This window comes from Duganella alba, assembly GCF_009674495.1.
Classification (GTDB): domain Bacteria; phylum Pseudomonadota; class Gammaproteobacteria; order Burkholderiales; family Burkholderiaceae_D; genus Rugamonas; species Rugamonas alba.
Genome location: NZ_WKJN01000022.1, coordinates 56,272 through 108,729 on the forward strand (window position 1 = coordinate 56,272; position 52,458 = coordinate 108,729).

The 52,458-nt window shown below is 65.2% G+C and carries 54 protein-coding genes and 1 tRNA gene (1 of these 55 only partly in view); 27 read left to right on the top strand and 28 right to left on the bottom strand.

The features are described 5' to 3' along the window. The 3 genes from GJ695_RS20155 to GJ695_RS20165 form a co-directional block, all read right to left on the bottom strand. Nucleotides 1-302 carry the beginning of an MBL fold metallo-hydrolase gene (locus GJ695_RS20155; RefSeq protein WP_154367861.1) on the bottom strand. It extends 658 nt beyond the left edge of the window, so 302 of the gene's 960 nt are visible here — the first part of the coding sequence; it begins with the start codon at nucleotides 300-302; its stop codon lies off the left edge, out of view. Between the two features lie 137 nt (nucleotides 303-439). Next, nucleotides 440-1,075, bottom strand: a complete 636-nt coding sequence (locus tag GJ695_RS20160) for a GNAT family N-acetyltransferase (protein ID WP_208023432.1) — start codon at nucleotides 1,073-1,075, stop codon at nucleotides 440-442. Between the two features lies 1 nt (nucleotide 1,076). Further along, complete coding sequence (locus GJ695_RS20165) at nucleotides 1,077-1,751, bottom strand: sigma-70 family RNA polymerase sigma factor (protein ID WP_154367865.1); 675 nt, start codon at nucleotides 1,749-1,751, stop codon at nucleotides 1,077-1,079. Between the two features lie 149 nt (nucleotides 1,752-1,900). Between GJ695_RS20165 and clpP the strand changes: the two genes are divergently transcribed. Next, complete coding sequence (clpP, locus tag GJ695_RS20170) at nucleotides 1,901-2,515, top strand: ATP-dependent Clp endopeptidase proteolytic subunit ClpP (RefSeq protein WP_154367867.1); 615 nt, start codon at nucleotides 1,901-1,903, stop codon at nucleotides 2,513-2,515. On the opposite strand, the gene GJ695_RS20175 is transcribed toward clpP, so the two are convergent. After that, nucleotides 2,512-3,390, bottom strand: coding sequence for a LysR substrate-binding domain-containing protein (locus GJ695_RS20175; protein WP_154367870.1), 879 nt, complete (start codon nucleotides 3,388-3,390; stop codon nucleotides 2,512-2,514). The genes clpP and GJ695_RS20175 overlap by 4 nt on opposite strands. Nucleotides 3,391-3,490: 100 nt before the next feature. On the opposite strand from GJ695_RS20175, the gene GJ695_RS20180 reads away from it, so the two are divergent. From GJ695_RS20180 to GJ695_RS20190, 3 genes are all read left to right on the top strand, one after another. Then, nucleotides 3,491-3,775 carry a DUF1330 domain-containing protein gene (locus tag GJ695_RS20180; protein ID WP_154367872.1) on the top strand — a complete coding sequence of 95 codons (285 nt, stop codon included), beginning with the start codon at nucleotides 3,491-3,493 and terminating at the stop codon, nucleotides 3,773-3,775. Nucleotides 3,776-3,853: 78 nt separating this feature from the next. Beyond that, nucleotides 3,854-4,252 carry an OsmC family protein gene (locus GJ695_RS20185; protein WP_154367874.1) on the top strand — a complete coding sequence of 133 codons (399 nt, stop codon included), beginning with the start codon at nucleotides 3,854-3,856 and terminating at the stop codon, nucleotides 4,250-4,252. 4 nt (nucleotides 4,253-4,256) lie between these two features. Further along, complete coding sequence (locus GJ695_RS20190; RefSeq protein ID WP_154367876.1) at nucleotides 4,257-5,138, top strand: pirin family protein; 882 nt, start codon at nucleotides 4,257-4,259, stop codon at nucleotides 5,136-5,138. 7 nt (nucleotides 5,139-5,145) lie between these two features. Here the strand turns inward: GJ695_RS20190 and GJ695_RS20195 are convergent, their stop codons facing one another. From GJ695_RS20195 to GJ695_RS20230, 8 genes are all read right to left on the bottom strand, one after another. After that, nucleotides 5,146-6,636 (bottom strand): FHA domain-containing protein, encoded by a 1,491-nt coding sequence (locus GJ695_RS20195; protein WP_154367878.1) that lies wholly within the window; start codon nucleotides 6,634-6,636, stop codon nucleotides 5,146-5,148. Between the two features lie 142 nt (nucleotides 6,637-6,778). After that, the gene (locus tag GJ695_RS20200) at nucleotides 6,779-7,858 is read right to left on the bottom strand and encodes a PP2C family protein-serine/threonine phosphatase (RefSeq protein WP_229260564.1); all 1,080 of its coding nucleotides are present in this window, start codon (nucleotides 7,856-7,858) and stop codon (nucleotides 6,779-6,781) included. Continuing rightward, nucleotides 7,855-8,334: an SH3 domain-containing protein gene (locus tag GJ695_RS20205; protein ID WP_154367880.1), complete on the bottom strand. Its 480-nt coding sequence runs from the start codon at nucleotides 8,332-8,334 to the stop codon at nucleotides 7,855-7,857. The genes GJ695_RS20200 and GJ695_RS20205 overlap by 4 nt, the downstream gene beginning before the upstream one ends. A 6-nt stretch (nucleotides 8,335-8,340) precedes the next feature. Then, nucleotides 8,341-10,080, bottom strand: a complete 1,740-nt coding sequence (locus GJ695_RS20210; RefSeq protein ID WP_229260565.1) for a hypothetical protein — start codon at nucleotides 10,078-10,080, stop codon at nucleotides 8,341-8,343. Nucleotides 10,081-10,083: 3 nt separating this feature from the next. Beyond that, nucleotides 10,084-12,549, bottom strand: a complete 2,466-nt coding sequence (locus GJ695_RS20215; protein WP_154367882.1) for an FtsW/RodA/SpoVE family cell cycle protein — start codon at nucleotides 12,547-12,549, stop codon at nucleotides 10,084-10,086. Beyond that, nucleotides 12,549-13,589, bottom strand: a complete 1,041-nt coding sequence (locus GJ695_RS20220) for a serine/threonine-protein kinase (protein WP_154367884.1) — start codon at nucleotides 13,587-13,589, stop codon at nucleotides 12,549-12,551. The genes GJ695_RS20215 and GJ695_RS20220 overlap by 1 nt, the downstream gene beginning before the upstream one ends. A 74-nt stretch (nucleotides 13,590-13,663) precedes the next feature. Further along, nucleotides 13,664-14,089 (bottom strand): YMGG-like glycine zipper-containing protein, encoded by a 426-nt coding sequence (locus GJ695_RS20225; RefSeq protein ID WP_154367886.1) that lies wholly within the window; start codon nucleotides 14,087-14,089, stop codon nucleotides 13,664-13,666. Between the two features lie 146 nt (nucleotides 14,090-14,235). Continuing rightward, nucleotides 14,236-14,766 (bottom strand): GNAT family N-acetyltransferase, encoded by a 531-nt coding sequence (locus GJ695_RS20230; protein WP_154367888.1) that lies wholly within the window; start codon nucleotides 14,764-14,766, stop codon nucleotides 14,236-14,238. A gap of 136 nt (nucleotides 14,767-14,902) precedes the next feature. Between GJ695_RS20230 and GJ695_RS20235 the strand changes: the two genes are divergently transcribed. The 5 genes from GJ695_RS20235 (at nucleotide 14,903) to GJ695_RS20255 (ending at nucleotide 19,875) form a co-directional block, all read left to right on the top strand. Then, nucleotides 14,903-16,333 (top strand): M20/M25/M40 family metallo-hydrolase, encoded by a 1,431-nt coding sequence (locus GJ695_RS20235; protein WP_154367890.1) that lies wholly within the window; start codon nucleotides 14,903-14,905, stop codon nucleotides 16,331-16,333. Nucleotides 16,334-16,409: 76 nt separating this feature from the next. Next, nucleotides 16,410-16,649 carry a hypothetical protein gene (locus GJ695_RS20240; protein WP_154367892.1) on the top strand — a complete coding sequence of 80 codons (240 nt, stop codon included), beginning with the start codon at nucleotides 16,410-16,412 and terminating at the stop codon, nucleotides 16,647-16,649. Between the two features lie 41 nt (nucleotides 16,650-16,690). After that, on the top strand, nucleotides 16,691-17,065 hold the full coding sequence (locus GJ695_RS20245) for a hypothetical protein (protein ID WP_154367894.1): 375 nt from the start codon (nucleotides 16,691-16,693) through the stop codon (nucleotides 17,063-17,065). A gap of 60 nt (nucleotides 17,066-17,125) precedes the next feature. Next, nucleotides 17,126-18,508 carry a TolC family protein gene (locus tag GJ695_RS20250; RefSeq protein WP_154367896.1) on the top strand — a complete coding sequence of 461 codons (1,383 nt, stop codon included), beginning with the start codon at nucleotides 17,126-17,128 and terminating at the stop codon, nucleotides 18,506-18,508. Next, nucleotides 18,505-19,875 (top strand): multicopper oxidase family protein, encoded by a 1,371-nt coding sequence (locus GJ695_RS20255; RefSeq protein WP_154367898.1) that lies wholly within the window; start codon nucleotides 18,505-18,507, stop codon nucleotides 19,873-19,875. Before GJ695_RS20250 ends, GJ695_RS20255 begins: the two co-directional genes overlap by 4 nt. On the opposite strand, the gene GJ695_RS20260 is transcribed toward GJ695_RS20255, so the two are convergent. Then, complete coding sequence (locus GJ695_RS20260; RefSeq protein ID WP_154367900.1) at nucleotides 19,872-20,624, bottom strand: hypothetical protein; 753 nt, start codon at nucleotides 20,622-20,624, stop codon at nucleotides 19,872-19,874. The genes GJ695_RS20255 and GJ695_RS20260 overlap by 4 nt on opposite strands. Nucleotides 20,625-20,735: 111 nt before the next feature. Here GJ695_RS20260 and GJ695_RS20265 point away from each other — a divergent pair, with 111 nt between their 5' ends. After that, nucleotides 20,736-21,998: a voltage-gated chloride channel family protein gene (locus GJ695_RS20265; protein ID WP_154367969.1), complete on the top strand. Its 1,263-nt coding sequence runs from the start codon at nucleotides 20,736-20,738 to the stop codon at nucleotides 21,996-21,998. Nucleotides 21,999-22,082: 84 nt separating this feature from the next. After that, nucleotides 22,083-22,167 (top strand) — tRNA-Leu (locus GJ695_RS20270). Nucleotides 22,168-22,197: 30 nt separating this feature from the next. On the opposite strand, the gene GJ695_RS20275 is transcribed toward GJ695_RS20270, so the two are convergent. Together GJ695_RS20275 and GJ695_RS20280 are read right to left on the bottom strand one after the other, a co-directional pair. Next, nucleotides 22,198-22,791 (bottom strand): DUF4755 domain-containing protein, encoded by a 594-nt coding sequence (locus tag GJ695_RS20275; RefSeq protein WP_166455259.1) that lies wholly within the window; start codon nucleotides 22,789-22,791, stop codon nucleotides 22,198-22,200. A gap of 22 nt (nucleotides 22,792-22,813) precedes the next feature. After that, nucleotides 22,814-23,917: a helix-turn-helix transcriptional regulator gene (locus tag GJ695_RS20280; protein ID WP_154367904.1), complete on the bottom strand. Its 1,104-nt coding sequence runs from the start codon at nucleotides 23,915-23,917 to the stop codon at nucleotides 22,814-22,816. A 106-nt stretch (nucleotides 23,918-24,023) separates the two neighbouring features. Between GJ695_RS20280 and GJ695_RS20285 the strand changes: the two genes are divergently transcribed. Next, nucleotides 24,024-24,221, top strand: coding sequence for a hypothetical protein (locus GJ695_RS20285; protein ID WP_154367906.1), 198 nt, complete (start codon nucleotides 24,024-24,026; stop codon nucleotides 24,219-24,221). On the opposite strand, the gene GJ695_RS20290 is transcribed toward GJ695_RS20285, so the two are convergent. Beyond that, complete coding sequence (locus GJ695_RS20290) at nucleotides 24,222-24,509, bottom strand: hypothetical protein (RefSeq protein ID WP_154367909.1); 288 nt, start codon at nucleotides 24,507-24,509, stop codon at nucleotides 24,222-24,224. A 77-nt stretch (nucleotides 24,510-24,586) separates the two neighbouring features. Then, the gene (locus GJ695_RS30205; protein WP_229260566.1) at nucleotides 24,587-25,261 is read right to left on the bottom strand and encodes a PEP-CTERM sorting domain-containing protein; all 675 of its coding nucleotides are present in this window, start codon (nucleotides 25,259-25,261) and stop codon (nucleotides 24,587-24,589) included. A 288-nt stretch (nucleotides 25,262-25,549) separates the two neighbouring features. Here GJ695_RS30205 and GJ695_RS20300 point away from each other — a divergent pair, with 288 nt between their 5' ends. Further along, nucleotides 25,550-26,386: a hypothetical protein gene (locus GJ695_RS20300; protein ID WP_154367911.1), complete on the top strand. Its 837-nt coding sequence runs from the start codon at nucleotides 25,550-25,552 to the stop codon at nucleotides 26,384-26,386. Nucleotides 26,387-26,448: 62 nt separating this feature from the next. Continuing rightward, entirely contained in the window at nucleotides 26,449-28,614 is a 2,166-nt protein-coding gene (locus GJ695_RS20305; protein WP_229260567.1) for an acylase, read from the top strand. 122 nt (nucleotides 28,615-28,736) lie between these two features. Here GJ695_RS20305 and GJ695_RS20310 read toward each other — a convergent pair whose 3' ends face one another. The 3 genes from GJ695_RS20310 to GJ695_RS20320 are packed head-to-tail and all read right to left on the bottom strand — an operon-like array spanning nucleotide 28,737 to nucleotide 31,677. Then, a complete protein-coding gene (locus GJ695_RS20310; protein WP_154367915.1) occupies nucleotides 28,737-29,123 on the bottom strand; it encodes an HNH endonuclease in 387 nt (128 codons plus the stop codon). Between the two features lie 17 nt (nucleotides 29,124-29,140). Then, nucleotides 29,141-30,313 (bottom strand): trans-sulfuration enzyme family protein, encoded by a 1,173-nt coding sequence (locus tag GJ695_RS20315; protein ID WP_154367917.1) that lies wholly within the window; start codon nucleotides 30,311-30,313, stop codon nucleotides 29,141-29,143. Next, entirely contained in the window at nucleotides 30,310-31,677 is a 1,368-nt protein-coding gene (locus GJ695_RS20320; RefSeq protein ID WP_154367919.1) for a pyridoxal-phosphate dependent enzyme, read from the bottom strand. Before GJ695_RS20320 ends, GJ695_RS20315 begins: the two co-directional genes overlap by 4 nt. A gap of 67 nt (nucleotides 31,678-31,744) precedes the next feature. Here GJ695_RS20320 and GJ695_RS20325 point away from each other — a divergent pair, with 67 nt between their 5' ends. Then, nucleotides 31,745-32,305, top strand: a complete 561-nt coding sequence (locus GJ695_RS20325; protein WP_154367922.1) for a thymidine kinase — start codon at nucleotides 31,745-31,747, stop codon at nucleotides 32,303-32,305. Between the two features lie 34 nt (nucleotides 32,306-32,339). Here the strand turns inward: GJ695_RS20325 and GJ695_RS20330 are convergent, their stop codons facing one another. The 6 genes from GJ695_RS20330 to GJ695_RS20355 form a co-directional block, all read right to left on the bottom strand. After that, nucleotides 32,340-33,245 carry a hypothetical protein gene (locus tag GJ695_RS20330; RefSeq protein ID WP_154367924.1) on the bottom strand — a complete coding sequence of 302 codons (906 nt, stop codon included), beginning with the start codon at nucleotides 33,243-33,245 and terminating at the stop codon, nucleotides 32,340-32,342. Nucleotides 33,246-33,444: 199 nt separating this feature from the next. Continuing rightward, a complete protein-coding gene (locus GJ695_RS20335; protein ID WP_154367926.1) occupies nucleotides 33,445-34,149 on the bottom strand; it encodes an ABC transporter ATP-binding protein in 705 nt (234 codons plus the stop codon). Between the two features lie 9 nt (nucleotides 34,150-34,158). Beyond that, nucleotides 34,159-34,902, bottom strand: a complete 744-nt coding sequence (locus GJ695_RS20340) for an ABC transporter ATP-binding protein (protein ID WP_154367928.1) — start codon at nucleotides 34,900-34,902, stop codon at nucleotides 34,159-34,161. Further along, the gene (locus GJ695_RS20345; RefSeq protein ID WP_154367930.1) at nucleotides 34,892-35,875 is read right to left on the bottom strand and encodes a branched-chain amino acid ABC transporter permease; all 984 of its coding nucleotides are present in this window, start codon (nucleotides 35,873-35,875) and stop codon (nucleotides 34,892-34,894) included. The genes GJ695_RS20340 and GJ695_RS20345 overlap by 11 nt, the downstream gene beginning before the upstream one ends. A gap of 13 nt (nucleotides 35,876-35,888) precedes the next feature. Further along, on the bottom strand, nucleotides 35,889-36,773 hold the full coding sequence (locus GJ695_RS20350; protein WP_154367932.1) for a branched-chain amino acid ABC transporter permease: 885 nt from the start codon (nucleotides 36,771-36,773) through the stop codon (nucleotides 35,889-35,891). 27 nt (nucleotides 36,774-36,800) lie between these two features. After that, a complete protein-coding gene (locus tag GJ695_RS20355; RefSeq protein ID WP_154367934.1) occupies nucleotides 36,801-38,015 on the bottom strand; it encodes an ABC transporter substrate-binding protein in 1,215 nt (404 codons plus the stop codon). Nucleotides 38,016-38,160: 145 nt separating this feature from the next. On the opposite strand from GJ695_RS20355, the gene GJ695_RS20360 reads away from it, so the two are divergent. Genes GJ695_RS20360 through GJ695_RS20370 form a run of 3 tightly spaced genes read left to right on the top strand, consistent with a single transcriptional unit; the run spans nucleotide 38,161 to nucleotide 40,477 of the window. After that, nucleotides 38,161-38,610 (top strand): VOC family protein, encoded by a 450-nt coding sequence (locus GJ695_RS20360; protein ID WP_154367936.1) that lies wholly within the window; start codon nucleotides 38,161-38,163, stop codon nucleotides 38,608-38,610. Between the two features lie 18 nt (nucleotides 38,611-38,628). After that, nucleotides 38,629-39,840 carry an FAD binding domain-containing protein gene (locus tag GJ695_RS20365; protein ID WP_154367938.1) on the top strand — a complete coding sequence of 404 codons (1,212 nt, stop codon included), beginning with the start codon at nucleotides 38,629-38,631 and terminating at the stop codon, nucleotides 39,838-39,840. Further along, nucleotides 39,827-40,477, top strand: a complete 651-nt coding sequence (locus GJ695_RS20370; RefSeq protein ID WP_154367940.1) for a TetR/AcrR family transcriptional regulator — start codon at nucleotides 39,827-39,829, stop codon at nucleotides 40,475-40,477. Before GJ695_RS20365 ends, GJ695_RS20370 begins: the two co-directional genes overlap by 14 nt. A 4-nt stretch (nucleotides 40,478-40,481) precedes the next feature. Here GJ695_RS20370 and GJ695_RS20375 read toward each other — a convergent pair whose 3' ends face one another. Beyond that, a complete protein-coding gene (locus GJ695_RS20375; RefSeq protein ID WP_154367942.1) occupies nucleotides 40,482-41,576 on the bottom strand; it encodes an amidohydrolase family protein in 1,095 nt (364 codons plus the stop codon). A gap of 175 nt (nucleotides 41,577-41,751) precedes the next feature. Here GJ695_RS20375 and GJ695_RS20380 point away from each other — a divergent pair, with 175 nt between their 5' ends. Beyond that, nucleotides 41,752-42,774 carry a porin gene (locus GJ695_RS20380; RefSeq protein WP_154367944.1) on the top strand — a complete coding sequence of 341 codons (1,023 nt, stop codon included), beginning with the start codon at nucleotides 41,752-41,754 and terminating at the stop codon, nucleotides 42,772-42,774. Nucleotides 42,775-42,783: 9 nt separating this feature from the next. Here GJ695_RS20380 and GJ695_RS20385 read toward each other — a convergent pair whose 3' ends face one another. Beyond that, nucleotides 42,784-43,584, bottom strand: coding sequence for a substrate-binding periplasmic protein (locus GJ695_RS20385; protein ID WP_154367946.1), 801 nt, complete (start codon nucleotides 43,582-43,584; stop codon nucleotides 42,784-42,786). 148 nt (nucleotides 43,585-43,732) lie between these two features. Here GJ695_RS20385 and GJ695_RS20390 point away from each other — a divergent pair, with 148 nt between their 5' ends. From GJ695_RS20390 to GJ695_RS20425, 8 genes are all read left to right on the top strand, one after another. Then, nucleotides 43,733-44,683 (top strand): LysR family transcriptional regulator, encoded by a 951-nt coding sequence (locus tag GJ695_RS20390; protein WP_166455260.1) that lies wholly within the window; start codon nucleotides 43,733-43,735, stop codon nucleotides 44,681-44,683. A gap of 119 nt (nucleotides 44,684-44,802) precedes the next feature. Further along, a complete protein-coding gene (locus tag GJ695_RS30515; RefSeq protein WP_154367950.1) occupies nucleotides 44,803-46,407 on the top strand; it encodes a methyl-accepting chemotaxis protein in 1,605 nt (534 codons plus the stop codon). 134 nt (nucleotides 46,408-46,541) lie between these two features. Then, nucleotides 46,542-48,191 (top strand): methyl-accepting chemotaxis protein, encoded by a 1,650-nt coding sequence (locus GJ695_RS20400; RefSeq protein WP_154367951.1) that lies wholly within the window; start codon nucleotides 46,542-46,544, stop codon nucleotides 48,189-48,191. An 82-nt stretch (nucleotides 48,192-48,273) separates the two neighbouring features. After that, complete coding sequence (locus tag GJ695_RS20405; RefSeq protein ID WP_154367953.1) at nucleotides 48,274-48,957, top strand: TetR/AcrR family transcriptional regulator; 684 nt, start codon at nucleotides 48,274-48,276, stop codon at nucleotides 48,955-48,957. A 124-nt stretch (nucleotides 48,958-49,081) separates the two neighbouring features. Beyond that, nucleotides 49,082-49,792, top strand: a complete 711-nt coding sequence (locus GJ695_RS20410; protein WP_166455261.1) for an LLM class flavin-dependent oxidoreductase — start codon at nucleotides 49,082-49,084, stop codon at nucleotides 49,790-49,792. Beyond that, a complete protein-coding gene (locus GJ695_RS20415) occupies nucleotides 49,789-50,361 on the top strand; it encodes a hypothetical protein (RefSeq protein WP_154367957.1) in 573 nt (190 codons plus the stop codon). Before GJ695_RS20410 ends, GJ695_RS20415 begins: the two co-directional genes overlap by 4 nt. A gap of 55 nt (nucleotides 50,362-50,416) precedes the next feature. After that, complete coding sequence (locus GJ695_RS20420) at nucleotides 50,417-51,445, top strand: porin (protein ID WP_154367959.1); 1,029 nt, start codon at nucleotides 50,417-50,419, stop codon at nucleotides 51,443-51,445. A 10-nt stretch (nucleotides 51,446-51,455) separates the two neighbouring features. Continuing rightward, nucleotides 51,456-52,458, top strand: a 1,003-nt coding sequence (locus tag GJ695_RS20425) for an FAD binding domain-containing protein (RefSeq protein ID WP_154367961.1), incomplete at its 3' end; no start/stop codon positions are given.

Here is a 52,458-nt window from a genome sequence, read left to right on the forward strand (position 1 = left end):
AGTATCAGCTTGCTGCCGGTGTTGACCAGGAAGGCGTTGGTCGAGGTGGTGGTGGGCGTGGTCAGGTGCGCCTTGTCCAGCGCGGCCTTGGTTTTGGCTTTGTCGTTCTTCAGCAGGTCGACCATCGGCAGGTCGGCGGTGCCGTCGCTCAGCGGCGTGACCTCGACGTCGCCCACCATGATGCGCGCGTAGCCTGGTGTCGCGATCTTTGAAAGCGGCGCGGCGGCTTGCGCGCCGAAAGTGAATGAGCCCAGTGCCAGGGTGGCGCTTGCCAGTGCTGAGCGCAGTGCTGAATTGCCCATGATATGCCTTTCTTGTTTGGATAGTGAATCTGGCAATTACATCATGCGTGGTGCTGGCCGGCCACTGGTATTAGGTTAAGCCATGCGGTAGCTAATATTCGGAATGGCGGCCTGCTACTTTCGGCGGAGGCCGCGTATCAGTCGTTCGGCAGCGCCACCGTGCAGTACGGCGATAGCACGCGCCAGCCCAAGGTGGCATACAGCGCGCGGCCCGCTTCGGTGGCCACCAGCACACGCTGCGCGGCCTGCGACCGCTGCGCCGTTCCCAGCGCGGCCATCAGCGCGGCGCCCAGTCCCTGGCGCTGGTGCGCCGCGTCGGTGGCGATGCGGTCGAACACAAACACGCCTTCATATTCCACCGCGTAGCCGCTGGCGGCCAGCGTGTCGTCTTCCGCGAAGATGCGGGCGGTGGTGACGGCGGCTTCGGTGGCCACCTGCATCCAGTAGCCCGGCGGCAGCGACGGCACCGGATTGCGGCCCGGCTCCTTGGTCATCAGGTAGCCGGGCGGCTGCAGGTGCCAGCGTGGCGTCACGCGCACCAGCAACTGCTCGCGTGTTCCGCACATTTTGATGACGATGCGCGGGTCGGTGATTTTGTGCGCCAGTTCGGTGATGCCGACGTCCGGCCCGGCAAACACGTGGCGGCACAATTCCTCGGGCAGTCCGGTGTCCACGCGCAGCCCGCCGTGGTCGGGCACCGGCAGGGGCAGACCGCGCGCAATCGACCTGGCGGTCAGCCAGCTTGCAAGCAAATCGGGATCGACGTTGTTCATGCTAGGCGGCCAGGGCGTACACCGCATCGTTGGCGCAGGCTTCGGTGCGGAACGAGGTGTGTACCGACATCGGCTGTTCTTCGCCCAGCAGCGTTATCATCGCCGGCACGTCGATGCCGTTGAGGGCGGCCTGGAAGCGGCGTATCAATTCACGGTTGAGTTTTTCGCTGGCCGGTGCTTCGGCCTGCTGTTCGCGCAGCCGACGGCGTGCGCGCGCCAGGTGCTGGCGGGCGTTGGCGGGCCTGGTGCCCAGCGTCGCAGCGATGTCGGCATGTTCGCATTCAAACACCTCATGCAGTACCAGCGCCAGACGTTCGGCCGGTGACAGACAACTGAGCATGCGGGCCAGCGCGTCGGCCAGTTCTGCGCGGCGCAGCAGGCTGTCTTCCGGCGGCGCGGGCGGTGATTCCGGCGTCAGCTCCATGGCGGTGTGCGCCGCCACCGCATCCCGTGCCCGCTTGCGCAGGCGGTCGATCGATTGGTGCTGCACGACGGTGGTCAGCCAGGCGGCCGGCGTCGTCAGCGCCGCCTGCTCGGCGACGCGCCATTTCAGAAAACAATCCTGCACGATGTCTTCGGCTTCGGCCTCGTTGCCGACGATGCGGCAGCTGATCGCTTTCAGGCGCGGGCGCAGGCGTTCGAACAGGGCGCCATCGGTGTCGGTAGGGCAGGGCATCGGAAATCTCCTGTTGTAGGGCTGTTGTCTCTTGACGCTGGGCGCGGCCCGGATGTGACACGCCAACGATATATTTTTTCGCCGTCACACGGCGCCGGTCTCCACGCGTCAAGCGGACAGTAATTCCACTCTACCGCAAAAGGACGATCATGACTTCGAATTCTCCCATGGCGCTTGGCCTGGTGCCCACTGTTATCGAACAAACCGGACGCGGCGAGCGCGCCTTCGACATTTATTCGCGGCTGCTGAAGGAGCGCGTGATTTTCCTGGTGGGCGAGGTGACCGAGCAGTCGGCCAACCTGATCGTGGCGCAGCTGCTGTTCCTGGAGTCGGACAATCCGGACAAGGAAATCTCGCTGTACATTAACTCGCCGGGCGGCTCGGTGTACGCCGGCATGGCGGTCTACGACACGATGCAGTTCATCCAGCCGGACGTGTCCACGCTGTGCACGGGATTTGCCGCCAGCATGGGTTCCTTCCTGCTGGCGGCGGGAGCCAAGGGCAAGCGCTATGCCTTGCCCAACGCCCGCATCATGATCCACCAGCCGCACGGCGGTTCGCAGGGCGTGGCGTCGGACATCGAGATCCAGGCGCGCGAGGTGCTGTACCAGCGCCACCGCCTCAACACCATCATGGCCGAACGCACAGGGCAAACGCTGGAACGCATCGAAAAGGATTCGGACCGCGATAACTTCATGTCGTCGCGCGAGGCGGCCGAATACGGCATCATCGACCGCGTGCTGGTGACGCGCGACGGCGCTTAACCCAACCGCTCCAGCGCGAAGTCGACAAAGCTGCGGACCTTGGCGCTGGGCCGCGCTTCCGGACGGCGCAGGATGTGCATGGGCCGCGTGGGCAGTTCCCAATCCGCCAGCAGGCGTACCAGCCTGCCGCTTTCGAGGGCCGGCTCCATCAGCAAGTCGGCCTGCATGGCGATGCCCATGCCCGCGACGGCCGCCACCACCAGCGATGCGCCGGTATTGCTGACCAGCGCACCGCGCACCGGCATGTCGATCTGCTCGTCGCCGCGCTGAAAACGCCACGCGGGCCTGCCGCCGGCGAACACCAGGCAGTTGTGTTCAGCGAGTTCCTGCGGGTGCCGCGGCGTGCCGTGCCGCGCCAGATAGGCCGGACTGGCGGCGACCAGCATGCGGCCCGGCCGCAACGGCCGCGCGATCAGTTCCGTGTCGGTCAGCGGGCCGGAACGGATGGCGACGTCGATGCTTTCCTCCGCCATGTCCACTACGCGATTGCTCAACACCAGATCGATGCGCACGCGCGGGTAGCGCGCCGCGTATTCGGCGATGATGGGCGTCAGCCGATGTTCGCCATACGTGGCGGGCGCCGAGATGCGCAAGCTCCCTTGCGGTTCGGCGCGCAGGTTTTCCGCCACATGGTCCGCCGCTGCCACGCTGGTCAGCACGTCACGGCAGCGCTCCAGGTAGGCCGTGCCGATTTCGGTCAGCGTCTGGCGGCGCGTGCTGCGTTCGATCAGCCGCGCGCCCAGTTGCCGCTCCAGCGCCTGCACGTGCTTGCCCACCATGACTGCGGACATGCCCAAGGCCTGCGCTGCGCCGGCAAAGCTGCCCGCCGTGGCGGCGGCCGCAAATACTTCCATGCTGCGCAGCTTGTCGCTCATATTCAGAACTTTTAGTTAGGAGTAGGTGAAATTCTAGCGTATTTATCGCCGACCGGCTTGTGATCATAATGGCCTTTCACTTACATACCAGGAGAACACCATGGCAGCTTATGCAATCGGATCCATTACCTTGCGCAGCACTGAATGGCAGCAGGAATATGGCGCCCACATGCCGGCGCTCGTGGCCAAACATGGCGGCAAGCTGGTGGCGAAATCGGCACCGCAGGCGATGGAAAGCGCGCCGGCGCTGCCGCAGACGATGATCGTCATCGAGTTCCCGTCGGCCGAACAGGCGCGCGCGTGGTACGACGATCCGGAGCACGCGCGCCTCAAGAATTTGCGCCAGTCCGGCGCCGATTTCTCGATGGTGCTGGTCGGGGCGTGATGGCCTTTTTGTAGAAGCATAACTCCGTCATTCGGTGTACATTGTCGGTTCTGATTTAACGCCTTCAAGGAACGCCGAATGACTATCAAAGCCCTGCGCGATCAATCCCTGCCGATGCGCCATATCGTCCATGTGCGCAACCACATCATCTCCGCCGATATCTCGGCGGAAGAGGGTGGCAGCGACGCCGGACCATCGCCGCATGACCTGTACGACGCGGCCCTGAGCGCCTGCAAGGGCCTGACCGTGGTGTGGTACGCCAAACGCAAGAACATCCCGCTGGAAAACGTGGAGGTGACCATGGAGCGCGACGACAGCGAGGAACGCCACGGCGTCTACCGGCTGACCGCCACGCTGCACCTGACCGGCGAGCTGACCGACGCGCAGCGCACCGAGCTGCTGTCGGTCGCGGAGAAGTGCCCTGTCCACAAGCTGATGACTTCCGTGACCACGGAAATCACCACCGTTCTGGGATGACATCATGAGCGTTACGAATCTGCTGAAAGGTCACGAAAAAGACCTGGGCGGCGGCCTGATGGTGCGCCGCTTCCTGCCATCGGCCGTCAAGCAGGCAGTCGGCCCCTTCATTTTCTTCGACCATTTCGGTCCGCTCGACGTGCCGCTGGACGCCGACCACGACGTGCGCCCGCATCCGCACATCGGCCTGGCCACCGTGACCTATCTGTTCGAAGGCGCGATGGACCACCGCGACAGCCTGGGCACCGTGCAGCGCATTGAGCCGGGGGCCATCAACTGGATGACGGCCGGCAGCGGCATCGTCCACTCCGAGCGCACGCCGAAGGACCTGGTCGGCAAGCCGCACCGCACGCACGGCCTGCAACTGTGGGCCGCGCTGCCGGTGGCGCATGAAGAGGAGGAACCAGGCTTCTGCCATACGCCTTCCGAAGCGATTCCGGAACTGACGGTGGACGGCGCCAAGGTGCGCGTGCTGGTTGGCTCGGCCTTCGGCCAGACGTCGCCGGTGGTGACCTACAGCCAGACGCTGTATCTGGATGTGGAGCTGCAAGCGGATCAGGAGCTGGTGCTGGACAGCCTGCCGGCGGAAGCGGCGATCTATCCGATCAGCGGCGAACTGCACATCGACGGCGCGCCGCTGGAGCTGCATACCATGGCGCTGCTGAACACCGACGGCCCGCAACGCGTGAAGGCCAATTCGGTCGCGCGTTTCGTGGTGATCGGCGGCGAGCCGCTGGACGGCCATCGCTTCATGTACTGGAATTTTGTTTCGTCGCGCAAGGAGCGCATCTCGCAGGCAGCGGAGGACTGGGAAGCCCAGCGCTTCGCGCCGGTGCCGGGTGAGACGGACTGGATTCCCCTGCCGGCGAAGAAGCCGGCGGCCTGACGAAGGCTCAGGCGGTGGACAGCGCGTTCGCCGCCACAGTGCTGTACATATCCTCGGCGCCGGTGCGGATGATCCAGTGTTCCGGATACGGATCGCTGGCGAAGCGGGTATGGCGCGGCACGCGGCTCAGCTTATCCAGCGAGACGGTCGGCGCCAGCGCGGTTTCCTTGCCGGTCAGCTGGTCCAGGTGCCAGAAGCCGCCGTCGCGGTGCACCAGCAGCGGCAACGCGGCCGCATGCGGCGCGGCGGGATAGGACTTGACCGGATAGCCGGGATGCGTGTCCGGCGCGAGCAGGTAGAAGCATTCGGCGTTGGCCCCCTGGTCGACGCGGTGCAGGATCACGCCATGCGGCATGATGGCCGATACCGACAGCGTGACGATGCCTTTGATGCTGGCGCTGAATTCAATGCGCATGCCCAGCCGCAGCGCGGTCGGCTTGTGCTTGCCCGGCCAGACGCCATCGAGCAGGATGCCGTAGCGCGAGACATCTTCAATTTCAAATCCCAGGCCGGACCGGCGGATGATGGCGTGTCGGCCCGACAGGCGGCGCGTCAGGCCGTTGGTGTCCTGGCCGTCCGCCGAGTAGTGGGTCAGCATGACGTCCGCTTCCGGATCGACCAGTTCGAAGCGGCCGATCACGCATTCTTCCATCGCGAACAGGCGGATCTGGCGCTGCGAGCCGGCTTCCGGCGCGGCGTTGACCAGCGATGCCGAACGCGTGGTGTGCGGATGCACGGCGGCTGCTTGCGGCATGTCGATTTCGATCAGGTCTTCGTCCCACGCGATGGTGGTGAAGCCCAGGTCCACTTTGCCGGCCGGCGCGTTCAGGTCCAGATGCGCGATGCCGGCGTTGCGGGCGGTGACGTCGATATCCAGGCTGTCGCCGCCTTGCGCGCTGACGCGGGCGATGGAGGCGTCGTCCGCCATCACGCGGACGTTCTTGTGGGTGCTGAGGAAGATGCGGTGGATTTCGGTCAGCGTCGCGTCCAGGCGCGGCACCAGGATGACGAAGGTGCACACCCATTTGCGCGCCGCCATGCCGGTGTGCTGGCTAAGCAGTTCGATGCTGATCTGGTACTGGCCATGTTCCTTGCCGCGCGAGGAGAACTCGGCGAACACCGGCCGCCATTCGCCGCTGACCGAGCGCACGAACTGCTGGCGCGAGGCGCCGTTGGGAATCAGGTCCGATTGCAGTTGCAGCGTGAGTTGCGGTGCGCAGGTGTCCGGCATGCCGCGCAGTTCCATTTTCAGCGTCTGGCGGCCGCCGGCAGCGCGCGGGTCGAAACCGCTGATATGCAGTTGCGGACGCAACGCCTGGGCGCGTTGATGGGGACGGGCGTAATTGGCTGGCGGTTCGTGCGTTTCGGCGGATGCAGGGACGACATCCAGCACCGTGGCCGGCGAGGCGGCACGGTTGGTACGCAAGGCATTCAGCAGGTCGTAGCTGGACGCTTCAACTTGGGCGTGGCCGCCTTCACAAGTTTGCGATCCAGGCATGACCCAGAAGGTGCAATGCGGGTGCTGGGCATTACTACATTTTTTCATGACAAACCGACCGATGGGATACCCGCAAGTTTATGCGGTTTTCGCTCTGTTTGGCAAACTTTGCAACCGATTTTTGATACAGGCTGTGCGGGTATCAAAAATGCGACGGAATTGGTGCTGTCGGCAGTGCCGTTTCGTCAACATTGCCGACCGTTTTGGGCGTGGCGAAGCGGACGACGATGGCGCTGAGGTTGTCGATGTGGAGTTGCGGCGGCGGGTTGTGGGCGTAGTCGCTGAACAGGGCGTCGAGCGCGTGGCCGGCGTCCGGCTGCGCCAGCAGTTCCGGCCAGCGTTCGATCCATGGCTGTGGACGGGCGCAGGACCAGAAACCGTCGGTGGCCAGCAGGTAGGTGGCGTCGGCGCGCACGGCCACGGCGCGGCGGTCGGCCAGGTGACGCAGGAAGGGCGGCAGGTTGGTCGCGTCCAGCGGCAGCAGGCCGTCGTCCAGCACTTGCGGATTGGTGAAGGCGTTGCCCAGGATGTAGGCCTGCGAGATCTGCGCACGGTGTTCGCCGTGCACCTGCTGCCACCATTCCTGTTCGTCCAGCAGGCCGTGCATGGCGAAGGCGGTGGCGGGGACGTGGTCCGCCGTCAGCGGCTTGACGGTTTGTTGCGTGATTTCGTACAGGCGCGAGTCGCCGGCGTGGTACAGCATCGGCTCCCGGCCGGGCGGGATTTCCAGCAGCGTGAGCGTGGTGCCGGGACGGCGGAAGGTGTCATGGTCGTCCGGGCGGGCGAAGCGGGCTTGCAGGTCGCGGTGCAACTGGTCGAGGCGCGCGCTCAGTTCTTCCTGCGTGGCGCAGGCGGGGATGCGCAGCAGGCCGGTGGCGACGGCTTCGGCGGCCTGGCGCCCGTGGCCATGGCCGCCCATGCCGTCCAGGACCGCGAGGCGCACATGGCCTTGCGGCCAGTCGGGCAGTTGCGTGGTTTGCGGCGTCTGGTCGCGCAGCAGCACGGCGCGGCCGTTGGCGTCGATGAGCAGCAGGTTGTCCTGGTTTTCCGGCGCTTGCAGTTTGCTGATGCTGGCGCTGCTGCGGGCGGCGACATCCAGGCCGGGGCCGAAGTTGAGTTGGTCGGTGATGCGTGTCATCGGTGCGGGCGCCGCAGCGCGGGATGCGAAAGGCCACAGCTTAGCCGAAAACGTGCCGGCGGCGGTGGGCGGCGTGTGCGTCATTCGCCGCTCCGGCGCAGCCACAGGCTGCTGACCCAGCCGGTGTTGTCGCGGCCATTGACGCTGGCCTTGATCTGCCACCAGTCGCCGTCGCGCGCGCCGGTCGGCGTGACATCGGCGCCAGCCGGCACGATGGCGACGCGGGCGGCGTGCACGCCAGGCGCGGCGCGCAGGTTCAGGTCGCGGTGCACGTGGAAGGGCTGGCCGGCAGCCGGGCCGGATGCGGTGGGATGCGCTATTTCTGCGGCTGCTGCCGGCGCGATGCTGCTGGCGAGCGCGCTGGCGCTGGCGGTCGCCGGGCCGTGCGTGGCGTACAGAATCAGGCTGCCGAAGCCCCAGGCGCCGGCCACCGTGATGAATAGCGCACGCGCGTTCGGCCGGCGCCACCAGGTGCGCGGCGTCAGGTACGCGGCCAGGAACAGTGTGATGATCAGGCCAGCGACGAATGCGGCAACGGCATAGAGTTTGGCGGCGTCCATGATGAATCAGGCGTCGAAGCGCAGCACGTAGTGGCCGGCGACCAGGTGATGGCCATGCGGCAGCAGGTAAGGTGCATCGCCGATGCTGGCGACGAATTGCAGCTTGTCGTCCAGGTGGTACAGCGCCTGCGTGGCGCTCTGGCGGCCGATGGTGTAGCCCTTGGCGGCGGCTTCAAAGCTGAACGCGGTGCGCGACAGGCCGATGCGGTCGGCGCTGGCCGTGCCTGCGCCGTCGGCGCGTTTGAGGAAGCGCGGCGAGTCGAGCAGGCGCAGTGACGCCAGCATCGGCGAGTTGCGGCCGAATGTGAAGCGCACGCCGCTGGCGACGCCGGCGCTCACCGGCTGCGCGAGGCAGACCAGGGCGCGGTAGCGGTCCGCCATTTCCGGCGCGGCGGGCAGCAGGCGCAGGGAGCGCGCGTCGACCGGTGCGAAGGTGGCGGGCGCTTCGATGCGCTGGCGGCCTTCGGGGGTGCAGGCGTACAGATCGTCGGCCGCATCGACCATCAGGCTGATGGCCGGTTGCGCGTCGGCGGACAAGGCCAGCGCGCGGTTGAACGGCAGTTCCAGCGCCTGCGCGCCGGTGTCGCGGTAGCGGCTCAGGCGCGGCAGGGCCAGCGCCACCAGGCTGACGCGCTGTTGCGACACCGGCGCGTAGGTGGCGTCGCTTTCGCCTGCGCGGTTGGCCGGCTTGTGGCTGGCTGCGGCCGGCACGGCGGTCAGGTCGATCGGGCCGGCGCCGGCTTGCGCGCCGGTCTGCCGGCTGGTCGCTGCGGCGAGACCAGTGGACGCGTAGGGCGCCCCCGCCGCCGTGGTCAGGCCAGTCGGTACTCGATCCCGGCCCGCCGCTTCGGTCATCCCGGCGGGCCTGACGGACACGCGGGGCGCGTCAGCGGCGTCCTGCGCGCCGCGCGAGTCCACGTTGGCCTGACCTGAACGGCTCTGCCAGACCGCCGGATTGCTGGCGGCGATTGGCGCAGCGCTCGCTGCCGGATCGTTGAACGTGCGCGGACGTGCCGGGAAAGCGGAGGTGCGGGCGATTTTCAGCAGCAGCCGCTGGCCGCCTTGCGGCTCGCGCAGCGACTTGATGGTGTAGTAGCCGCTGCGCGGATCGTAGCGGCAGTCGAAAGCGTCCTTGGGACGCATCTGCACCACAGGCGGCGCATCTGGACCGTCGTTCAGGATCAGGAGTGCGGCATCGGGACCGAATGGCCAGCCCTGGGCCACAGCGCTGGCTTCCGCGCCTTCGCCGCCGATCAGCGCCAGGCGCTGGTTGGGATACAGCGGGCATACCGGATGCCAGATGGCGCTGTCGCGCGACACGCTGACGTTGTACAGAATCTTTTCGTCCGGCGCCGGCAGGTACACGGCATGTCCGAACTTGACTTCGATCTCGCCCGGCGCCAGCGAGGTGGCGCCCACTACGTCATAGCGCACCTGGTCGCTGCCGAGCAGATCGCCGAAATCCTTCTGATGCAGCGCGGTCAGCGTCTCGGCCAGATCGCGCGCCCGCGCGCCGCGCGTCAGGTGGTAGTCGTCATCGACTTCTTCCTGTGGCAGCACCAGCGTCACATGCGAAAAGCAGCGAGTGGCGGCGCGGCCCTTGTGCTCGCGCGGGCTGCGCTCCAGCAGATCGCGCAGTAGCGGGCGGCGCGAGAACAGCGCCAGGCCCGGCGTCTGCCAGATGGCCTCGGCGTTGAATACGTCCGGAATGCGTCCCAGGACGGCGTGTTGGACATAGGTCGGCATGATTCAAACTCCTTCTGTAGATGGCGCGCTGATCGCACAGAACGTAAGCAGAGGGCACAGGAAAAACAGCAGATGGCTGCCGCCGGCCGACAGAAAACTCATCGGCTGGCCCATGATGGGGAAGATCGCCAGGTTGGTCCCCCACGACAGCAGAAAGTGCGCCAACACGAAGGCGCCGCCGCCGCACAGCGCGAAGTAGCGGAAGCGTCCGACCCAGGCGTGGCGGAAGTTGCGGGCCGCCGTGCCGCTGCGGTAGGCGCGTGCCGCCGTCAGCACGATCCCGATCAGGAATGCGGCCTGCACGGCCCACAGCAGCAGGCCGCCGACCAGGCCATGGCGATTGAGGAAGAATGAGGCGGCAAAGTCGTCCTGCACTGCGGGAATCTGCACCACGCCGCCGGCGGACTGCCCCAGCGCGCGCAGGCCTAGCCAGTGGTCGGCGCCCAGCCAGCCGCCGTCGCCGATGGCGCGTGCGCCCAGCAGCAGTTGCTGGCCGGTGTGGGGGTGTTCGGCGGGATTGAGCCAGACCAGGAAGCGGTCGGCGTAGAAGCCCCAGCGGATCAAATCATCGGTGCCGACGACACGCAGGTAGACTACGCCGGCGACGGCCATCAGCGCACCAGCCAGCAGCAGACCCGCCAGCATGCGGTTGCCGGCGGCGACGGCATAAGCCATGCCCATGCCGGTGCTCCAGACCAGCAGCAGAATCAGCGGCGAGAAATCGTCCACCTGCACCAGCGCAAGGCCGAGCAGGGCGAGGAACAGCAATGCGGGCGCGATCAGTTGCAGCCAGCGCGCGCCGTGGTCGGCCAGCCGTTGCGGGCCACTGTGCCAGTTGAAGCGCAGCGCCAGGCAGTGGGCGGTGAGGGCGGTCAGCGCCAGCTTGGCCAGTTCCACCGGTTGCAGGTCGAAGACGCCGGTTTCATCGCCCCACAGCACCTGCGCCGCCAGCGCGGCCAGCGCCACGGCGGCGAACAATGCAAGCAGCCATTCGATGGTGCGTTGCTGAAGATGTGCGCCGCGCGCGGCCTGCTGCTGTGCCCACAGACGCAGCAGGCCGCCAAGGCCGGCGCCGATGGCCAGCATGGCGGCGCTCTTCTGGTAATAGCGCAGCCACGAGGATTCCGGCGCGCCGAGGCCCAGTTCCAGCTGCGCCAGCAGGCCGGCTGCCAGCAGGACGGCGCCGGCGGCGGTTGCCAGCGTCAGACGGCCCGGCAGCGCAAGCCATACCAGCAGCGCGCTGGCGCCCAGCAGCAGCGAGCATGCGGCGCTTGGCGCGTAGCCGGCCCGCTGTGCGATCAGCGCGATCAGGCCGACCGTCAGCATGCCTGCCGCCGCCAGCAATCCGCCGCCGTCGGCCAACCGCGTTGTCCATGGCGAACGGGCCAGGCCGCGCGCGCCAGCGCTGACGGCGACGCAGGCGAGGCACAGCGCCATGCCGATCCAGATGGCGTCCGCATGGCCGCCGCTCCACAACGTGCGTTGCTGCCATTGCCAGCTGACTTGCTCCGGCAGCTTCAGTTCGGGATCGCTGAACAGCTTGACGTGGCGGCTGGGCTGCAAGACCAGTTGGTCGTCCTGGGTGGTCAGCTGGAAGCGCGTGTGACCGACCATGATGGCGTTCACGCCGGTCAGCGCAGCTTCCTGCTTGCGCAGGTCGGACTGGTCGCTGCGGTCCGTCACCAGCACGGCGGCGCGGTCGCCATCCGGATTGCCGGCCGAAAGCTGCAGGCGGCCGTTGATGCGGGCGACTTGCGCGGCGCCCGGCGTTACCTGCGCCAGCCCGAGGCGATTGTCGCAATACAGGTTGCCGCCGAAGGTCAATGGGCGGGAAATCGTTAGCGCCAGCGGCATGATGCGGTTCCACGCGGACAGCGCCTTGGAGGCCAGCCGCGATTCCGGACAGTTGGCCTGCTGGCTGCCGTCACGATACAGCACGGCGCCGTCGTAGCGCCATGCGTGGCCGTCGCGGGTGAAGCTCACTTCGCGCGCATCGGCCGCGCCGACATTGAACACCGCCCCGTCGATCTGAAAACGCTGCAAGCCCAGCATGGCCATGCTGCCCAGGCGCTGGTCGCTGCCGTCGCGCAGCAGGACGACCTGTTTGCTGGCGCTGAGATTGCGCAGAACCCAGCCACCGGCGTCATGGCGCAGCGACAGGTGGTTGCGGTCGGACTGCGGCGCCGCCAGCTCGCGCTGGCCGAGCGTGATGCTGTCGCCCGCCGCGAGATTGACGGTGATGGCGGCTGGCAGCCAGGCAGCCGGCGCGCGCAGCAAGGCCAGCGCCTGCAAGCCGCACAGGCCCGCCAGCAACGCCAGCGTGAGCGCCAGGCCGATGTTGTGGGCGGCGGCGCGGGCAAGTGCCTGGAGGCCGTCGGTCAGCAGGCCGGCAAAGCGCTGGCCCAAAGAGGCGCGCAGCACCAGCCGATGAGGCGCGTTGCGTGGCGCCGTGCGGTTGGAGGCGGTCATCACCATGTGCTCCGCGTGGTCTGCCAGCCGTTGACGGCTGAAGGACGGCGCATGGCCAGCACCGGATCGACCGCGTCGAAGGCGCCGCGCGCCAGCTTCACGCCCTGGATCGCATTCAGCATGCGGCTGATCTGAATGGCGTGGCGTGGCCGCTTGGCTGGATCGATATGCAGCAAGGCACGCAGCAGATCCAGCGCCGCGTCGCGCTGCGTGGACGGGATGGCGGCGGCGAAGCGTTCCTCTTCCGCCGCATGCAGGGCGGTGGGGATATCGCCGCCGTTCCTGCCGCGAATCAGGTCAGCGCCGGCGACGTGGTGTTCGCGGTACGCCTGCCCGCAGTCGCTGCAAAAGCGCAGCGGCGTGCCGTTGGTGACCAGGAAGTACAGCAGCGCGCCAAGCGAAAAGTAATCGCTGCGCGCGCCGGTGGCGTAGCCGCCGCCGTCTGCGGGGAAAAATTGTTCCGGCGCCTGCCAGTTGGCGGTGCCGGCATAGGAGTGCGCCTGCAAGTGGCCCAACTCGCGGTTGGTGCCGAAATCGGCCAGTTTGACGGTGTGCAGATTCGGATCGAGCAGCACATTGGCCGGTTTCAGGTCCAGGTAACGCCAGCCGTATTGGTGCACCTTGGCCAGCGCCTGGTTGATCTGCGCGATCCAGCCCAGCGTTTGCGCCAGCGGCACGGTTTCGCCGCGCCCCTTGAGCGCGACCATGTGCTTGCCCAGGTCGGAACCCATCAGCTCCAGCGCCAGCACCGGCAGGCCTTCGTGCCAGCCGCTGTCCAGCAGGCGCACGATGTGCCGTTCATCCCAGGGTTCCAGCGACTGCAGGAAGGCGATTTCGTTGGTGGCGCTGGTGGTCCAGCGCTCGCGCAGGGCGGGCAGGGCGCGCGCCATCTGTTCCTGGTTAATCAGCTTGATGGCGACGTCGCGCGTGGCCTGCGGCCCGCTGGCGCGCCAGATGATCCCATACGCCGATCCGCCGATCTGCTCGCGCAGCCGGTAGTGGCCCAGTTCCAAAGCGATGATTGCGTCTGCTGTCGTCATGATTCCCCCGTTGCAGAACGCTAGCGGGGGGAATGAAAAAAGCCCCGACGAATCGGGGCTTTTCAGGCGAGGGCTTAACGGCCCCAGCGATCGTGGTGGTGCTCCCAGCGGTCGCCGCGATATTCGCGGTAGTACGGGCGGGCCGGTTCAACGTAGACCACGCGCGGTGGCGGTTCGTAGTAGCGCGGTGGCGGTGCGTAGTACACCGGGGCAGGACGCTCGTAATAGACCGGCGCCGGCTGCGTGTAGACGCGGGTTTCGACGTAGTCACGACGGCCGCCGCGATAGTAGCGGTCATCCGAGGTGCGGACGCTGTTGCCCACCGCCGCGCCAACCAGGCCGCCGACGATGGCGCCATCGCGGCCGCCGGCGCTGTTACCGATTGCTGCGCCGACCACAGCACCGGCCACCGTGTTGAAATCACGGTCGCTTGCGAAGGCCGACGACGACAGTGCTGCGGTGGCCAGTAACGCTACACCCATCATTTTTTTGCTCAACATGGTATTTCCCCTTGCTGCGGCTCGGATCGAAATGATTCGTTAGCCAGTGACTCCACTTTAAATCAGGGGGGAATTATTACCACGTCTTATACACATGCTTACAAAGGGGCCTTGCTGGTAATGGCTTGTTACATTTGGTCATACGTTTATAGACGCCGTGTTTCCCACTCCGGACGCAGCAGGCTGAATACCGTCACATCCTGGTAACGGCCGTTGATAAAGAACGATTGGCGCAGCGTGCCTTCGGCCTGGAAGCCGCATTTTTGCGCGATCCGCACCGAAGCGACGTTCTCCGGCGCCGTCAGCAATTCCAGCCGGTGATACTGGTAGACGTTGAACAGATAATCGACCACCAGGCGGCACGCCTCGGTTACATATCCGCGTCCGCCCAGCTTTTCGTCGAACAGGCGGTAGCCGACTTCGCGCGTGGTCGGCGTGCGGCTTTTGAAGTGGGTGATGACGCCGATGATGTGGTGCGCCGCGTCCTCGATGACAAACAGTTCGCTGTCTTCGGTGACGAAGCTGTTCTGCATGAACTCCCGGCGCATGGTTTCCGGCGACTTGAAGTGCGTGGAAAAATAATCACCGCGCGACGGCAGGTCGTTGACCAACGCGATGAAGGTGTTCAGGTCTGCGGTGACCAGATGGCGCACGGTGCAGTTTCGGCCCTTGAGCATAGACGCTTTCTTCAAGCAGTTGAATACACATGGTAGAGCAAGCGCGATAGCAAATCAACATGGATGACAAGATCGTCACGATGGGTTATCGTTTGAGACGATCTTGCTACCCAACCTCTATCAATACAGGAACCGCATGAAATCCGTCTTCAAACACTCCCTGTCGCTGACCGTCCTGGCCAGCAGCCTGTTGAGCCTCGGCGCCAGCGCCGCACCCGCCAACGATCCCGCCACGCTGGCGCAGATCCGCGACAGTGCGATGAAAAGCGACTGGGCCTACGAGCGCCTGGCCGACCTGACCGACCTGGTCGGTCCGCGCCTGTCCGGTTCCGCCGGCGCCGCCGCAGCGGTGGAGCAGGTGGCGGCCGCCATGCGCAAGCTGGGCGCCAAGGTCACGCTGCAGCCGGTGAAGGTGCCGCACTGGGTGCGTGGTGAGGAGAAGGCGGAGCTGGTTGACTATACCGGCCGTCCTGACGGCGTGTCGCAAAAAGTGGTGCTGACCGCGCTGGGCGGCTCCGGCGCGACGCCAGCCGCCGGCCTGACCGCGCCGGTGATCGTGGTGCACAGCTTTGATGAACTGAAAGCCAAGGGCGCGCAGGTCAAGGGCAGCATCGTGCTGTTCGACGTGGCCTTTGACCAGGAGATGGCGGATCGCGGCCTGGCTGGTCCGGCCTACGGCCAGGGTTCGCGCGTCCGCACCCAAGGCCCGAAACTGGCGGCTGAATTGGGCGCCGCGGCAGCGCTGGTACGTTCGGTTGGCGGCGCCAATTACCGCATCGCCCACACCGGCGCCACCGGCTTGGTAGACGGCGCGCGTATTCCCGCCGCCGCCGTGACGGCGGAAGACGCGATGCTGATGACCCGCCTGTCGGCACGCGGCCCGCTGAAAATGCACCTGACCCTGACGCCGCAAACCCTGCCGGACGCCGACAGCTTCAACGTCATCGCCGACTGGCCAGGCACCGACAAGGCCGACGAGGTGGTGATCGTCTCCGGCCACCTGGATTCGTGGGACCTGGCCACCGGCGCGCATGATGACGGCACCGGCGTGGCCGGCGCCATGGGCGTGATCGACACGCTGAAGAAACTGGACCTGCATCCACGCCGCACCATCCGCGTCATCGCCTGGATGAACGAGGAAAACGGCACCCGTGGCGGCCGCGCCTACTTCGAGGCCAACAAGGACAAGCTGGACAAACACTTCGCCGCGATCGAATCCGACGAGGGCGGCGGCCGGCCGTTCGGCTTCATCGGCAGCGTGACGCCGCCGATGGTGAAGTACTTCGCGCCGCTGAAAGCCGCGCTGGAGCCGATCGGCGCCGGCGTGTTCGAGCGCCACGATGCCGCCGCCGGCGCCGACATCGGCCCGCTGGAGCGCGGCGGCGTGCCGTCGTTCCAGCCGCTGGTGGACGCCAGCTTCTACTTCAGCTACCACCACACGCCGGCCGACACGCTGGACAAGGTCAGCACGCTGGAGCTGAAACGCCATGTGGCGGTGATGACGTCGCTGAGCTGGTTCCTCGCCAATATGGATGAGAACATCGGCCGCGTCGCCAAGCCGGAGTAAGCGTCTGGCGCCCGGCGCATGCGTGCGCCGGGCTTTGTCCGCCCATGGTAGCCTTGTCGTTAACAAGGAGGCAATCATGGACAGGCTTCATTACAAAGGATGGGACATCATCCCGACCGCGCTGCCGACCAGCGACCATAAATGGACGGCCAGCTGCGACCTCGCACGCGTGAACGCGGACGGCGAGGAAGTGTTCGAAGGCGCCACCATGCAGTTTGTGCGCGACAGCCAGGAAGACGCCATCACCGCTGCCTGCGACGAGGCGATCGTCCAGATCGATAACATCATCGCCAACCCGCTGGTGCGCATGGCCTGACGCCAGGCGCAGGCAGTAACGGCTTGTGATAACATAGCTGCATGACTGTCCTGCTCCGATCCTTCGTCGTTTGGCTGATGCTGCTGGCGCTCCCGTATCAGGGATATGCGTCGGCGCAGATGCTGCTGTGCGTCGCGCCCGCGACCACGCATGCCGCCATGGCCATGCCATCCGGACCGCACGATCACGCGGCCATGATGGCGGCGCAGACAAAGCAGGAACAGGGTTCATCCTCTCATGCCACCATGAAGTGCAGCGGCTCCGCATGCTGCGCGGCCGCCGCGCCATTGCTGGCGCTGGAATTGGCCGCACCGGCGCTGCCGTCGGTATCGCGCGTGATTCCTTTCTATTCCGATTTCCTCCCTGCGGTCGACCTGGCCCACCCTGAACGTCCCCCTCAAGGCTACTTCGCCTGATCACACGACAGCTCCGTCCGCGAGCTGGGTTTTCATAACGATTTTTTTGAGGTTGAGGACATGACTTCTCTGTATAAACTCGCCGGTGGCGCCAGTTTGCTGGTGTTGCTGGGCGGCTGTGCATCGCCGTCCGGCGATGGCGGCTTCGGCGCGGTTGCCGGCGTCAGCGAACAGCGTACCGGCGTCAGCGCCAGCGTGGCTGGACGCTTGCCGCGCAACGAGGACGATGCGCGCGCGCTGGCCGCCGTCATCGGCAAGAAACTGGAGCAGCCGCTGGCTGCCGACGATGCGGTGCAGGTCGCGCTGCTGAATAATCGCGGGCTGCAGGCGACATACTGGTCGCTGGGCGTGGCCGAGGCGGACCTGGTGCAGGCGGGCCGCCTGCAAAATCCGGTGCTGGACTTCAAACGCACGCATGGCGGCGGCGAGGTGGGTGTCGAACGCACGCTGACCTTCAATCTGGTCGGCCTGATTACGGCGCCGATGGCCAGCCGCATCGAAGGCCGCCGATTCGAGCAAACCAAATTGCTGGTGTCGAACGAGGCGCTGAAGGTGGCCGCCGATACGCGCCGCGCGTGGGTGGAGGCGGTGGCGGCCAGCCAGGTTTCCGATTATGCGAAACAAGTAGAGGCGTCGGCGCAGGCCAGCGCCGAACTGGCGGAGCGCATGCGCAAGGCGGGCAACTGGAGTTCGCTCGACATGGCGCGCGAGCAGGCCTATCACGCGCAGACGGTGGCCGATGTCACCCATGCGCAGAAGGCCGCCGTGGCGGCCCGCGAGAAGCTGACACGCTTGCTGGGACTGAGCGGCGAGCAGGCGACGGCCTATCGTCTGCCGGATCATTTGCCGGACCTGCCGGCGGCGCCGCGCGCGCTGGCGGATATCGAGCAGATCGCCGTCAACGAGCGGCTGGACATCCAAGCGGCCAGGCTGGATACCGAGCAGACCGCATCCACGCTCGGCCTGACGCGCACCACGCGCTTCATCAATGTGCTGGACCTTGGCGCGGTGCGCAATACCGATGGCCCGGCGGCCACACGCGGCTATGAGCTGACGCTGGAGATTCCTTTGTTCGACTGGGGTTCGGCCCGCGTCGCGCGCGCGGAAGCGACGTATATGCAGTCGGTGAACCAGCTGGCGCAGGCGGCGGTGAACGCGCGCAGCGAGGCGCGCGAAAGCTATGCCGACTATCGCACTTCCTACGATCTGGCGCACCATTACCGCGACCAGGTGCTGCCGCTGCGGAAGCAGATTTCGGAGCAAACCCTGTTGCGCTACAACGGCATGCTGATGAGCGTCTTTGAATTGCTGGCCGACGCGCGCGAGCAGTCCGCCGCCGTCAGCGGCTACATCGGCGCGTTGAAGGACTACTGGACAGCGCAAGCCAACCTCGATGCCGCATTGGGCGGCAATCTGACCAAGAATAAAGGAGTTCAACCATGACCGACCGCAGATCTTTTTTGACTGGCGCGGCCCTGATCGGCGCCGGCATGGTGAGCAAGGTCGCCGTGGCGTCGCTGCCGGAAGCGCCGGTGCAATCGGCGGCCGCCACGCAGGGCCCATTGACGCCGCCGAACGGCCGTCCCTACAACCCGGTGGTGACGCTGAACGGATGGACGCTGCCGTGGCGGATGAAGGATGGCGTCAAGGAGTTCCATCTGCTGGCCGAGCCGGTGGTGCGCGAGATCGCGCCGGGCATGATGGCTAATTTGTGGGGCTACAACGGCCAGAGTCCGGGTCCAACCATCGAGGTGGTGGAGGGCGATCGTGTGCGCATCTTTGTCACCAACAAGCTGCCGGAGCACACCAGCGTGCACTGGCACGGCCAGCGTCTGCCGAACGGCATGGACGGCGTGACCGGGCTGACGCAGCCTGGCATCGCGCCCGGAAAGACGTTTGTGTATGAGTTCATCGCCAGGAACGCGGGCACCTTCATGTATCACCCGCATGCCGACGAGATGGCGCAGATGGCGATGGGGATGATGGGCTTCTGGGTGACGCATCCGCGCGATCCGAAGCAGCATGCGGTGGATCGTGATTTTGTCTTCCTGCTGAATGCCTACGATATCGATCCGGGCAGCTATACGCCGAAGATCAATACGATGACGGACTTTAATCTGTGGACTTTCAACAGCCGCGCCTTCCCCGGCATCGATCCGATGGTGGTGCGCAAGGATGACCGCGTGCGCATCCGCGTCGGCAACCTGACCATGACCAATCATCCGGTGCATTTGCATGGTCATACGTTCGAGGTCACCGGTACGGATGGCGGCTGGGTGCGGCCGGCGGCGCGCTGGCCGGAGGTCACGACCGATATCGCGGTGGGCCAGATGCGGGCGATTGAGTTCATCGCCGATGAGCCGGGGGATTGGTCCTTCCACTGCCACAAATCGCATCACACCATGAACGCGATGGGGCATTCGGTGCCCACCATGATCGGCGTGGATCACAGCGGCGTGGCGGAGAAGATCAACAATCTGGTGCCAGGCTATATGGTCATGGGGGACAAGGGCGGTTCGATGGACGGCATGCAGATGCCGCTGCCGGAGAACACGCTACCGATGATGACGGGCGAGGGACCGTTCGGCGGCATCGACATGGGCGGCATGTTCACGGTGCTGAAGGTGAGGGAAGGGCTGGCGCGGAACGACTACAAGGATCCCGGCTGGTACAGGCATCCGAAAGGCAGCGTGGCGCATGAATATACCGGCGAACTACCGCCAGTACCACGCGCCCCAGGCGCGCCGCCGGCCAAACCATCAGAAGCGATGGACGTGAAGCGGGATGGCGATATGCATCACCATCACTAACCCAGGAAGGCCTTGGCCACCAGCGTTGCCAGCGAAAGCAGCACGGTGACCTGGATGCCGAGGCCCCAGCGGATAAAAGTGTGGAGCTCTTTGCGCAGTTGTTCTATCGAAGACTCCACGCTTTCGAAGCGCCTGTCGACTTGCTCGAAGCGCCTATCAACTTGTTCAAAGCGCTCATTTACCTGGTCAAACCGACGATTGATCTCATCCCGCGGCTCAGCCAGTCGGCGGTTCAATTCTTCTCGCATATCGGCGAATTGCCGGGTTATGTCCTCTCGCATTTCGCTGAAGCGGCGCAGCATATCCTCGCGGATGAGGCTCGTGCTGCTCGCCAATTCTTCACTGGCTTTTTTGAAATCTCGCTCTTCGGCACTGCGTAACATGTCGAAGCGCAGTTCAAACTCGCTTCGCATGCTTGCGAGGCGTTGTTCGATGTCTGCGCGGAAGTCCTGCCGGTGGTGTTCTGCCTCGCGTTGCGCGACGTCGGCAGTACGGTCGATATGCTCGCGTAATTCGACGGAGCGGCGTTGGATGTCTTCCTTCACCTCGGCAAAGCGCCGGTTCATCTCGTCTTGCAGATTCTCCAGGCGATACAGGGTCGACTCGTTTTCGGCTTTGGTCCGGCGCAGCTCGCTGAGTTCGGTTTCGATGCGGTTGAATCGGTCGTTCATCTCGTTCCCCAGCGCAGCAAGCGCTGAGGCGTTGCTGTCGGATGCTGCTTCCAGAATTGTTATGCGCTCTTCCATCATGAAAATCGTCCTCCTGTAGGGCGAGTGGGGCAATGGCGGGCTGATAAGGTGTTAGACCTATCCGCATGAGATTTGATCCACCTCAGCGGATTTGCTAGTATGCTCAGCGCTATGAAGCCATCCCGCTACCCGGAACAAATCCTGCTGCTGCCGTACATCGGCAAGTGGACGCTGCTTGCCGGCCTCATCGCCGTGCTGAGCGGCACTGCCTCCGCCTTCTTCCTGTTTGCGCTGGAGTTCGCGACCACCTGGCGTGAAACGCATCCGTGGATCATCTGGCTGCTGCCGCTGGCCGGCTTCGCGGTCGGCTGGATCTATCTGAAAGTCGGCAGCAGCGTCGAAGCCGGCAACAACCTGCTGATCGACGAAATCCACGATCCCCAAAAAGTCGTCCCGTTGCGGATGGCGCCACTGGTGCTGATAGGCACCGTGGTGTCGCACCTGTTCGGCGCCTCGGTCGGACGCGAAGGCACGGCGGTGCAGATGGGCGGCACGCTGGCCGACCAGCTGACGCCCATCTTCCGCCTGCGCCACAGCGACCGCCGTATCCTGCTGATGGCCGGCATCAGCGCCGGCTTCGCGTCCGTGTTCGGCACGCCGCTGGCCGGCGCCATCTTCGGCCTGGAAGTGCTGGCGATCGGCCGCTTGCGCTACGACGCCATCTTTCCCTGCATGGTGGCCGCCATCGCCGCCGACCAGGTGGGCATGGCCTGGGGCGTGCATCACACCCATTACGCGATGAACGCCATGGTGCCGGTCACTTGCCTGAGCGTGGCCGCCGTGCTGGTGGCGGGCATCGTGTTTGGACTGGCGGGCATGGCCTTCGCCAAATCCACCCATGCTGCATCGGGATTCATGAAGCGGCATATCGCCTATGCGCCGCTACGGCCCCTGATCGGCGGCGCGGTGGTGGCGCTGGCTGTCTGGTGGCTGGGCACGCGCTACATCGGCCTGGGTATCCCGGTGATCGTGGAAGCGTTCCAGCAACCGGTGGCGCCGTGGGACTTCATCGGCAAATTCGTCTTCACGGTCGGCTCGCTGGGCAGCGGTTTCAAAGGCGGGGAGGTGACGCCGCTGTTCTACATCGGCGCCACCCTGGGCAATGCGCTGGCGCCGCTGCTGCACCTGCCGTTCGCGCTGCTGGCGGGACTGGGCTTCGTGGCGGTGTTTGCGGGCGCCGCCAATACGCCGCTGGCGTCGACCATCATGGCCATCGAATTGTTCGGTCCGCAGATCGGCCCTTTCGCGGCGCTGGCGTGCGTGGTGGCCTATCTGTTCTCCGGCCACTGCGGCATCTACCGCTCGCAGCGCGTCGGCCTGCTCAAGTACCGGCTGCCGCCGGCCGCCAGCGACCGCAAGCCGCCGGTGTCCTGATATTGTCAGTCATGCCATGTTGGCGGATTCAATAGTTGTCTGGCAGTTACGGCTGGTTCATGGCATAATATTGGGCTTGTGTGGGCTCCGATGGTGAAATTGGTAGACACTGCAGACTTAAAATCTGCCGCCGCAAGGCGTGCCGGTTCGATTCCGGCTCGGAGCACCACCCGCCTTTTTTGAGCGAACCTTCGCGGTTCTACTGGTTGTTCACTTTCTGCTCAAAAATCTCCATCCAGCGCAGCAGGTTCTTTTTCAGGTCCTTGTTATACGGGAATCTGATCTGCCATTCGGGATGGTCGACATCTTTTACCTGCACGAAGAAACCGCTGTTTTCTTCGTTCTGGCGGCCTTGCCGGACGTTCATTGCAGCAACGGCCATGCCGCCGCCGATGATCGCGCCACCGGATTCCAGGTTGTAGTGCCACCTGCGGATGTCGCTGAAGTCATAGGTTTTGGAGTGGCCGCCTGCCGCCAGATAGACCTGGCGGTTCTTCTCGCTGACCGCCATCGCGTAGTCTTCAAAGACATGGCTGTAGTCGGCATCCGCCAGCGCGGACTGGTTGAGATCCTTGATGTTGTTCTGTTTCGTTTTGCGCTTTTGCTGGAGTTTGTAGCCGAAGAACACGGCTGCGCCGCCGAAAGCAATCCCCGGCAGGCCGCCAAAAACAATCAGCAGGCCGCCAAGGATGAAGAGTACCCAGGAAAAAATCATAAATTTACCTATTCGTTGTTGATCAGAAGTTGCGCAAGCGGAACACTGATAGCAATCTTGCAGCAGCTCGCGCCGCATCGGCATCATCAAAATGGATGATTTAGACGGTTGGCAAGCTTGCCAGCAGGCGAACCAGCTCCTGCTGCCGGCTGACGCCGGTCTTCTTGAGGATCGAGCGCAGTTGCGTGCGCGCGGTGGCGACGCTGATCGAATAGGTGATGGCGTACTGTTCTATGCTGTGGCCCGAGGCCAGCGCATGGGCCAGCCGTGATTCCGCGCCGCTCAAGCCGAACCATTCAACCAGGTGGCTGGGGCGCGGCCCGGATTCACCGGGCGTGTTGAGGATGAGCACCACCGCCGTGCGTTCCGCGCTGAGTTCGCCGGATGGCGCGCTGCCGGTATCGGCGGGCGCCGGCAGGGCGGTCACGAACTGCGGCGCCAAGTTGCTGTCAAACAGGCGCAGCGCGTGCGGCATGCCGTCGGCAAGGACCTGTTGCACCAGCAGCCGGCAGGGACTGCCTTCCGCCAGCCGGCCGGTGCCGTCGCGCGCCAGGGCGAGGGCGGCCAGTCCGGTTTTTGCCTGCGCGTTGGCGTAGGTGATGACGCCGCTGGCGGCCACGCCCATCAGTCCGACCTGCATCGCTTCGAGCGCATGTTCTCCCAGCGATAAGGCGGTGCTGACCGGACGGGTCCGGTCAATGGCGGTGATGACTTTGCCGAGGTGGCTATTGAGCAAGCCGAAGAATTTGTGTTCTTCATCGGTAAATTCCGCCCGGCCGTTGACGTGGTTGAACGCCGCGTACACGCTCATCCGGTCACTGCGATGCAGGCACGCGCCGATGATGTAGCGCAGGCCGTGAGGTTTCAGAAAATCCTGATAGAACTCGTTGCGGTCGACAAACTTGGGCGTGAACAAGGAGCTGCAGCGGTAGGTGGCGCCCACCGGCTGACTGTCGGCGAACTGGCGGCGCGGATCGATACCGACGTAGTAATCGCGATAATCCGCTATCGCTGTCTGATAGGACGGCGCGGTCACGATGTTTAACGCCACCTCGCCCTGCGGCGTGACGCCCAGCAGGTGGCAGAAATCCGAGTCCAGCGCCTGATTGGCGGTGGCGACGGCGGACGACAGCAGGTCGGGCTGCAATATGGCATCGTAAAGCCCAGCGATAGTCTCGTTCCACTGTTCCAGGGAAATATCCATATTGCCGTCGAGTTGTCTAGAGGAAATAAAATTATAGTTTATTTAGCACTGCAAATAAAGTAAGGCCGGCGTGCTAACATCGTTCCTTTGCTTATCGAGTTAAGAAATGGCGTCTGACAAAGTGGTAAAACTGGGATTGGTGGCGGCGATGGTTGCCGTGGTGCTGGGGGTGGCGGGCTATGTGGCGGTGTTCTGGCATAACTACACCGGCTGCCAGCAGCTGGAGGCCGAGGCGGCGAAGAATGGCAAGCCGATGTCCTGTGCGGACATCAAGGCCGCGGCCAAGGCGCAAAGCGCCCGCTGATCAGCCTTCGACCAGCTTGAAGCCGGCCCATGACAGCGTGGTGATTTCCATTACCAGCACAGCCGGTTCGGGCTGGATGCCGCCGGCCAGGCGGTGCACCGCGTCGCGCACTTCGTTGATGGTCTCGATGCCGCTGTAGCAGAATTCGCCTTCCGGCAGATAGTAGCCCTGGCCGTCGTCGGCCTTGATGGCGTCGGCGATATTGTATTTGGCCAGTTCCGCTTTCACGCGCGCATGGGTGTCGGCGTCGGGAGCGGTGTAGGAAACGCGGATGATGTAGTTGACCATGCCAAGTCCTTGTTGTCGATTCCGCATGATGGCATAAAAAAACGCGCCGTAGCGCGTTTTTCTCTTGGGACGAGCGCTTAGTCCTGGCGGCGGCGACGGCGCGCGATCATGCCCACCGCGCCCAGGCCGGCCAGCAGCATGGCGTAGGTTTCCGGTTCCGGTACGGCCGCCACGGCGGACACCGCATGGGTGGTGAAGGTGGTGTAGTTGCCATACTCATTGGTGGTGTAAGCCTGGCCGGTCGGCGGCGTGCTGAAGCCGTAGTAGCTGGAGATGCCCACCGTGTTCGAACCGACCGAGACATTCGCCAGCGTCAGGCTGAAGGTGGCGGTGCTGCCTTGCTGATAGACCGACTGCGTATTCTGGCCCCAGAAGGTGTAGGCCACATAGCCGGCCGGCGCAACCATATTCTGGGTGCCGTTGCCGCGCAGGTCCAGGCTGGCGGAGGGGGCGTTGGTCCAGACGCCCGGGCTGCCGGCGTAGGACGCCGGTACAGTTGCGCTGATGACGGTGGCGCTGGTCGGGATGTAGATGGTAAAGCCGTCCAGGCCGGTCTGGGTGCCCGCATAACCCTGGCCCACGTTGGTGACCGAATAATTGAAGACATATTCATGGCTCTGGCCGGCCACGGCGGTGGCCGATGATTGCAGGGTATATTGGCCGGTCAGGTCGGTGACCACGGCGCCAGCGATGTTGCTGAACGCGGCGGCGACCGCAAACGCAGCCAGCTTGATGTAGATTTTTGCAATCATGTTATTTCTCCAAAGAATTAATATTTACTCCAGTGCATGCACGATAGCATGAAAGTAATTTAATGTCGTTGTCAGAGTGTAATGTATGTTGTGAAATTGCAAAAGCAAAGCCCCGATCAGGCAGTGAACCTGTCGGGGCTTTTGGTCAATTGGCGGAGAAAGCACGTTTGACTGAGTGAAATCTTAATGTGGGTTTCTTAAAATTGCCTTAGTCACCATCATGCCACTTGCCGCTTTTGGCGGACCGCCGGATGGTGTAGCATGCTGGTCGGTATTTCAAGGATAGCTATGCAAATCAAAATTAATGACGTGCTGCGTGCTTACATCGAGCCGCTGACCGAGAGTGAATATCAGGCGCTGGAGCGCAGCATTCTGACCGAAGGCTGCCGCGACGCGCTGGTGCTGTGGGAAGACGTGCTGGTGGACGGCCACAACCGCTACCAGATCTGCCAGCAGCACGGCATTCCGTTCAAAGTGACGGAAAACACCAGCTTCCGCAGCATGGAAGACGTGAAGTTGTGGATGATCGATAACAATCTCGGTCGCCGCAGCATTTCGGACTACCAGCGCGGCGTGCTGGCGCTGCGCAAGAAGGAAATCATGACCGCCCGCGCGCTGGAACTGGCCGCCGAAGCCGCCGCCGAAGATGCGCGCATCGCGCCGGAAGACGGCGACGCGCCGAAGAAGCCGGCCGCCATGCCGCTGGCGTCGCGCGAGGACATCGCCCGCGCCGCGCGCCTGAGCAGCGCGACCATTGGCCAGATCGAAAAGATCCAGAAGACGGCCACGCCGGAACTGGTGGAAGCGGTCCGCGCCGGCACCATCTCGATCAACGCGGCGGCCACCGTGGCCTCGCTGCCGGAAGAGGTGCAGCTGGCCGCCGTTGCCGGCGGCAAGAAGGAACTGCAAAAGGCCGCCAAGGAAGTGCGCGACCTGCGCGCCGCCTCGCGTCCAGCCAAGGAGCCGAAGGAGGGCAAGGCCGCGCCGGAAGTCGATTACAGCGACATGCCAACCGACGTGCGCGAACTGCGCGCCGAAAACATGGCGCTGCGTGAAAAGAACGCCGCGCTGCTGGAAGAGATCACTGTTCTGCAACGCCGTATTTCCGAGTTGGTCAGCGCCTGATTATTGGAGTGTTACTTATGCAGCGACTGCAAGCCCCGTTAGCTTTGACTTGTTTGATTTCGATGAGCGCGGCGGTTGCAGCGCCCGCAGTGGTGGCGGTAGCCGAACCTGTGCGCCTGAAGGCGGCCGCGCAGCGCGTCAGCATCCTGCGCGACAAATGGGGCATCCCTCACGTCTACGGCAAGAGCGACGCCGACGCGGTGTTCGGCATGGTCTACGCGCAGGCGGAAGATGATTTCCCGCGCGTGGAGCTGAACTTCATCAACGCCATGGGCCGCCTGGCGGAAGTGGAGGGCGAGGCCGAACTGTATAAGGACCTGCGCATGAAGCTGTTCATCAATCCCGATGAACTCAAGCGCCAGTACGCGCAGGCGCCGGCGTGGCTGAAGAAGCTGATGAACGCCTGGGCCGATGGCCTGAACTACTATCTGCAAACGCATCCCGACGTGAAGCCGGCGCTGCTGACGCACTTCGAGCCGTGGATGGCGCTCAGTTTCAGCGAAGGCAGCATCGGCGGCGACATCGAGACCATCGACATCAAGCAGCTGCAGGCGTTGTACGCCGATGGCATCAAGCTGCCCCTGATGCCGCCGGTGCTGATGTCGTCCAATGACGGCGTTGATCCGGACAAGGAGCCGGGTGGTTCCAACGGCTTCGCCATCGCGCCGGCGCTGACCAGGAACAGGCATGCGCTGCTGATGATCAATCCGCACACCTCGTTCTACTTCCGTCCCGAAGTGGCGATGCACAGCGAGGAAGGCCTGAATGCCTATGGCGCCGTGACCTGGGGCCAGTTCTTCATCTACCAGGGCTTCAACGACCGTGTCGGCTGGATGCACACCTCCGGCGGCGGCGACGTCATCGACGAGTACCTGGAAACCATCAGCGAAAAGGACGGCCAGTTCTTTTACCAGTATGGCAGCGAACAGCGTGCGCTGAAGGCGGTCGACATCGAACTGCCGTACAAGACCAAGGACGGCATGGCCAGCAAGACGGTGCGCGTCTACTACAGCCACCACGGCCCGATCGTCCGCGCCAAGGATGGCAAGTGGGTGGCGGTGCGCCTGATGAACGAGCCGCTGAAGGCGCTGACGCAGTCCTTCAGCCGCACCAAGGCGCGCAACTACAAGGCGTTCTACAAGTCGATGGAGCTGCGCACCAACTCGTCCAACAACACCGTGTATGCGGATGCGGACGGCAATATCGCCTACTTCCACGGGAACTTCATCCCGCGCCGCGATCCGCAGTTCGACTGGAAGCATCCGGTGGACGGCAGCAATCCGGCCACCGAGTGGCAAGGCCTGCACGAGGTCAAGGAAACCATCACGCTGTTCAATCCGAAGAACGGCTGGATCCAGAACACCAACAATTGGCCGTACACGGCTGCCGGGGCCTATAGCCCCAAGGTCAAGGACTATCCGGCCTATATGTCGATGAATCCGGAGAACCCGCGCGGCATCCACGCGGTGCGCGTGCTGCAAAACAAAAAAGACTTCACTATCGACAGCCTGATCGCCGCCGCCTACGACAACCAGCTGCCGGCGTTCGAGCCGCTGCTGCCGCAGCTGTTCGCCGCCTACGACGAACTGCCTGCCGACGACGCGCGCAAGGCCGCCCTGGCGCCGCAGATCAAGGCGCTGCGCGCGTGGGACATGCGCTATTCGCTGGAGTCGACCACCACCTCGCTGGCCGTGTACTGGGCGCAGGATCTGTGGACCACGTATCAGCCGGCGGCCAAGGCCAGGGAAGTGCAGGTGCTGGATTACATCCATGCCGCGATCACGCCGCAGCAGCGGCTGGAGGCGCTGGAGCGCGCCATCGCCAAGCTGACGGCGGATTTCGGCAGCTGGCAAACGCCGTGGGGCGAGATCAACCGCTTCCAGCGTTTAACCGGCGATATCGTGCAGCCGTTCGACGACAGCAAGCCTAGCCTGCCGGTGCCGTTCGCGTCGGCCAACTGGGGATCGCTGGCGGCCTACGGCACCACGTCCAAGCAGAAGACCAGGCGCATTTACGGCGAGCGTGGCAACAGCTTCGTGGCGGCGGTGGAGTTCGGGCCGCGCATCAAGGCAAGGAGCATTCTGGCGGGTGGGCAGAGCGGCAATCCGGCCTCGCCGCATTTCTATGACCAGGCCGCGATGTATGCGCGCGGTGAGTTCAAGGATGTGCTGTTCTATAAAGCCGACGTGGAAAAGAACCTCGAACGCCGCTACCATCCTGGCGAATAGCCCTCCAAACGAAAGGGTCTGACCCAAGGGGCTGGAATAGCCCCCGAACGAAAGGGTCTGACCCCATGCGGGGTCAGACCCTGGCCGCAGCGGTGTGCGGGTTTTGCTGGTGCCGCGAGCTTTTACGGCTTGGGGTAGACTACCGGCGCCGGATGCTCCACCCCTTCCAGCTGTATCCACTGCAGGTTCTCCACCTTGTTGTTGCGGACATTGCCGTCGCGGTGGCGGACGGCCGGCAGCCGGTTCGGGTTCGGCAGGAACACTTCGGCCACCAGGTCGTGCACGTAGAACTCGCCCTCGCGCTTACCGCCGCGCAGCTTGACTTTCAGGCCATCCGGATACAGCGTCGGTTTGATAGCCGTGACTTTGGGACCGGCCGCCATCAGCACGCGGCCGTCCTTCGACACCTTGTAATAGTCGCTGCCGACCACCGGCTTGGCCGCGGCCACCAGAATCGAGTAGGCAAAGCCCAGGCCAATAACGGCGATGATGATGAATATATAGATCATGCGCCGAATCTTAGCAGTTAAATAGCGTCCAGCGAACGGCGAATATCGGCCCTTAAATCCTCTATATCTTCAATTCCAACCGACAGCCGTATCAGGCCGTCGCCGATGCCCAGGGCCGCGCGCTGGGCCGCCGGGATGGACGCGTGGGTCATCAGGGCAGGGTGCTCGATCAGGCTTTCGACGCCGCCCAGGCTCTCGGCCAGCGCGAACACCTGGCAGCTTTCCAGGAAGCGGCGCGCGCCCGGCAGGTCGGTATTCAGGTCGATCGAGATGATGCCGCCGAAGCCCTGCATCTGACGTTTGGCCAGTGCGTGCTGCGGGTGCGATTCCAGGCCGGGGTAGAACACTTTGCGCACCTCCGGCTGCTGTTCCAGCCAGCGCGCCAGTTCCAGCGCGCTGGCGCAGTGGCGTTCCATGCGGATGGCCAGCGTCTTCACGCCGCGCAGCGCCAGGAAGCTGTCGAACGGGCCGGCGATGGCGCCGACCGAGTTTTGCAGGAAGGCCAGCTGCTCGCGCCATTCCTTCTGGCGCTCCTCGCCGCCCACCACGGCGATGCCGCCGATGATGTCCGAGTGGCCGTTCAAATACTTGGTGGCCGAGTGCACCACGATGTCGAAGCCGTGTTCCAGCGGCCGCTGGACGATCGGGCTGGCGAAGGTGTTGTCGGCGATGGCGATGATGCCGCGCTCGCGGCAGATTTTCGCAATCGCCTGCAAGTCGGCCAGCTTGAGCATCGGGTTGGTCGGCGTTTCGACCCACACCATTTTCGTCTCCGGCTTGATGGCGGCCAGCAGGTTTTCCGGATTGGTCAGGTCGACATAGCTGAAGTGGTGGCCGGCGCTGCGCCGGCGCACGCGTTCGAACAGGCGGTAGGTGCCGCCATACATATCGTCGCCGGCGATGATGTGGGAGCCGGCGTCGGCCAGTTCCAGCACCGTCGATATCGCGGCCAGGCCGGAGGCGAAGGCGAAACCCTGCGCGCCGCTTTCCAGGTCGGCCACGCAGCGCTCCAGCGCCCAGCGCGTGGGATTGTGCGAGCGGCCGTAATCCAGTCCCTTGTGCACGCCGGGACTTTCCTGCACAAAGGTGGAGGTGGCGTAAATCGGCGGCATGATCGCGCCGGTCGATGGATCGGGCGATTGGCCGGCATGGATGACGCGCGTGGCCAGGGCAGGTTTTTTGTCGCTCAAGATAGTGTCCTTCGCAGATGGTTAAGCAGGTCGTAGCGGGTAATCAGGCCGTAGAAGGTGTCGCCGTCGGCCACCACGGCGGTCAGGCCGCGGTCCAGCGTGTCGCGCAGCGCCTGCAGGTCGGCGGACGGCTTGAGAATTTCCAGCCGCCTGGTCATGGTGCCGCCCACGGCGTTGTTGAAACGTTCCGGCTCCGCGCCCACCGTCAGCAGCACATCGGATTCGTCGATGATGCCGGCCAGCTGGCCTTTTTCCAGCACCGGCAGTTGTGCCACGTCGGCGGCGCGCATGCGGTTGAAGGCGATCATCAGCGTGTCCTCCGGCGTGACGCTGATGACTTCTCCGGCATCGAAGCGGCGGCCGATCAGGTCGCGCAGGTCGTTGTAGCGCTGGCGTTCCAGCAGGCCCTGGTCGCGCATCCAGCCGTCGTTGTAGACCTTGGACAGGTAGCGGGTGCCGGTGTCGCAGACAAAGCTGACCACGCGCTTGGGCGTGGTCTGTTCGCGGCAGTAGCGCAGCGCGGCGGCCAGCAGCGTGCCGGTGGACGAGCCGCCCGGTATGCCTTCCTCCTTCAGCAGCGAACGCGCGGTGGCGAAGCTGTCGACGTCGGTGATGGTGTAGGCCTTGGTCACGCCGGTCATGTCGGCGATGGCGGGGATGAAGTCTTCGCCGATGCCTTCCACCGCCCACGAGCCGCTGGTTTCGGACACGTGGCCGGTATCGATGTATTCGGCCAGGATAGAGCCGGCCGGATCGGCCAGGATGAATTCCACGTGCGGGGCGACCTTGCGGAAGTAGCGCGTCAGCCCGGTCAGCGTGCCGGACGAGCCGACGCCGACCACGATGGCGTCCACGTCGTGGCCCATCTGTTCCCAGATTTCCGGGCCGGTGGTGGTTTCGTGCGCCAGCGGATTGGCGGGATTGTTGAACTGGTCCGAGAACCAGGCGCCCGGCATGTCGGCGGCCAGTCGCGCGGCGTAGTCCTGGTAATACTCGGGATGGCCCTTGCCGACGTCGGAGCGGGTGGTGCGCACCTCGGCGCCCAGCGCCTTCAAGTGCAGCACTTTTTCGGTGGACATCTTGTCGGGTACGACCAGCAGCACGCGGTAGCCCTTGAGCCGTCCGACCAGCGCCAGGCCGAGGCCGGTGTTGCCGGCGGTCGCTTCGATGATAGTGCCGCCGGGCTTGAGCAGGCCCCGGGCTTCGGCCGCTTCGATCATGGCCAAGCCGATGCGGTCCTTGATCGAGCCGCCGGGATTTTGCGATTCCAGCTTCAGGAATAACTGGCAAGGGCCGGTATCGAGACGGGTAATCTCGGCCATGGGCGTCTTGCCGATCAGGTTGAACAGCGCAGGTTTGTGCATGAGTTCTCCTATGGGCGTGTCGGCCAAGTATGCTCTATTTTTTATTTTCGCGGTTTATAATTCGCCTATGGCAAAACTCTATTTCCGATACTCCGCGATGAATGCGGGCAAGTCCACCGCCATGCTGCAGGTGGCCCATAATTACGAAGAACAAGGCCAGAAGGTGCGCCTGTTCACGGCCGCCATCGATAGCCGCTATGGCGTGGGCAAGGTGACGTCGCGTCTGGGGCCCCAGCGCGAGACCGAGGTGTTCGAGGCCAATACCGATTTTCTTCTAACGATAGATGAAAAAATCGCATGCCTGCTGGTCGATGAAGCCCAGTTTTTGAGCACGGAGCAGGTCAAGCAGCTGCACCAGCTGGCGCAGGTGCGCGGCATTCCGGTGATCACCTATGGCCTGCGCTCGGACTTCCGTGGCGAGCCGTTCCCCGGCTCGGCCTACCTGCTGGCGCTGGCCGACGATATCGAGGAAATCAAGAATATCTGCTCGTGCGGCAAGAAGGCCACGATGAATATCCGCGTCGACGAAAACGGCAAGCGCATCAAGGAAGGCGAGCAGATCAGTATTGGCGGCAACGAGAGTTATCGCCAGGCCTGCGGCCGCTGCTTCTACAGCGAAACGCATTAAGCGTGGCTGGCCTGCGCGTGGCCAAGACCGGTGTTCATGGGCGTGTTCCCGTATTGGCAATGCGGAAACCGCCGCTCAAATAAGGCGTGAATACGGCGCCGTTGACCAGCGTATCCAGTTGCGCGGTGGTGGCCAGCAGCTTGATGCCCGACGTGGCGCTGTCTTCTTCGAGTGCCATGGCTGATTGCGCAGCGCCGGGCGCTGTCGATGCGGGAAAGCTGCCGCCACGGGAGAGGCAAACTGTGCCTTCCGGATTCAGCGGACTTTTCCACACATCGCATTCGATGCCGAGGATGGTTTTGTGCTCCCCGGTCCCGGACGGCGGGTTGGCGCGGATGGCTGCCGCCATGGCGGCCTTGGCGGGGTTGCCTGCCGCGTCCCGCTCGATGGCGGCAATTTGCTCGGCAGTCAAGCCGGGGCGGCGGCTGGGCGGCTTGGCGCTTGCCTGGCCGGCAGCGTCGCAGGCGCCGTGGGCGGTTTTCTTGAGCAGGTCGATATCGCAGATTCCCCGGCTGGAGAACAGGCTGGCGCGGCTCAGGTGCGTCTCGGTCAAGCTGCAGTCGAGCTGGTTGACGCCATACGTCAGCGCGCTGGTGTAGTGGATGGTTCGGTTGACGGCGGAATACACATCGTGGCGCTGGCTGTCGACGTGCTCGGGCCAGGCGCGCGGCGGTTTGGACGCGGCGCCGGCCGCGTTATTGCGCCGCACGCAGTCCTCCACTTCGGCGTGCAGCATGGCCAGACGGGCGGCGTTGTCTGGCTGTCCAATCAGATAGCCCCGCAGGCTGACCAGGTGCACCTTGACCGGCGCGCCAGGTGCGGCAAGCAGCGCGTGCGGCATCGGCGCGCTCGACATCCCCTGCTCGGCCGGCGTGGCGGCGCGACCGGCCAGCGGCACCGTGCAGAGACAAAGAATCAGCAAACGAAACAGGGAATTCATCGCGGACCTCCCAAGGTCATCGCCAGCGCCGCCGCCGGCAGGTGGCTTGATGCCCGAGGCCGCATCCAGTGAACGACCAACCTTGAGGCATGCCCATGCTATGGCTTTGTGGATAAGCGGGCTTGATCGGTGTCAAGCCCGCTGGAGATTGGAGAGGTGAGGGCGGCGGGCAACGCTGGCGGCGCGCGCCAGCGCCTGTTCACACGGCGCAGTAGCGTTCCTGGATTTCCGGATCGGCCAGCATGGCGTCGGCCCGTTCGGTGTAGACGATGCCGCCCTGGTCCAGCACGTAGGCGCGGTCGGAAATGCCCAGCGCCGCCTCGACGCTCTGTTCGACCAGCAGGATGGTCTTGCCCTGCCGCTTGAGCTGCTGGAACAGTTCGAACATTTCATCGACCAGCACCGGCATGATGCCTTCGGACGGTTCGTCCAGCAGGATCATGTCCGGATCGGCCGCCGTGGCGCGGGCGATGGCCAGCATCTGCTGCTCGCCGCCCGACATGGTCACCGCCGTCTGTCCCAGCCGCTCCTTGAGGCGCGGGAAGGTCTCGGCGATGCGGTCGATGATGTCCTTTTCCTGCGCCATCTTGCCCGAGGCGACGATGCCCAGCCGCAGGTTTTCCAGCACCGTCATGCCCGGCACGATGCGGCGCTCTTCCGGCACGTAGGCCAGGCCCAGCCCGAAGCGCTGGTGCGCCGCCAGGCCCAGCAGGTTGACGCCCTTGAACGACACCTCGCCGCTGGTTTTCTTGAGCAACCCCATCACGCTCTTGATGGTGGTGGTCTTGCCGGCGCCGTTGCGGCCCAGCAGCGACACCACCTCGCCGCGCTGCACGTCGAGGCTGACGTTTTGCAGGATATGGCTGGTGCCATACCAGGCGTTCAGGTTTTTAATGGTCAGCATGGTAGTTCCTCAGTGTTGGCCCAGATAGACGCGCTTGACTTCGTCGTTGGCGCGGATGTCGTCCGGCTTGCCGGTCGCCAGCAGTTCGCCGTGGTGCAGCACCACGATGCGGTCGCTGATGCCCATCACCATCTTCATCTTGTGTTCCACCAGCACCACCGTGCGTTCGGCGGCCAGTTGCACGATCAAGTCCATCATCGAGCGGGTTTCCTCGGGACTCATGCCGGCGGTCGGCTCATCCATCAGCAGCAGCTTGGGATCGGCCGCCAGCGCGATGGCGATTTCCAGCGCGCGTTGCTGGCCGTGCGCCAGCTCGCGCGCCGCGCGCCGCGTGTGCGCGCCGAGGCCGACCAGCGCCAGAAGTTCCCTGGCGCGGTCGTCCAGGCCCAGCGCCGCGCGCCGGCTCCAGAAATTCAGCCGGCCGACGCGCGCCTGCAAGGCGATGCGCACGTTCTCCAGCACGCTGAACGCCGGGAAGATATTGGTGATCTGGAACGACTTGGACACGCCGACATGGGCGAACTCATGCTGCTTCAGGCCCGACAGGTCGCGCTGCTCGAACACCACCCGGCCTTCGGACGGCGGGAAGGTGCCGGACAGCAGGTTGAAAAACGTGCTTTTGCCGGCGCCGTTGGGGCCGATGATGGCGGTCAGCTTGCCGCGCTCGAAGCCGACCGAGACGTTGTTGAGCGCGGTGAAGCCGGCAAAGCGGCGCGTCAGGTTTTCGGTGCGCAGGATCAGGTCAGCGGTCATGAAGTTTCTCCAGCAGGGTGCCCCACACGCCTTTGGGGAAGAAGAGCACAAAGAATATAAAGATGGCGCCCACGTACAGCTGCCAGTGTTCGGTCCATTGCGAGAACAGATCCTGGATCAGCAGGAACAGCGCGGCGCCGATGAACGGGCCGAAGAAGGTGCCCATGCCGCCCAGCAGGCAGATCATCACCACCAGGCCCGAGGTTTCATAGTGCAGGCTCTCGATGGCCACGCTGGACAGGTGAATCGCGTTGAGCGCGCCGGCCAGGCCGCAGATGGCGCCGGACAGGATGAACGCGATCAGCTTGGTATGCTCGACGTTGAAGCCGCAGGCGCGGGTGCGCGCCTCGTTCTCGCGGATCGCCTCCACCACGCCGCCGAACGGCGAGGACAGTACCCGCGACAGGGCGAACAGGGTCAGCGCCACCAGCGCCAGGAAGGCATAGTACTTGTTGGTGGGATTGAGCAGGTCAAGCGTCAGGCCGGCGAGGTCGAGCGTCGGCAGGTTGACGCCGCGCAGGCCGTTCTCGCCGCCGGACAGCGGGAACTGGTAGACCAGGAAGTAGACGCACTGCGACAGCGCCAGCGTCACCATGGCGAAGTAAATGCCGCGGGTGCGGATCGCCAGCAGCCCCATCGCCAGCGCCAGCACCGCCGAGGCCAGGATGGCCAGCGGTATCGCCGCCCACCACGCCAGGCCGGTGTGGGCGATCAGGATACCGGCCGTGTACGAGCCCAGGCCGAGGAAGGCTGCGTGGCCGAACGACAGCATGCCCATGTAACCGAACAGCAGGTTGAAACCGACGCCGTACAGGCCGTAGATCAGGATGTTGACCGCCACCGAATGGTTGGGCAGCAGCCACGGCAGCGCCATCAGGGCGACGACGGAGGCCAGCGCGCGATGGTGGCGCACCAGGTCCAGCGGACGGGCCGCGACGCGCACGCGCGGCAGGATGTCGGATTTTGCATGCATGATTTTTCTACCTTTAACTCATCAGACCGGGACGGCCGAACAGACCCTGCGGACGCACCAGCAGCACCACGGCCATGATGACGAACATCGACACCTTGGCCGCTTCGGGGAAGAACAGCACGGCCAGGCTCTCGACCACGCCGACCAGCACGCCGGCGACGATGGCGCCCACCAGCGAACCCATGCCGCCGACCACGGTCACCACAAAGGCCACCGTCAGCACCGGGCCGCCCATTTCCGGGCTGATGCCCTGCATCGGCGCCGACAGGAAGCCGGCCAGGCCGGCAATGCCGGTGCCGAGGCCGAACACGATCAGCCACACCTGGGCGATATCGACGCCGAGAATGCGGACGATCTGCGGATCGCGCGCGCCGGCCCGGACGATCAGGCCGAACGAAGTTTTCTCGATGAACAGCCACAGCCCGAACAGCACCGCCGCCGTGACGCCGATGACGAACAGGCGGTACAGCGGGAACTGGCCGATCAGGATGTCGGCCGAGCCTTGCAGCAGCTCCGGCGTGTCGACCGGCAGGCCCTGCTTGCCGAAGGCGATGCGCACCAGCTCCACCATCACATAGGCCAGCCCGAAGGTCAGCAGCAGCGGATAGTCGATGCCGCGCCCGTACAGCGGCCGCACCAGCACGCGCTCGACCGCCATGCCGAGCGCGCCGACCACCAGCGGCACCAGCACCAGGCACAGCCAGAAATTCGGCTCCAGCTGGTACAGCGCGTAGCCGGCGTAGGCGCCGACCATGAAGAATGCGCCGTGCGCAAAGTTGACGATGGTGAGCATGCCGAAAATCAGCGACAGTCCCACCGCCAGCAAAACGTAGACCGCGCCCAGCGCCAGTCCGGTAAACAGCTGTAGTCCCACCAGCTCAAGGGTGATGCCTTCCATATTGCCTCCTGCGGATCGGGTGATGGACTACTTGTGGCCGAGCTCGGCGCAGCTGCGCAGGGCGTCGGTCGACGCCGGCGCCACGCGCAGCACGGTGAACAGGTCGTTGGCGTCCTTGGGCGCGGGCTTGGACGCGATCACCAGCACCGATTGCACCGACTGGTGGTCGCAGGCGCGGTAGAACTGCGGCCCCTTGTAGGTGTCGTATTGCAGCTTGGCCAGCTGGTCGACCACTTTTTCGGTGTCGCTGGTGTTGGCCTGTTTCACCGCCGTCAGCAGCGACTTGACGGCGGAGTACGCCATCGAGCCGTAGTCGGACGGCAGCGCGCCGTTGTTGGTCTGCTTGTAGCGTTCGTTGAGCGCCTTGGCCGAGGGCAGGCTGTCCTGGATCTGCCAGTAGTAGGAGCTGCCGCCGACCACGCCCTGGTACACGCCCGGACCGGCGGCGATGCGCGAGGTATAGGTCAGGATGGGCGTGACGAAGCGGATCGATTTCTTCAGGCCGAAATCGCCGGCCTGCTTGATCGAGATCTGGTTGTCGCGGCCGAAGTTGTTGAAGACCAGGATGTCCGGCTTCATCGCCATCAGGCGCGGCAGGAAGGTCGAGTAGTCGGTGGCGCCCAGCGGATGCTTGATCTCGCCCACCACGGTGGCGCCGACTTCATTGGCGACCCGGGTGAAGCCGCGCGTCATTTCCTGGCCGTAGGCGTAGTCGGCGGTCAGGAAGGCGATGCGCGCGCCCTTGGTGAAGGCGTATTTGCCCACCGCCTGGGTGGTCATGTGCGGATTGAGCGACTCGTGGAAGGTGTAGCGCGAGAAGTCGGCCGCCTCGTTGATGGCGTCGGACTGGCTGATCGAAATGTACAGCACCTTGCGCTGGCGGGTGACGTTGTTGACCGCCAGCTGGGTGGCGGCCGACAGGCTGCCGACGATGAAGTTGACGTGATCCTTCTCGATCAGCTCCAGCGCGCGGGTGGCGGCTTCGCCCGGATTGAGCTTGTCGTCGCGCACCAGCAGCTCGGCCTTGCGGCCGTTGAGTCCGCCGGCATCGTTGAATTCCTTGACGGCCAGCTCGGCGTTCCCGACCTGGTCCTTGGCTTCGGCGCCGTAGGGGCCGGTCAAGGGCACCGGCAGGCCGATCCGGATCGGCGCGGCTTGAGCTTGGGACTGGGCATGGGCGGAAGCGGCCAGGGTGGCCAGCGCGAGGCAGACCGCGCCAGCGAACGGGCGTAGTGGTTGCATGAATGTCTCCTTTGTTTTTAGTGAGCGGTTGATAAATAATCGAATGTACAGACCGCGATGTCAAGAAAATCTTCAATTTTTCTTCTTGCTACTTATCGATCGATAACTTATATTGAGTCAAACATCACCAACAATGGAGGAGCACATGGGTATCAGAAAACTGGGGCATTACTCGATCCGCACCGGCGACCTGGAGGCGTCGCGGCGGTTCTACACCGAGATGCTCGGGCTGCGCGAAGGATTCCGCCCGCCGTTCAAATTCCCCGGCATTTGGTTGTACGACAGCAACGATGAGAGCGATTTCGGCGTGGTGCACATCATCGGCATCGACGCCAACGATCCGCAGGGGCTGAAGGACTACCTGGGCGACAAGGACGAGGCCAGTCTGTTCGGCACCGGCGCGGTCGACCACGTGGCCTTCCTGGCCACCGGCCTGGAAGACATGCGCGCCAGGCTGCTGCGGCGCGCCATGGATTTCACCGAGCGCACGGTGCCGTCGCTGGGGCTGTACCAGGTGTTCATCGCCGACCCCAGCGGCGTGACCATCGAGATGAATTACCCGCACGCCGAGGCGCACGCCCTCGGCCTGGCCTGAGACAACAAGGAGGAGACCATGAAACGAGTAGCGATAATCGGAGGCTCGCTCGGCGGCCTGTTTGCAGCCAATCTGCTGCACCGCGCCGGCTGGGATGTGCAAGTGTACGAACGGGTCAACGAACAGCTGGCGGAGCGCGGCGCCGGCGTGGTGACCCATCCGGAACTGTTCGAGATCCTGGCCCGCATCGGCATCACGGACGACAAGATCGGCGTCGAAGTGCCGTCGCGCATCACGCTGGACCACGGCGGCGCCGTCATCGGCGAGCATCCGCATCCGCAGGTGCTGACCGCCTGGGGCCGCTTGTATGCATTGCTGCGCGCGGCCTTGCCGGAGCAGCGCTACCACTGCGGCAAGCACCTGGTGGATGTCACGCAGACCGCGGAGCACGTGGAGGCGCATTTCGCCGACGGCAGCACGGCGCAGGCCGAACTGCTGATCGCCGCCGACGGTATCCGCTCGTCGGTGCGCCAGGTGCTGGCGCCGGAGATCGCACCGGCCTACGCCGGCTACATCGCCTGGCGCGGCCTGGTCGAGGAACACACCCTGAGCGCCGAGACGCACCGGCAGCTGTTCGGCCACTTCGGCTTTTGCCTGCCGCCGCGCGAGCAGATGCTGGGCTACCCGGTGGCCGGCGCCTTCAATGCGATGGAGGCGGGCCAGCGCCGCTACAACTTCGTCTGGTATCGTCCGGCCGACGAGGCGGAAGTGCTGCGCCTGTCGACCGACGCCGCCGGCCACGTCTACGAAAAAGGCATTCCGCCGCCGCTGATTTCGGCCGGCGTGATCGGCGAGATGCGCGCGGCGGCCGAACAGTCGCTGTCGCCGCAGTTCGCCGAGGTGGTGGCGCGCACCGTGCAGCCGTTCTTCCAGCCGATCTACGACCTGGAATCGCCGAGCCTGGCGTATGGCCGCGTCGCCCTGCTGGGCGATTCGGCCTTCGTCGCGCGGCCGCACTGCGGCATGGGCGTGACCAAGGCGGCCGGCGACGCGCTGGCGCTGACCGAATGGCTGACCAGGCTGCCGGTGGCGGAAGCGCTGGCCGGCTACTCGGCCGAACGCGTGGCCTACGGCAGCCGGATCGTCGCCCACGCCCGCCACCTGGGCGCCTACATGCAGGCGCAGCTGCGCACCGAGCAGGAAATGCGGATGGCGGAACGCTACCGCACGCCGGAAGCGGTGATGCGCGAAACCGCGGTGCCACCCGGCGCGCATCTTGCCGACGCCTGAGCGCCGCCGCCGGCTGTCGTCGGCGGACCGCGAGCAGCAGATTGTGCAGCAGGCCATCCGGTACTTCGCTACCTTTGGCTTCGCTGCCAGTACGCGCGAGCTGGCCAGGGAACTGGGCATCTCGCAGCCGCTGCTGTACCGCTACTTTCCCAGCAAGGAGGCGCTGGCCGAGCGCGTCTTCAAGGAAGTGTATCTGTCGCGCTGGAATCCGGCGTGGGACCTGCTGCTGGCCGATCGCAGCCTGCCGCTGACCGAGCGCGTACACCGCTTCTACCGGCAATACGCCGGCGTCATCCTGCACAGCGACTGGATACGGATTTTCATCCTGGCCGGACTGAGCTATGACGGCATCAACGTGCGCTACCTGGCGCGCCTGCGCGAGCGGGTGTTTGACGTGGTGCTGGCCGAGCTGCACCGCGAATTCGACGTGCCGCCGCCGACGCCGCAGCAGCACGAGGACGAGATCGAATTCATCTGGGGACTGCACGCCTCGATTTTCTACATCGGCGTGCGCAAGTGGGTGTACCGGCTGGGCGTGCCGGAAGAACTCGACCGGCTGGTTGACCGCCAGGTCGAGGATTTCATGACCAGCGCGCCGCTGGTGTTGCGGCAGCTGCGGGAGCCGCAGCTGCCATAGTTCGCTACAGTCCCAGCACGCGGCGCGCGTTGCCGCCCAGGATGGCCGCCTTGTCGGCGTCCGACAGCGCCGGCGTATCGAGCACATGTTTGACCGGCTTGCCGGCCCATGGGAATGGGTGGTCCGATCCCAGCATCACCTGCGACGCGCCGACCTGGCGCACCAGGTTGGTCAGCGCTTCCGGCGTAAACACCAGGCTGTCGAAGAACAGCTGGCTGACGTATTCGCTCGGTTTCTTTTTCAACACCGGACCGTGCGCGCAGGCGCCCGGGTTGACGAAGCAGCCGTGGTCCATGCGGGCGGCCGAGGTGGGCAGGTAGCCGCCGCCGTGCGCGGCGCAGATCTTCAGCTTGGGGAACTTGTCCAGCACGCCTTCAAAAATGAAGTGCTGCAAGGCGATCGTGGTTTCCAGTGGATAGCCGATGACGTTCGGCATCCAGCCGTTGCCGGCAAAGCGCTTGGCCAGTTCCGGCGTGCCGACCGGGTGGATGAACAGCGTGGCGCCAAGCGCCTCGGCCTTGGCCCAGACCGGATGGAAGCGCGGATCGGCAAAGTCGGCGCCGGCCACGTTGCCGCCGATCGCCGCACCGCGCAAGCCGAGTTTGGTCATCGCGTGTTCCAGTTCCTGCACCGCCAGGTCGGGATGCTGCAGCGACAGCGAGGCGAAGGCGGCGAAGCGGTCCGGCCTGGCGGCGCACAGCTCGGCCAGCTTGTCGTTCTGCAGGCGGACGACTTTTGCCGACAACTCGCGCGGCTGTTCATACCAGAACGGATTGATGCTGAGCACTTCCATGTCCACGCCTTGCGCATCCATCGCGGCCAGGCGCTCGGCGATCACCAGCACGTTCTCCTGGCCGCCGTGCATGGTCTTGGGATACAGCGAGAACACGTCCATGCCCAGCAGGGCCAGCGCCTCCGGAATCATGCAATGGGCGTGGACGTCGACGGTCTTGACCGGCGCGCCATTGAGGACCAGTGGGGCGCCTGGCGTGGCGTCGGCCTCGGGCGCGCGCAGCGGCCCGTGCGCGCCGCAGCCGACCATGATGATGCCGCCAACGCTGAGGGCGCCGTGTTTGATGAATTGTCTCCTGCTTGTCATTCTGCTTCCTTTGCTTGTTGTAAGAATCCTTTAATGATAGATCGATCAATTGAGTTGCGCCGCTGGTTTTTGGGTTTTGCTGCGTAAACGAGACAAAGATTGTCGGCATTCAGGTTTGTGTTTGATAAAACAAATTATCGAACGATAATTAAACTCCATAAAAAACGGAGGAGACATGAAAAAAATTGGCAACCCGGCGGCCCTGGCGCTGCTGTTGGCGGGGGCGGCCGGCGCGGCGTCGGCACAATCGTCGGTGCAGGTCTATGGCGTGCTGGACATGTGGGCCGGGCGCTCGGAGACCAGCGCCGGCGGACCGGCGTCGAGCGTGGTCAACAGCGGCGGCCTGCAAACCTCGTACTGGGGCTTTGGCGGCACCGAGGACTTGGGCACCGGGCTGAAGGCGATCTTCGCGGTGGAGGGCTATATCCAGCTCGACACCGGCGCCGGCGGCCGCACGCCGACCGACGCGCTGTTTGCCCGCAACGCCTACGTCGGCCTGCAGGGTGCGGCCGGCGAAATCAAGATCGGGCGCGTGCTCAATCCGCTGTTCGTGGCGACCGCCCAGTCCAATCCCTTCGGCGGCTCGATCCGCTTGGCGCCGCTGCTGGCGCAGGTATGGTCGATCCCGATGTCGCGCACCGTATATGGCGACACCAGCTGGGACAACGCGATCTCGTACACCACGCCGGTGAGCGGCGGTTTCAAGCTGGCCACCTATGTCGGCCTGGGCGAGACGAAGTTTGGCACCCGCACCAACAACGTCGGTTCCACCGTCAGCTATGAACAGGGGCCGCTGATGGCGACGCTGACGGCGCAGCGCGTCCGCGTGGGGCCGGGCCTGGCGACGATAGGCCAGTCGGAGCAGAAGACCTATTTTGCCGGCGCCAGCTACAACTTCGGCGTCGCCAAGCTGTTTGCGTCCTGGGACACGGCCAACAACCGCGCGCCGGACGGCAAGGGCAAGACCGCGCAGGCCGGCGTCTCGGTGCCGTCGGGGCCGGGCAACATCCTGCTGTCGTGGGCGCAGACCCGGAACACCGCGGCCGGTCTGGCCGATACGCGGCGCGACACCGGCGCGCTGGGCTACGACTACTTCCTGTCCAAGCGTACCGAGTTGTACGCCATCCTCCAGACCGACAAGCTGAGCACCGCCAACCTCGGCAAGACCTATGCCGTCGGCATGCGGCTGAAGTACTGAGCGGGGCCGTCAACCGCGCCAGGACAGGGCGGTAGGCAGTTCGCTGGCCTCGGTGTTGAGCAGTTCGGCCAGCGCTCTCACGGTCTGGCGCCGGTAGAGGATTTTGCAGGCCTCGCGGATGGCCTGGCCGGCCGCCGTGGCCGCGCAGGCGGCGGTGGCGTACATGGTCAGCGGCGTGCGGCCGATCAGCAGCGGCTGGCCGACCGCCGCCTGGGTAAGCTGCATCGACTTCAGCGTGAACAGCAGCGCCGAACGGATGAAGACCACCGCGTCGAGCCGCCCGGCGCGCAGCATCTCCAGGCTTTGACGGTAGCTGCTGGTGTCGTACTTGATGATGTCGGTGGAGGCGGCGAACTCGGCCGCGTATTCCGCGTTGCGCAGGCGGCCGACGATTTTTCCCTTCAGGTCCGACATCGCGCGCAGCACCGTGCCGGCGCGGCCGACAACAATGATGTCTTCCATCGACAGCGGCCCGAGGCGGACGGCGACGCGGTCCAGCTGTTCGGCCTGGAGCGCGACCATCAAGTCCACCTGGCGCTGCTGCAGCATCGCCGCGCCGCGTGGAAACGGCAGCAGCCGCAGTTGCAGGTCGACGCCGCTCAATAGCGACAACGCGTCGGCGGTATCGACCAGGATGCCGGCTTGCGTGCCGTCGGCGGTGGTGGTGGCCCACGGCATCAGTTCGATCAGGGCCAGCGTCAGCGGCGGTTGTGGCGCGCCGTGCGCCGCCAGCGGCAGGCCCAGCAGCGCAGCGGCCAGCCCGAGCGACAATTCCCTGCGGCGTATTTGTACTGTATCGGTCGTGGTCATCGTCTCATCTCTCGAATTTCGCAGGTCTTCCCTCAATATAGTTGATCAAAGGATTAATTAAAGGCGACCAAAAGTCTACATCGGCGGGCTGGAAGCGCTCCGTGCTGGTTTTTCTTGTAACATGGGAAGATACCGATACGGAGGACACGTGGGACTGAACAATTTTGGCGAGATTGCTACCTTCATCGCGGCCGTGAACGCCGGCAGCTTCAGCGTCGCGGCCCAGCAGCTGGGCGTCACCCGCTCCGGCGTGGGCAAGAGCATCGCCCGGCTGGAGGAGCGCCTGAATGTCCGCCTGATTAACCGCACTCCGCGCAGCCTGAGCCTGACCGACGACGGCGCCGCCTTCTACAAGCGCTGCGTGCAGCTGATGGACGACCTGGAAGACGCCGAACTGGCGATGGCCGAACGCAGCGGCGCGCCGCATGGCCGGCTCAAACTCAGCCTGCCGCTGGCGCTGGGCCACGCCCATGTGCTGCCGGTGATCGACAGCTTCCTGGCGCAATGGCCGAACGTGTCGGTGGAGGTGGGTTTCACCGACCAGTGCGTCGACCTGATCGAGGAGGGCGTCGATGTGGCGCTGCGCATCGGTGCGCAACTGCAGGATTCCGACCTGATCGGCCGCACCGTCGCCCAGCAGCGCATGGTGCTGTGCGCCGCGCCGGCCTACCTGGCGCGCCATCCGGCGCCGGCCGCGATCGCCGATCTCAAGGAGCACCAGTGCCTGTTCTATGTCAGCGGCGGCAAGCCGCAGCCATGGGTGTTTTACGACGACGAACTGGAAGTCGAATTCACGGCCGCCAGCCGACTGGCGATGAACAGCACCGAAGCACTGCGCTTGAGCACGCTGGACGGCGCCGGCATCGGCAATTTGCCGTCCTACCTGATTGAGGATGACCTGCGCGCCGGCCGCCTGCTGGCGCTGCTGCCGGAACACAAGTGCCCGCGCATTCCCATCCGCATCCTGTACCCGACGCGGCAGCATCTGTCCCCCAAGGTCAGGCTGTTCATCGATGCGCTGGTCGCCGCCTGGGGCGATGTGCCGCCGTGGGAACGCGAGCTGCCGTGCCCAGCGGTCCGCGTGGTGGACGCCGCGTAGACCGGCGGTCGACATGAGGTAATTCCTGGCTTTAAAAACATGCTGCGTGGAAAATCATCTTGCAAGTTATCAACTGATAATTTAAGATTTTGGGTTTGTACGCAAGGTTATTAACTAGCATGAATATTCGACTTACTTTCCGGCAGAAGCTGTGGTTCCCCCTCGCGGCCAGCCTGCTGTGCCTGGTGGCCATCGCCACCATGCTGGTCTTGAACGCGCGCCATATGCGCTATGAAGAACGCAAGCTTGCGCTGGCCAATATCGACCAGGCGGCGCTGAAGCAGGTCGAGCGCTTTGCCGCCGACGCGCAGGAAGGCCGCATCACCGAAGAGGAAGCCAAGCAGCGCGCCATGCGCGCGATGAAGGCAATCCGCTTTGGCGATGACGGCTACATCGCCATCAACGGCATGGACGCGCACGCGATCCAGAATCCGGTGTTTCCTGATTACGACGGCAAGGACATGAGCGGTTTCAAGGACGCGAACGGCTTCTACGTCTACCGCGAACTGGCCAACATCGGCAATTCCGCCGCCGGTGAAGGCTTCCTGACTTATCTCTGGCTGCGTCCCGGCGAACATGCCGCGTCCACCAAGTTGAGCCGGGTGGTCGCCTTCAAGCGCTGGGGCTGGGTGCTGGTGGCCGGCATGTATATCGATGACATCGACAAGGATTTCTATGCTTCGCTGACAACGGTGGCGCTGATGCTGCTGGTGGCGGCCACCATTCTGACGCTGATCGTGCTGGCGATTAACCGCAGCCTGCAGCGCGCGCTGGGCGGCAGTCCGGAGTACGCGATCGAAGTGGCCACGCAGATCGCCGGCAAGGATCTGAGCGCCGCCATCGACACCGCGCGCGACGACACCAGCAGCCTGCTGTTCGCCATGAAAACCATGCAGGCCAACCTGGCCGAGATGATCAGCGCCATCCACGACAGCGCGGCCGCCATCGCCACCTCGTCGGCGGAAATCGCCGCCGGCAATCTGGACCTGTCGTCGCGCACCGAGATGCAGGCCAGCACGCTGGAGGAAACCGCCGCCTCGATGGAAGAGTTCACCCAGGCCGTCACCCACAACGCGGAAAACGCCCGCATCGCCAGCGAGCTGGCCGTCAGCGCCTCGGATGTGGCCAGGCACGGCGGCGGCGTGGTGGAAGAAGTCACCAGCACCATGGCCGCCATCCACACCAGCGCGGCCAAGATCGAGGACATCACCGGCGTGATCGACGGCATCGCCTTCCAGACCAACATCCTGGCGCTGAACGCGGCGGTCGAGGCGGCCCGTGCCGGCGAGCAGGGACGCGGCTTTGCCGTGGTCGCCAGCGAAGTGCGCAACCTGGCCCAGCGCAGCGCCAGCGCGGCCAAGGAAATCAAGACCCTGATCGACGACTCGGTGCAGCGCATCGGCGCCGGTGCGGCGCTGGCGGAAAAAGCCGGCGAGACGATGGAAAAAGTGGTGGGCAGCGTCACCCGCGTGACCGCGATCGTGGCCGACATTTCCGCCGCCTCGCACGAGCAGCGCACCGGCATCGGCCACGTCAACACCGCCATCACCGAAATCGACACCGCGACCCAGCAAAACGCGGCGCTGGTGGAACAGGCGGCGGCGGCTGCCGGCAGCCTGCGCGACCAGGCCGCCGGCTTGACCGAGCTGGTCAACAGCTTCCGCCTGACGCCGGCCGCCGCCGCGCCGTCGCACGCCGCGCCGCAACGATTGCGGCTGCGCTAGCGCACCACCGTCCCTTTTGGCTACGCCATGTAGACATTTTGTCGCCGCCGGCAGCTTGATAATGATCACACGATCAATTAATGTGAGCACATGCCGCCGCCGGTGGTGGACCGATGTCTAGAAAAGGGAATGGTATGAAAAAGATCACGTTCAAGCAAAAGCTCTGGTTGCCGCTGATTGCCAGCCTGGTATGCCTGTGTGCGATTTCGGTCTTCCACGTCATGGAGGCGCGCGACCTGCGCTATGCCGAACGCAAGGCCGACCTGGCGGACGTCGCCAAGGCGGCGCTGACCATCGTCCAGGGCCTGTCGGCGGACGCCGCCGCCGGCAAGATCAGCGAGGCCGAAGCCCGGACCCGCGCCAAGGAAGTCCTGAAAAGCATCCGCTACGGCGAAGATGGTTATCTGGTGATCATCAGCATGGACGCGCGGCCGATCCAGAATCCGGCCCGCCCGGAAAACGACGGCAAGGATCTCAGCGATTTCACCGATCCGAACGGCTTCCACGTGTTCCGTGAAATTTCCAGCACGGCCGCCTCGGCCGCCGGCGAGGGCTATCTGTCGTACTTCTGGGTGCGTCCCGGCAGCACCGAGCCTTCCGAAAAACTCAGCCGCGTGGTCAGCTTCAAGCCGTGGGGCTGGGCGCTGGTGACGGGCTTGTATGTGGACGACATCAACCAGGCCTTCTACGCCTCGCTGCAAAAGGTCGGCGTGATGGTGGCGGCGGTGTGCCTGCTGCTGTCGGCCATCGTGATCGCGGTCAACCGCAGCCTGCACCGCACCATCGGCGGCAGCCCGGAATACGCGGCGGAGATGGCCTTGCGCATCGCTGAAAAGGATTTGAGCGTGGCCGTCATCACCGACAGCAAGGACCAGCACAGCTTACTGTTTGCCATGCGCCGGATGCAGGAAAACCTGGCCGGCATGATCGGCGACATCCGCGGCAGCGCGGAAACCATCGCGGCGGCCTCGTCGCAGATCGCCACCGGCAACCTGGACCTGTCGAGCCGCACCGAGATGCAGGCCGGCTCGCTGGAGGAAACCGCCGCCTCGATGGAGCAGCTGACGCAGGCGGTGGCGCAGAACGCCGAACACTCGGCGCAGGCCAACACGCTGGCCAAGACCGCGGCCGGCGTGGCGCAGCGCGGCGGCCAGGCCGTCACCGAGGTGGTCAGCACCATGGCCGCCATCAACGCCAGCGCCACGCGCATCGAAGCCATCATCGGCACCATCGACGGCATCGCCTTCCAGACCAATATCCTGGCGCTGAATGCGGCGGTGGAGGCGGCGCGCGCCGGTGAACAGGGGCGCGGTTTCGCCGTGGTGGCGACCGAAGTGCGCGGCCTGGCGCAGCGCAGCGCCGAGGCGGCCAAGGAAATCAAGGCGCTGATCGACGACGCCGTGCGCAATATCGGCGACGGCACGCTGATGGTGGAACGGGCCGGCGCCACCATGGGCGAGGTGGTCACCAGCGTCGACCGCGTCACCGCCGTGATCGCGGCGATCAGCGAGGCCTCCAGCGAGCAGCGCACCGGCATCGGCCATGTGAACACCGCGATCACCGAGATGGACAGTGTGACGCAGCAGAATGCGGCGCTGGTGGAGGAGGCGGCGGCGGCCGCCTCCAGCCTGCGCGACCAGGCGGCGTCGCTGTCGGAGATGGTCGGCAGCTTCCAGCTGGAAGCGCAGCCGGTGGCGGCCAGGGCGTCGGGCGAGCCGCTGTCGCGCACGGCCATGCACCGCAAACACGCGCTGAAGGCGGTGCCGCAGCTGGCCATGAACTGACGCCCCGCGGCGCGGTTGCCGCCTGATTTGTCAAATGATCCATGGCTGGCTATACTTGGCGCTCTTTTACTGAGAGCCAGACATGGGATCGCCCGCGACAAAAAAAGCTTCTGCCCGCACTCCCTCGACGGCGCCCACGGCGCCGACACCGCGTCTGGCGCCCGAAGAACGCGAGCAGCTCATCGTCCAGAAAGCCATCCGCTACTTTGCCGAGTATGGTTTCGGCGCCAGCACCCGCGACCTGGCCAAGGAAATCGGCGTCTCCCAGCCTTTGCTCTACCGCTATTTCCCGAACAAGCAGGCGCTGGCCGACCGCGTGTTCGAGGAAGTCTATCTGTCGCGCTGGAATCCCGAATGGGAAGAAATCCTGGCCGACCGCAAGCGCCCGCTGGCCGACCGGCTGCACCAGTTCTACCAGCAGTACAGCAAGGTGATCCTGCAGCGCGACTGGATCCGCATCTTCATCCACGCCGGCCTGTCGCGCGAAGGCATCAACAGCCGCTATCTGACCCGCCTGCGCGAGCGCATCTTCAATGTGGTGCTGGCCGAGTTGCGCCGCGAATTCAAGGTCGCCGAACCCACCGAGCAGCAATACGAGGATGAAATCGAGTTCGTGTGGGGACTGCACGCGGCGATCTTCTATGTCGGCATGCGCAAGTCGGTGTACGGATTGCCGGTTCCGCAGGATATCGAACGCCTGATCGACCAGAAACTCCAGGCCTTCCTGGCCAGCGCGCCCTCGGTGCTGAAGAATATCCGCAAGTAGCCGCCTCCCTTGCGGGAGGGCGGGCTTTGCGATCCGCGCAAAGGTGATTTCGGCCGCGTTGGGATTCTCCCTGGCCTGACCTTCCCCTAGACTTGCCACATCCCTAACCCCAAGGATGTGCGCGATGACCGACCCTGTCCACCCCAAGCTGTTCCAGAGCGGCTGCATGACGATGGGACTGATGACGCCGGCGGCGCGCAAGCCGGGCCAGCCCGCCGACGTGGCGATCGAACTGGCGGTGGCCAGGCGCGCCGACCGCTACGGCTTTGCCGCCTTGTGGGCCAGCCAGTCGCCGCCCGCCGGCGCCGATGCCGGCGACGCGATACTTGACGATCCCTTCGTGTGGCTGGCCGCCATCGGCGCCGCGGCGCCCGGTGTGGCGCTGGCGGCCCGGCTGGAGCTTCCGCGCCACGGCATGCCGCAATGGCTGGGCGCGGCCCGCTCGCTGCAGCGCATGAGCGGCGGCCGCTGCATGCTGGGCGTCACGCTGGCCGAGGATTCCGAGCCGGCGCGCCTGCATCTGGAAGCCCTGCTGGCGCAACAGGGCGCCGAGCGCGTGCCGGTGCTGCATATCGACGGCCGGGCGGATCTGCAGCCGGTGGTGCGCCAGTTGCACCTCGAGCTCGACGAGCGCGCCGGCGCGCCCGCCCAGCAGTCGCGGCAGGGCTTTCGCGGCGGCCGCATCGCGCTGTCCGCCGCGCTGGAACGGCTGGCCGAATCCGGCGTCGCGCATGTCCTCGTGCACCTGGTACGCAACGGCCGGCCGGTGCTGGACGTGATGGACGAACTCGGCACCGAGGTGGTGCCGCGTCTGGCGCTGGGAGTGGCGCCATGACCGCCTGTACCCACCGCAAGCGGCGCCTGTCGCGCGCCATCGAACTGTCGGTGCGCGGCACCGAGCTGCTCACCGAGAGCAACACGCTGCTCAGGCGGATTGCGGAAATCTCGCAGCGGACCATGGAATCGAATCATCAGTACACGCAGCTGCTGCTCAACTGGAGCACCAGCGGCAGCCAGCACCCGTTGCAGTCGCGATACGACAAGCAGGCGTCGCTGGATGCTGCCTGGCGCATCGCCCAGCGGGCGACCCGGGCCGCGCTGGATATCGGCGTTCTGGTGGACGGCCGCGAGCCGGCCTGGCGGCGCGGCATCGGGGACCCCGCGCCGCCGGTGACCACCCTGGACGACCTGGCGGCGCGCATCCTGGCGGTGACGGTGCAGGTCGAACGGCTGGCGCGCCAGCCGTTCAGCGACCGGCAGGAACTGGACTCGCTGGTGCAGGCGATGCACGGCATGCGCGAGATTGCGGAACGCAACATCCAGGTCGCGCAGCGCTCGGTGGCAAGCGTGGAGCGCATCCAGGGCGAAGCGCTGCGCTTCGCCCGCAAGCTGGCAGGGCGCTAACGCCATTTTTTTTGCCAATCAAATAATCATTCGATCAATTAAAGAAGGGTTCGTCATGAAACGACGTTTCAAGCAAGCGGGCATGTTGACGGCGATACCGATCGCGCTGCTGGCCACCGACGCGCATGCGCAGTCCGCCACCCAGTTTTACGGCGTGCTGGATGTGTGGGCCGGCCCGTCGCAGATCAGCGGCGCCGGGCCGTCCACGCTGTCGGTCAACAGCGGCGGCATGCAAACCTCGTTCTGGGGCATCGCCGGCGCCGAGGAGGTGGGGCGGGGCGTCAAGGTGATCTATGCGCTGGAGTCGTATATCCAGGTGGACAGCGGCACGGCCGGGCGCGCGCCCAACGACGCCATGTTTGCCCGCAACGCCTACGTCGGCCTGCAGACGCACTATGGCGAAGTGAAGCTCGGGCGGGTGCTCGATCCGCTGTTCCTGGCGACGGCGCAATCCAATCCTTTCGGCGGCTCGATCCGGCTGGCGCCGCTGATGGCGCAACTGTGGGGGCCGGCCACCGGCCGCACGGTGTACGGCGACACCAGCTGGGACAACGCGATTGTCTACACCAGCCCGGCGCTTGGCAATGTCAGGGCGGCCGTCTACGGGTCGCTTGGCGAAACGCGCTATGGCGCCGGCACCGGCAACCTGGGCGCCCTGCTCAGTTATGCGGACGGTGCGCTGACGGCCTTCCTGTCGGCCCAGAATGTGCGGGTGGGGCAGGCGGTGGCGACGCCTGGCCAGTCGCAGCAGGCCAGCTATTTCGCCGGCGGCAGCTACCGCTTCGACGGCTGGAGCGCCTACGCCTCGTACAACGTCGCACTGGGCGCCGTGCCGCGGAGCGCCGCCCGCACCGGCCAGCTCGGTGTCCTGGTCAAGGCCGGCAGCGGCAACATCATGGCGTCCTGGGCGCGGACGCGCAACACCGGCGACGGCCTGGCGGACACCCGGCGCAACACCGGCGCCGTCGGCTACAACTACGCCGCGTCGCCGCGCACCGAACTGTACGCGGTGCTGCAGACCGACCGTCTCAGCACGGTCAACCGGGCGCGCACCTGCGCGCTCGGCATGCGTCATAAATTCTAAGGGGATCGGCATGGGCAACGGAGGGCCGCCGCGCGCGCTCATTATCGGCGGCTCGTTGAGCGGCCTGTTCGCCGCCACGGCCTTGCGCACCATCGGCTGGGAGGTCGAGGTGTTCGAGCGCTCGGCGAGCGAGTTGAGCGGACGCGGCGGCGGCCTGGTGTTGCAGCCGGACGTGCTGGCGGCCATCGAATTTGCCGGCCTGAACGCCGGCGGCGCCATCGGCGTGCCGTCCGGCGACCGGATCTTTCTGAACAAGGCCGGCGCGGTGGTGCAGCGCAGCCATGCGCCGCAGGCGCAGTCGTCGTGGAATCTGCTGTACGGCATCCTGAAGCGGGGACTTCCCGCCGGGCTGGTGCACGCCAACGAACAGCTGCTGCGCTTCGAGCAGCACGAGGGCGGCGTCACGGCGTATTTCGCCAGCGGGCGCGAGGCCAGCGGCGAGCTGCTGATCGGCGCCGACGGGCCGTCGTCCGCCGTGCGCGCGCAAGTGCTGCCGGGGCTGATGCCGACCTACGCCGGCTATGTGGCGTGGCGCGGACTGGTGCCGGAGGCGCAGGTGGCGGCGTCGGTGCGCGAGCTGTTGCAAGGCGTGTTCGCCTTCCAGCACGGCGATGGCCACATGCTGCTGGAATACATGGTGCCGGGCCGTGACGAATCCATGCAGCCGGGCAGGCGGCGCTGGAACTGGGTCTGGTATCGCAAGGTCGCCGCCGGCGCGCAGCTGTGCCGCCTGATGACGGACGCCGGCGGCACGCTGCGGCGCTTTTCGGTGGCGCCGGGCGCCGTCAAGCCGCGCGACGCCGAGGCGCTGCGCGAGGATGCGCAAATGCTGCTGGCGCCGGTGTTCCAGCAACTGATCGCGGCCACCGAAAAACCCTTTATCCAGACCATCATCGACCTGGCGGCGCCGCGCATGGTGTTCGGCCGCGCGATCCTGCTGGGCGACGCCGCCTTCATCGCGCGGCCGCACACCGCCGGCGGCGCCGCCAAGGCGGCGGCCAACGCGCGCGTGC

Coding starts and splice junctions, on each gene's coding strand:
- GJ695_RS20420 (WP_154367959.1), top strand. CDS start 50,417: ATGAAACGACGTTTCAAGCAAGCGGGCATGTTGACGGCGATACCGATC.
- GJ695_RS20330 (WP_154367924.1), bottom strand. CDS start 33,245: ATGAATTCCCTGTTTCGTTTGCTGATTCTTTGTCTCTGCACGGTGCCG.
- GJ695_RS20175 (WP_154367870.1), bottom strand. CDS start 3,390: ATGAGCGACAAGCTGCGCAGCATGGAAGTATTTGCGGCCGCCGCCACG.
- GJ695_RS20240 (WP_154367892.1), top strand. CDS start 16,410: ATGGACAGGCTTCATTACAAAGGATGGGACATCATCCCGACCGCGCTG.
- GJ695_RS20245 (WP_154367894.1), top strand. CDS start 16,691: ATGACTGTCCTGCTCCGATCCTTCGTCGTTTGGCTGATGCTGCTGGCG.
- GJ695_RS20405 (WP_154367953.1), top strand. CDS start 48,274: ATGGGATCGCCCGCGACAAAAAAAGCTTCTGCCCGCACTCCCTCGACG.
- GJ695_RS20310 (WP_154367915.1), bottom strand. CDS start 29,123: ATGATCTATATATTCATCATCATCGCCGTTATTGGCCTGGGCTTTGCC.
- GJ695_RS20160 (WP_208023432.1), bottom strand. CDS start 1,075: ATGAACAACGTCGATCCCGATTTGCTTGCAAGCTGGCTGACCGCCAGG.
- GJ695_RS20180 (WP_154367872.1), top strand. CDS start 3,491: ATGGCAGCTTATGCAATCGGATCCATTACCTTGCGCAGCACTGAATGG.
- GJ695_RS20185 (WP_154367874.1), top strand. CDS start 3,854: ATGACTATCAAAGCCCTGCGCGATCAATCCCTGCCGATGCGCCATATC.
- GJ695_RS20335 (WP_154367926.1), bottom strand. CDS start 34,149: ATGCTGACCATTAAAAACCTGAACGCCTGGTATGGCACCAGCCATATC.
- GJ695_RS20195 (WP_154367878.1), bottom strand. CDS start 6,636: ATGCCTGGATCGCAAACTTGTGAAGGCGGCCACGCCCAAGTTGAAGCG.
- GJ695_RS20340 (WP_154367928.1), bottom strand. CDS start 34,902: ATGACCGCTGACCTGATCCTGCGCACCGAAAACCTGACGCGCCGCTTT.
- GJ695_RS20400 (WP_154367951.1), top strand. CDS start 46,542: ATGAAAAAGATCACGTTCAAGCAAAAGCTCTGGTTGCCGCTGATTGCC.
- GJ695_RS20320 (WP_154367919.1), bottom strand. CDS start 31,677: ATGCACAAACCTGCGCTGTTCAACCTGATCGGCAAGACGCCCATGGCC.
- GJ695_RS20345 (WP_154367930.1), bottom strand. CDS start 35,875: ATGCATGCAAAATCCGACATCCTGCCGCGCGTGCGCGTCGCGGCCCGT.
- GJ695_RS20360 (WP_154367936.1), top strand. CDS start 38,161: ATGGGTATCAGAAAACTGGGGCATTACTCGATCCGCACCGGCGACCTG.
- GJ695_RS20280 (WP_154367904.1), bottom strand. CDS start 23,917: ATGGATATTTCCCTGGAACAGTGGAACGAGACTATCGCTGGGCTTTAC.
- GJ695_RS20375 (WP_154367942.1), bottom strand. CDS start 41,576: ATGACAAGCAGGAGACAATTCATCAAACACGGCGCCCTCAGCGTTGGC.
- GJ695_RS20285 (WP_154367906.1), top strand. CDS start 24,024: ATGGCGTCTGACAAAGTGGTAAAACTGGGATTGGTGGCGGCGATGGTT.
- GJ695_RS20380 (WP_154367944.1), top strand. CDS start 41,752: ATGAAAAAAATTGGCAACCCGGCGGCCCTGGCGCTGCTGTTGGCGGGG.
- GJ695_RS20225 (WP_154367886.1), bottom strand. CDS start 14,089: ATGTTGAGCAAAAAAATGATGGGTGTAGCGTTACTGGCCACCGCAGCA.
- GJ695_RS20385 (WP_154367946.1), bottom strand. CDS start 43,584: ATGACCACGACCGATACAGTACAAATACGCCGCAGGGAATTGTCGCTC.
- GJ695_RS20290 (WP_154367909.1), bottom strand. CDS start 24,509: ATGGTCAACTACATCATCCGCGTTTCCTACACCGCTCCCGACGCCGAC.
- GJ695_RS20260 (WP_154367900.1), bottom strand. CDS start 20,624: ATGATGGAAGAGCGCATAACAATTCTGGAAGCAGCATCCGACAGCAAC.
- GJ695_RS20165 (WP_154367865.1), bottom strand. CDS start 1,751: ATGCCCTGCCCTACCGACACCGATGGCGCCCTGTTCGAACGCCTGCGC.
- GJ695_RS20235 (WP_154367890.1), top strand. CDS start 14,903: ATGAAATCCGTCTTCAAACACTCCCTGTCGCTGACCGTCCTGGCCAGC.
- GJ695_RS20200 (WP_229260564.1), bottom strand. CDS start 7,858: ATGACGCACACGCCGCCCACCGCCGCCGGCACGTTTTCGGCTAAGCTG.
- GJ695_RS20325 (WP_154367922.1), top strand. CDS start 31,745: ATGGCAAAACTCTATTTCCGATACTCCGCGATGAATGCGGGCAAGTCC.
- GJ695_RS20220 (WP_154367884.1), bottom strand. CDS start 13,589: ATGACGACAGCAGACGCAATCATCGCTTTGGAACTGGGCCACTACCGG.
- GJ695_RS20275 (WP_166455259.1), bottom strand. CDS start 22,791: ATGCGGCGCGAGCTGCTGCAAGATTGCTATCAGTGTTCCGCTTGCGCA.
- GJ695_RS30515 (WP_154367950.1), top strand. CDS start 44,803: ATGAATATTCGACTTACTTTCCGGCAGAAGCTGTGGTTCCCCCTCGCG.
- GJ695_RS20210 (WP_229260565.1), bottom strand. CDS start 10,080: ATGCCGACCTATGTCCAACACGCCGTCCTGGGACGCATTCCGGACGTA.
- GJ695_RS20255 (WP_154367898.1), top strand. CDS start 18,505: ATGACCGACCGCAGATCTTTTTTGACTGGCGCGGCCCTGATCGGCGCC.
- GJ695_RS20350 (WP_154367932.1), bottom strand. CDS start 36,773: ATGGAAGGCATCACCCTTGAGCTGGTGGGACTACAGCTGTTTACCGGA.
- GJ695_RS20230 (WP_154367888.1), bottom strand. CDS start 14,766: ATGCTCAAGGGCCGAAACTGCACCGTGCGCCATCTGGTCACCGCAGAC.
- GJ695_RS20300 (WP_154367911.1), top strand. CDS start 25,550: ATGCAAATCAAAATTAATGACGTGCTGCGTGCTTACATCGAGCCGCTG.
- GJ695_RS20305 (WP_229260567.1), top strand. CDS start 26,449: ATGAGCGCGGCGGTTGCAGCGCCCGCAGTGGTGGCGGTAGCCGAACCT.
- GJ695_RS20215 (WP_154367882.1), bottom strand. CDS start 12,549: ATGACCGCCTCCAACCGCACGGCGCCACGCAACGCGCCTCATCGGCTG.
- clpP (WP_154367867.1), top strand. CDS start 1,901: ATGACTTCGAATTCTCCCATGGCGCTTGGCCTGGTGCCCACTGTTATC.
- GJ695_RS30205 (WP_229260566.1), bottom strand. CDS start 25,261: ATGATTGCAAAAATCTACATCAAGCTGGCTGCGTTTGCGGTCGCCGCC.
- GJ695_RS20205 (WP_154367880.1), bottom strand. CDS start 8,334: ATGGACGCCGCCAAACTCTATGCCGTTGCCGCATTCGTCGCTGGCCTG.
- GJ695_RS20415 (WP_154367957.1), top strand. CDS start 49,789: ATGACCGCCTGTACCCACCGCAAGCGGCGCCTGTCGCGCGCCATCGAA.
- GJ695_RS20190 (WP_154367876.1), top strand. CDS start 4,257: ATGAGCGTTACGAATCTGCTGAAAGGTCACGAAAAAGACCTGGGCGGC.
- GJ695_RS20410 (WP_166455261.1), top strand. CDS start 49,082: ATGACCGACCCTGTCCACCCCAAGCTGTTCCAGAGCGGCTGCATGACG.
- GJ695_RS20355 (WP_154367934.1), bottom strand. CDS start 38,015: ATGCAACCACTACGCCCGTTCGCTGGCGCGGTCTGCCTCGCGCTGGCC.
- GJ695_RS20365 (WP_154367938.1), top strand. CDS start 38,629: ATGAAACGAGTAGCGATAATCGGAGGCTCGCTCGGCGGCCTGTTTGCA.
- GJ695_RS20250 (WP_154367896.1), top strand. CDS start 17,126: ATGACTTCTCTGTATAAACTCGCCGGTGGCGCCAGTTTGCTGGTGTTG.
- GJ695_RS20265 (WP_154367969.1), top strand. CDS start 20,736: ATGAAGCCATCCCGCTACCCGGAACAAATCCTGCTGCTGCCGTACATC.